Raw genomic sequence first — 54588 nt, 5'->3', positions numbered from 1 at the left:
CGGCCCGTTCCGTGGGGTCGCCCCGACCGCCGACAATGATCGGCTTGCCCGCAAGTTCCGGCCGTCGGAGCACTTCGACCGCTGCGATGAACTGGTCGAGATCAACGTGCAGCACCCACGGGATTCCGCCCACGCCACCAGCTGTCATGGCTGCGTGCGCTCCGCCTCGATGTCGATGCCCGTCACCACATCTCCGGCGCGCTCGTAGACGAGCCAGATTGCGCCCTTCGGGAAGGCCTGAGGCGGCTGCGTGACCGTGAAGGCGGCTGGAACGGTACCGTCCCGGAAGATCTTCTTGCCTGTACCGAAAGTCACCGGGTACAGCCAGAGATTCAGCCGGTCAACGAGGTTCTCGGTGAGGAGGGACTGGAAGAGGTCGCCGCTGCCGATGACGTGGGTCTCGGCGTGCCGTTCGCGGATTTCGCGGGCCTCGGAGGCGACATCCGTCAGCACCGTGGTCCCGGCCCAAGCGGGGTCGCTCAGGGTATGTGATGCGACATATTTCGGCACAGCGTTGAACCGGGCAGCAATCGGGTCATCGGCCGGTGCGGTGGGCCAGAAACCGGCGAAAATGTCGTACGTCTTCCGGCCGAGGAGAAGCGCGTCGAGGCGTTCGATTCCCGCGGTGATCGCCTCACCGGATTCCTTGTCGAAGTATGGTGCCTGCCAGCCGCCGAACTCGAAGCCGCCCTCGCGATCCTCGTCGGGCCCGCCGGGCGCCTGGTAAACCCCGTCAAGGGTGCTGAACAGGTCGACCACGATGATTCCCACACGCCCATTTTTCGGCGGGCGCGGCCGAGTTGGCAAGAGCCTGTGCAAAAGCTAGCTATTCGCCGTGTCCAGCTCGTCGAACAGGCGCGACAGGCAGTCGACATAGTTGGTCATTGCGTCCGCGAAAGTGAGAAGCCTGGGTCCGCCTTTGGTGCCGGGCTCTGCCCTTTCGTTGCCTGCTTCGTCGGTGTGGCAGAGGAGGGGTTCGCAACTGGTTCCCTTCGCGGTCAGCCGTGCGATTCCCCAAGGATGGCTGGGGTCCGTCACTGCGATTCCCGCCGCGTCGAAGGTGTCGCGGAGGACGTATCGTGTGACTGTCCTCCATGACTGGAGGAACTGTGGCTGCAACTGTTCGATGAGTTCGTCGTCGTTGCTTTCGTAAGCGCGCCCCAGGTCCATGGAAAGCTCGTCCCATTCCCGGGCGTCGCGGACCATGAGGTGTCCGGCCCGGAGACGGGCAATCGTTTCGTTCAACGTCATGGTCTGTCCCCAAACTTCCTGTCGTGTCTGTTCCCGCCTGTGAAAGCAGGTCATCAACGGAGAGAACGGACGGGAACCCCGCATGATTCCCGCGGGCGGTGGGCCGCTTGGACGTTCATCTGAAGTTGCTCGTGCCCGCGGACCCTTGAACGTCCGGTCGCTCGAGGGCTAGCATTGCGGCCACCGGACCCGGCCGTCCTTGGCCGAGAGGCCGGGCGGACACTGACATCGGTCGACTTCGGGGAGACGGTCATGGGCGGGACAACTGCGGACGCGTCATCAGCGGACCTGATGGTCGACCTGATCATATCCCTGGACGGATATGCATCTGCCGAGGGATGGCCCGGCTGGTGGGGTCTGGAGGGGCCGGAATATCTGGCATGGCTCGCTGAAGAGGGGGAGAAGGGCTACACCTTCCTTCTCGGGGCGAACACCTACCGGCTGATGTCCAGGATGTCGGAGGAGGCCGAGGCCCAAGGCCCGGGATTCTCGGAGGATGAGGGGGCCGCCGCCCTGACCGGCCTTGCTGCGGTACCGAAGGTCGTTTTCTCCTCCACGCTCCACGCTCCCCTCACGTGGCCGAACTCGGAACTCGTCACCGGGGACGCGGTCCAGGCCGTGGCGGAGATGAAACGGACCCGGACCGCGCCCTTAAGCACCCTCGGAAGCCTGAGCCTGTGCCGGTCCTTGCTGACCGCCGGACTCGTGGACAGGTTCCGGGTGGTCGTTTTCCCGGTGATCACGGGCAGCACCGGTCGGGAACGGATCTACGACGGCTATCCCGACGTCAAGCTCGAGATGGTGGAAAGCAGGACCTTCGATGGCCGGCTCCAACTGCTCGAATACGTCCCCACCGTCCTCAGCGGTCCGCCGGGCAGCGGTCCGGCGTGAGCCAATCCGAAGGGAATCGGTCATGAACTCGACGATGTTGGTAACGGGCGGCACCGGCACCCTCGGGCGGCTCGTGGTTTCGCGGCTTCGGGACCGGGGCCATGCCGCACGCGTGGCAGGCCGTCATGCCCCTCCACCGGAGCAGCACATCGAATTCGTTAAGTGTGACCTCGACACCGGCGAGGGAGTCGAAGCCGCCTTGAGCGGTGTCCGGACGGTGGTTCATTGCGCAGGCGCGCAAAAGGGCGACGGCGACAAGGCCCGCCGCCTGGTCGCCGTGGCTTCCCGCGAGGTCGCGGACCAGCTCGTTGAGCTCGCGCTCGGTGAGCCTGCAGGTCTGGTACCCGATTTCGCCGGGCCGGCCTGCTACCCGATGGGTGGCCTCATCCGCTCCTACCTCGCCGCGGCCGGTCAGAGACGCCTTCTCGTCCCGCTTCATATGCCGGGGAGTGCCGCCAAGGCAATACGGGAAGGGGCGAACCTTTCCGAGGACAGGTCAGTCGGCCGGAGGACCTGGGAGGAGTTTCTCACCGAGCATGTGTCCAGAGCTGTCCGGAGGTGACGCGGCCGGGGTGAGCTCAACTTTCCATGCCGTCCACGGCCGGCGGGTGCAAGGCGGCATGCCTGGCCCGCGCCGCCGGCTCAATGGAGTCCACGGCATAGGGTTTGGTGGCCGAGCGCTGCAGAGGAAGACGCAAGCGCACCTGATAAGCGCCGCTCCGGAACTTGGCGCGCGGATCCATCTGGATAACCAGGAGCGGCTCTTGCCGTGAGGCGTCCACCCGCAGCAGCATTCCGTGCCGGAGTCCATCGACGAGCAGCGGGGTGGCCGGCTCAACCGCGGTCTGCTTGAGGAGATGCTGATATTTCGGTCCAGCCGCCAGGAACAGAATGCCGTGGGAGAAGCCGACGACTCGCAACGGGATTACTGTGTCGGGCTGCCGGGTGGGCCTGGGGTGCCTTTCGTGTTCCCCGGTTAAGGGTTCAGTGACCGTCTTCAACGAGCGATCGCATTCCCGGCACTTGGTGCGCGTTCCCACGTCGGCCAGAAGGGTCACAAGAAGTCCCCTAGGGGCCTTGCTCCACTTGTCGGCCACAACGTGGCACCACGCCGGGTGGTACTCCTTGCCGTTCTTCATCACGTAGACCTGGTCTTCGCCGAGGAGGGGCTTACCCTCGCGCCGCGCGGCCGGCTCGACAGGTTTGAGGGCGCCGAGGCCTTTGGCATCTGCGCGGACCGCGTCCCCACCCTTCAGGTACGTGCGGATCCATGGAGAGAGTGGTCGTTTTGGGCTAGGAATTGCGGGGCCTTCCTCTGCGGAGGGAGTGGTCCTTCCCTCAGTTCCCCCCGTACCTAGCTTGATGGCTTTTCACGGAAGTCGCCACTCCGGCTACCGTAGCTCCGTCACAAGATTCCGTCCTTGACTTTTCCCTTAGGGGAAGGTGCGAAGGTGGGAAGCAGGGGCGCTGCCAGTCGCGTTGACATCGGAATGAATGGGATGGGGAGTAACCCGGCATCACAATTCGGGCCATTCAAGAAGGGGAAAGCATGGCAAAAAACAAGGAGGTCACTGACGCGTCCTTCGACGCTGAAGTGCTGAAGTCAGCCAAACCCGTCGTCGTGGAATTCTGGGCGGATTGGTCTGGACCCTGCACCAGGCTTGCCCCGGTTCTGGAACAGCTCGCGGTCGAATACGCCGACAAAATCGACGTTGTGAAAGTCAACGTCGATAAGAATCCGGAAACCGCTGCTGCCTTCAGGATCAGCTCTATTCCGTCCGTGTTCTTGTTCAAGGACGGCGAACGGAGAATCTCCGTGATCGGCGTCGGCGCGAAGCGGTACTTCGAAGTGGAATTCGCTGAATACTTGCGCTAGTCCTGCTTCACCCCATGAGCGCCTTCCCCTACAGTGGGAGTCAATGGGGGAAGACGGGGTACATGGTGCGAATCGGTGAAGCCGCCCAGGCGGCGGGGATGACGAGCAAGGCCTTGAGGTTCTATGAAGAGCATGGGCTGCTGCCGGCTGCAAAACGGAGCGCCAACGGATATCGCGATTACACAAGTGAAACCATCAGCAGGCTCGACTTCATTCGCCGCGGGCGCGCCGCTGGACTGGCCCTTGCACAGATCCGCGAAATCCTGGCCCTTCGCGATGCGGGCCGCGCCCCTTGCACCCATGTGCGCGACCTTCTGGCCGGTCAATTGGCAGACCTCGACGCGCAGATCGCAGAACTCGTCGCGCTGAGAGCCGCCGTCGCCGACTACCACGCTATCGCGGCTGCCGCGGACCCGGAGGCGTGCGACGCTGAGCGGATCTGCAGCTACATCTGAAGGCTGCCTCAGTAGCGGCAGTCCCTATGAGCGGGAGGCTTTGCGCATGGCAACTCGATTAAGCCTAGGAATCACCGCCGCGGCGGCCACATTGGCGGTGCTGGGCGGATGTGCGTCGCCTGCAACGCCGCAAACCAACGTTCCGGGAAGTCCGACAACATCCGCTGCCCCGGGTATACCTTTCGCTCTGTTCACGCACTGTGGTATCTACGAGGCGCAGGTGCAGGGCTCATTCTTTATTGCAGACGAACCGCTGGACGACGGTCACGGCAATCCTCCGGCAGGCTGGGGCAACCCCTACCAGCCGGGCATCATGACTGTCGAGGGACAAAGGGCGGTCTTCCATGACGACGGCGGCCATACGGTGACCTTCCACGAACGTGCTGGTGCCACGGGCTTTCTGAGAACCTGTTCTTAAGGTGAGCGACGTGAAGCGATGTGTCGTGGCCCTGCTGGCCACGGTCCTCTGGTTGTCCGGGTGCGCCGGCCCGGGCGGTCCGGACGCGGGCCACACCGGAGTTGTCACCGGTGTTGTGCTGACGGCCCCGGTGTGCCCCGTTGAGCGCGTCGGTCACGAGTGTCCGCCGCGCCCCGTGGCCGGGGCCGCGGTTGTCGCCCTGGACGGAGAAGCTGTCCGGGGCTCGACGCGGACCGATGGAACCGGAGCCTTCCAACTCACACTGCCTGACGGCAGTTACGTCATCAAAGCGAGCAACGTCGGCGGTTACGTTTCGACTGCGACCGAGCCGGTAGTCATCTCGGAGACCCCCGTTCACATCACGCTGGTTGTTGACAGCGGGATTCGCTAAGCCAGTTAGTCGGCGGACGGTCGTTTTCGTTGTTGTTTCGTCGCCGCCCGGTGTTCCTTTGCGACCCGGTGCCGGCGCTTCGAGCTCCGGGTGGGTTTGCTCGCCCGGCGGGCAGCAGGCTCGGGAGCAAGCCCCTCCGCCACGAGGCGGGAGAGCTTGGCCAGGGCAATCTCACGATTGCGCAATTGCGACCGCTGCTCGGAGGCGGTCACGGTGATCACCCCGGCGATGAGGCGTGGTCCAAGACGCGTGACGAGCTGCTGCCGTTGGTCATCGGAAAGCGCCGCGGAGCCGGCGACATCCCATGACAGTTCGACGCGGCTGTCCGAGGTGTTGACGTGTTGACCGCCTGGCCCTGACGAGCGGGAGAACCGCCAGCCAAGCTCCGACGTCGGAATCGTGAGCGCGGGCGACACTTCGAGATCCATGCCGTAAGCGTTTCACGATATAGGCGGGAACAAATCCCCGCCGCGTATCTCTCAGCTCCCGGATGCCTTCGCTGCTTTGATCGCGGCCTTGGCAGCCTGTTTGTTGGCGCGGACTCTTCTCAGCGACTCCGGATCCACGATGTCGGCGACAGAAAGAAATGCGTTCTCCTGGCCGTAGGCGCCCGCAGCCTCACGCCAACCTGGCGCTTGGAGTCCGCGCTGCTTGCCGAGCAGTGCCAGAAAGATCTTTGCCTTTTGCTCTCCGAAGCCGGGCAACCCTTTCAACCTGTTGAGCACTTCCTGGCCGTCAGGCTCGTCCCGGGTCCAGATGGCGGTTGCGTCTCCGTTCCAATCGCGCTGAACAACTGCGGCTAGATCCTGGACGCGGCTGGCCATCGAGCCTGGGAAACGGTGCACGGACGGCCGTTCCTTGAAGACGTCGACGAAGCCATCCGGGTCATATTCGGCGATTGTGGCAGGGGACACGGATCCGATGCGCGTCCGGATCTTTTCGGGTCCGGCGAACGCCGACTCCATGGTCACCTGTTGGTCCAGCAACATGCCGATGAGAAGTGCGAACGCGTCATCGCTGAGCAATTGGTCGGCGGCGGGGTCGCCAGTAATGTGCAGTTCCATGCGCCCATCCTCCCACCTGCTTCGAATCGCGTCATGGTGGCGTGCTCACGAGCCCGGTTCGGTCTTTGCCAGCGGGCTCGCCGGCAATTCGCGTCGTTCGAGTGTCTGCCCGAAGGGAACGTCCCGGCTGATGGCGACGGTGTACCTGGTGAACCCATGCTGCGTGACGAGGATGCCGTGACGGCTCTCCTTGACGGCATGTTCGCGGGCGATTTCGACGGCGGTGTTCAGGTCGTTTTCGATGGTGTCGGGGTCGTGGGCGGTGACTTCCAGGACGACGTCCGAGTGGCGTTTGATCATTGTGGTCTCTTTCTCGGCGGAAGTACCGGGGCTCTCGGCGCTCGCGGGCTTCCAGGGCCGGGCGCACCCGGCGAGGCGGAAAGCGGTGGTTCGAGAGGGGTTGCCCGGCATTCTGTGATGGGGCGGTTGACGGCCGTAGAGTCCGGCGGGCTTGATCGGCGGAAGCATCTTCCTGCGGATCTGTAGCCAGTGTGGATGATCGGCGGCCCGGGCACAAGGTGAAATGCCGAAAAGTCTGGCGTGTCGGCAAAATCCCGTGGTCGCACCATCGGTGGACCACCTCACGTGTCAGCGGGTGCCTGACGTTCCTAGGATCAGGAGGGCCATGCGCAGGAGCCGGCTTCTGCCCTAGTGTCGATGTGAGACCACCAAGCCGTATCGAGGGAGTACTGATGAGAATTGCAGTGACGGGTGGAAGCGGAAAACTGGGCCGGCACGTGGTGCGCCGGCTTAGCGGGGACGGGCATCAGGTGTTGAACCTGGACCGTGCGGGCGAAAGGAGCCCGGGTCTGGCGATCGTCGACCTGCGTGACTATGGCCAAGTGCTGGATGTGTTCCTGGGGCTGGACGACCGGCACAGCGGCTTCGATGCCGTGGTGCATCTCGGGGCCATTCCAGCACCCGGCATTATCCCGGATGCTGCGACGTTCGAGAACAACATGCTCTCCACGTACAACGTGTTCCAGGCGGCCCGCCGGGCCGGCATCAAGAAGGTCGTCTACGCCTCAAGTGAGACGGTGCTGGGCCTGCCGTTCGACGTCGACCCTCCCTACATTCCGGTGGATGAGGAATACCCGGCGCGGCCCGAAAGCACCTATTCGCTGGTGAAGCATTTGGAAGAGCAGATGGCCATCGAGTTGACTCGCTGGGACCCTGAGCTCAGCATCGTGGGACTCCGGTTCTCCAATGTCATGGACGTGGAAGACTACGAACGGTTTCCATCCTTCGACTCCGACGCCACGCTGCGTAAGTGGAACCTGTGGGGTTACATCGACGGCCGGGACGGCGCGCAGGCCGTGGCGCGGGCCCTTGAGAACGGCAAGCCGGGGTTCGAAGCATTCATCATCGCCAACGCGGACACCGTCATGCGCCGGTCGAGTGCGAGCCTGGCTGCGGAGGTATTCCCCGGCGTCAAGGTGATCAAGGAACTGGGAGAGCACGAGACCATGCTGTCCATCGACAAGGCCAGGCGACTGCTGGGCTTCGAGCCCGAACACACCTGGCGCACCTACCATTCGAACCGCACCACCCCCGTCGAGGATTGAGGAACATGATGCAATACCGCACTTTGGGCAACAGCGGCGCCGTGGTGTCGAACTACGCGCTGGGAACCATGACATTCGGGGCCGAGGCCACCGAGGAAACGTCCCGCGACATCCTGGATAGCTACGTTGCGGCCGGTGGCAACTTCATCGACACCGCAGACGTCTACAGCGCCGGAGTATCGGAGGAGATCATCGGCCGCTGGCTGGCCGAACGGCCCGATGCGCGGGACCGCGTGGTGCTGGCCACCAAGGGCCGCTTCCCCATGGGGACGGCCCCGAACGACGTCGGCACCTCCCGACGCCACCTCACGCGGGCGTTGGACGACTCGCTGCGCCGTCTGGGCGTGGAGCAGATCGACCTCTACCAAATGCACGCATGGGACCCGATTACGCCATTGGAGGAGACGCTGCGCTTCCTGCACGACTCCGTCAGCAGCGGCAAGATCGCCTACTACGGTTTTTCCAACTTCCTGGGGTGGCAGTTGACCAAGGCCGTGCACGTGGCCAAAGCCTTTGGCTGGAGCGCGCCGGTGACGTTGCAGCCCCAGTACAGCCTGCTGGTCCGTGAAATCGAATCGGAAATCGTTCCGGCTTCCCTGGATGCCGGCATCGGGCTGTTGCCGTGGTCTCCCTTGGGCGGAGGCTGGCTCTCCGGCAAGTACAAGCGCGACGTGCCGCCTACCGGAGCCACCCGCCTCGGTGAAAACCCGGAACGCGGCATGGAAGCGTGGCAGGCACGCAACGATGACCCCCGCACCTGGGACGTCATCGGGACAGTGGAAAAGATCGCGGCAGATCATGGCGTCAGTGATTCCCAAGTTGCACTGGCATGGTTGGCGGACCGGCCTGCCGTGACCTCAGTGATCCTCGGCGCCCGAACCACGGAACAGTTGGCGGACAACCTGGCGGCGGCTGACCTGGAACTCAGCCCTGAGGAAACCAGCCGGCTCACGGAGGCCAGCCAACCGCGCGTCGGCGTCTATCCGTACGGTCCGATGGCGCAGAACCAGCGCAGCCGGAAGATCGAGGGCGGCCGGTAACGCCGAGCCCGGGTTCGACGCCTGTCCGGCCTCGCAGCCGATTGCCCGCGAGGCAGGACAGGCGTTGAATGTGCCTTATGGTCGATTGGGTTCTGATCTCCAACCTCGGCACCGCCCTCGGTACGACGGTTCTCGCCGTCGCGACGTTCATCTCCACGAGATCGGCCAACCGATCCGCGCGGCTGGCCGAGCGTGCCCTGCTGAACGGATTGCGCCCGATCCTGCTGCCCTCCAACTGGTCTGACGCGCCGCAGAAAGTGCGGTTCATGGAAGGCAAGTGGATGGTGGTGCGCGGTGGCCACGCCACGCTGGAGATCAGCAGCAACGCCGTGTACCTGTTGATGTCTGTGCGCAATGCCGGTGCAGGAGTGGCGGTCCTGCATGGTTGGCACCTGCCACCGGACGCCAGGGCTCCGCTGGCGCCTGTCGAAGAGTTCCACCGGCTGACCCGGGACATCTACGTGCCTGCCAACGACGCCGGATTCTGCCAGGTTGCGATCCGGGACCCTGAGTCGGCCGACTTCCGCAACGCCACCGCGGGAGCAGCCGGAGAAGGCTTCACGGTCGATGTCCTCTACGGAGACGCCGAAGGCTCGCAGCGCGTTGTGTCCCGCTTCTTCATCACGCCCGGACCCGGCGGAGCGGGCCACGACGACGACGTCGACTGGCTGCTGATGGTCTCGCGCCACTGGAACCTGGACTTGCCAGCGCCGCGCGGCTGAACCCGGGTACGGCGCCGGCCGCGTTCCTAGCCGGCTTCGCTTTGGATCCGGTCCTTCACGCTTTGGGGCATGGTTGAGCACGCGTCGTTGTCGGAGCGCTGGCCGGCATGGCTGTCGGCAGTGTCTGTGATGCCGATCGTTCCAACGGCCGCTTGCCATCCGCCCAGGCCATCGAGTTGCCGGGGGACCCAGACGTTCGCGGCGCCGTTCACAAGGTTCCACACGGCAGGGTTGACGCCTGTGCCGAGGTAGATGCCTCCGTTGGGATCCCGCCTGACCAGATCCGGCAGCGGAAGGACGCCCCTGGAAGTACGCCTGCGCCCTCGCCTGGAGGTCTCCGACGTCGAAGGCTCCGCTGCGCGTGCCGAGCTGTTCGTCCTCATGGGCGATGGTCGCCGCCAGCAAGTGCCGGCTCATGTGGTTGATCGAGACGAACTGGTAGACGTTGGGTTCACCCGCTTCCAGCATGTAGGCGGTGCGCGGTGGGGTCACGCCCATGCTGAACATGAAAGCGACGATTTGGACCAGAACAAGCGGGGCGATCAGCGCCAAGAGGAGCTTGCGGCGCCACTTCCCTTTGGATCGTTTGGCCTTCTTGCCATCCGGGGGTACGGGCGGCTGGGCCCGATCCGGCTCTTGCGGCTCCAGCGGGACAGGCACCGGGGAGGTGATGACTTTGGCCCGGGCAGAATAAGGGCGGCCCGCTGAAGGAGGTCTTCCTGGCTGCGGACGCCGAGGCGGGGTCGGTGGTGTTGGAGTGTCCATCGGTCTGCCTTTGCTTCTCGTCCCGCGCGGTTACCCCTGGAAGGGGGGAGAGGATGGCACGAGAGTCTACCGGGCCTTGCTGATTGTTCCGTCCAGCTAAGTTGGCCGGAACCCGGTCCTTAGCGTGCAGGAGAAGATTGTAAGTACACTTACCGAGGTCATCACGAGCGAATATCGGAGCGGCAATGACTTCTGCACGGACCTTTGAATCGATCGTCATTATTTTTAATCCCAACAGCACGGGGGATGCACGCAGGCTGGCTGAGGGTCTCCACAACGAGCTGGAGAATCTTCTCAGCTACACCGCGGACATCAGGCTCCAGCCAACCGCCCATGCTGGCCATGCCGTCGAGCTGGCGCGCGACGCTGTGAGCGGTGGCGGGGATGTATTGGTGGTTTCCGTCAGTGGTGACGGCGGCTACAACGAGGTTGTCAACGGCGTAATGCAAGGAGGCAACCCCAAGGCGGTGTGCGCGGTGCTGGGGGCGGGCAATGCCAATGATCACAGGCGGAGCACGGGCACCCAGCCGCTCGGGGAGGCGATCGCCGCGGGCAGGGTGCGGAGCATCGATTTGCTGCGCGTGCACACGGGAAAGGGGTCGGGCTCGCCGGGGGAGTACGCGCACTCGTATGTCGGCTTCGGGCTGACCCCGGTAATGGCGATTGACCTGGAAAAGGGCGGCAAGGGCGCCCTGAAGGAAATGGTCTCCGTGATCCGGACCTTCTCGAAGTTCGAGCCCTTCGAAATACGCCTGGCCGACGGCAAGCGCCGCCGTTTGGACAGCCTCGTGCTCGCCAACATTCCGGAGATGGCCAAGTATGCCACGCTCAGCGGCGCCGACGACAAGCTCGCTGACGGAAAATTCGAAGTGGTCCTCTTTGCCCACAAGCCAAAGTGGCGGGTCCTCTTGACGGCGCTGCGGGCGGCTACCAAGGGGCTGGGGGACCAGCCCAGCGTGAGCAGCTACTCGTTCACCACCCTCAAGCCCCTGAGCTACCAGATCGACGGTGAAGTGAAATCCGTTGACGCTGACGTGCCGGTCAGGATTGAGTGCGCACCGGCGGCCCTCTCCACCCTGGGATAGGAGGGCGCGGGGCCTTGCCTGCCAGTAAGCATGCTGATTGACTCAGAGGCGAAGCGCCGAACTGGCGCTCGTCTTCGTTGCAAAGGAGATGCACCATGGGACTTCTCGCTTTTCTTCTGCTCGGCCTGATTGCGGGCGCCATCGCAAAGGCCATTCTTCCTGGACGGCAAGGCGGCGGCTTGCTGCTTACCCTCCTTCTAGGAGTTGTCGGGGCGTTTCTTGGTGGTTGGATCGGTTCCCTCGTCTTCGGTGGTGGACTGGGAGACTTCTTCGATCTGAGGACCTGGCTGCTGTCCATCCTGGGGGCCGTCATCGTGCTGCTGATCTTCGGCCTATTCAGAGGACGTCGAAGCAGGGTCTAGACGTGGATGGCCCGCAGATGGTCAGGCCTTCGCCGGCACAGGATCGTTCGGGTGTGGATTCAGTGGCGTGATCTCTACGGTCATCCACACGTGCAACGGGAGCGAGGCAAGGATTTCCTTGAGATCGGCTTCAGTGTCGGCGCTCCAGAGGCCGACAGTGCGCCACTCGCCCGGCTCTGTGGGCGGCCGCCACAATCGCAGGAGGTGGCCCATCTGCGCGAGTTCGGCAGCGCGGATAGCCTCGCGATCCTTGGTGGAGTCGACCGTCGATTCCGGCGTTCCATGCGGGACGTTTGTGGTGAGGGTGGTGAGGAATTCCATCGGACTGATTTCTTTTTTGTTGTGTGATTGTTGGCCTGCGGGCGGGTGCCCTTTCTCTGAGTCAACCCGAGTACACGTCTGCGGTCCACGACTTGTATCCGAGCACTGGTAGGCCCCGCCTCCCAGCGGTCATTCCGGCGTACAATCAGCCCGTGGAACTCAGGCAGCTCACCTACTTTGTCGCTGTCGCCGAGGAGCTGCATTTCGGTCGAGCCGCAGAGCGGCTCCACATTGCCGGCCCGTCGCTGTCCCAGCAGATCATCAACCTTGAGCGCGAGCTCGGGACTCAGCTCCTCATCCGTGATCGCAGGCATGTCGAGTTGACGCCCGCCGGCAGCGAGTTCCTGACTGACGCCCGCGAGGTGTTGGCCGCTGCCACGCGAGCGTTCGATCGGGCTCGCAACGGAGACCGACAGTTGCCGCTGCGGCTGGGCTATGTCAGTTGGCTTCCCCCGGGGATCGCGACAATGCCCACCCTCCGGATCCGTATCGACGAGTGGGTCCTGCCATCCCATACCCAAGCGGCGCGGGTGGCCGAAGGCAGCCTCGACCTCGCCATCGCGTGGATTGAGAATGCCGACGTCGTGCGGCAGAACCTGGTGGCCGAGCTCCTAATGTACGAGCGACTGCAGGCGGTCATGCCAGGCGCCCACCACGCGACCCGTCACGACAGCGTGCCAGCAGCCGAGCTCACGGTTCTCGTCGATGTTGACGAAGCGTCCTGGGACTCGTGGAACCGCTATGCGTTGGCCTTCGCGAAGGCCAGCGGGGCGTCCGTCACACACATCGACGACGGTGGCATTACCGGACCGGCATTCTTCGAACATGTGGCCCGCTTGAGGCGGCCAGTGCTGCAATCGCCTAAACGCCATGCGGCGCCGATGCCACCCACCTTGACCCGCCGGCCCGTCACGTCCCCGGTGCCGCTGTGGGCATGGGATCTGCTGCACCGCGCGGATGACACACGGCCTATCGTCACGGGCGCGATCCGAACGTTGATCGACGGTGCATCGGCGGCTGGGTGGCGAATCCCCCCGACCGAAACCCACTGGCCCCCAACCACTGAAAAGCAAGCGTGAAACGTTTCGCACACCTAGGTCAAGGGAACTGGGGCAGCCACCGGAGCCTAGTAATCGACGAGCCGCCGCCGGAGGGACACAGTCCCCAAGACGAGTCCGACGGCGGCCGTAGCCAGCAGTACCGCGAGGTCGCGGCCGAGGTTGTCGGTCGATTGGTAGAAGATCGCGGCCTCCAAGGCATCCACGCCATAAAACGTTGGTGTGAAATGCGCTACGGCCTGGATCCAATCCGGCAGGAAGGCTGCAACACTGATTCCTCCGCTGAGGAAAAACAGGTAGATGGAGAGGTTGATGCCTGCCCCGGCAACGGCTGAAAAGCGTCGCAGCGCGCCTCCCAAAGCGGTCCCAAGCCCCGCGGCCGCCAGCGCGATCAATCCGATCGCGGCCAGAGCCGGCAACCAATACCAGCCGGCAGGCCGGAGCACCCCAAAGGCGAACGACAAGGCCAGCACCACCGCCGCCACGAGCATTGTCGTCACCCAGCACGCCAGGATTTTGCCGGCAATCAGTGTCCCGCGGCCAATCGGCGAGAGCAACAGCGCCTTGATGGTCAGGTCTTCGAACTCGCGGGCCGCGGCCAACCCGCCGTTGACGATCCCCATGATCGTAAGAAGGAGCACGAGGATAGGCACGAGCTGGAACTGGACCAGGTCGACGTCGTGCGGCCTCAGGTCCGATTCGGACACGCCGACCATGATCGGAGTGTCCGGCTGGCCGGCATAAAAATTCGTAATAGCGGCTGGCACTGAACGGCGCAGATCGTTGGTGAAGTCGAGGTTCAGGTTGTTGATCTGCACGCTGACGGGGTCGGACCGCTGTGCCCGGTAGTCGTCGTCGAACGTGGCGGGCACGGTAATGACCGCCGCAACCTGAAGGGTGTCCAGCAGCTCGGTGGCCTCAGAGGGAGTCGCCCGCTGGACGCGGAAGGCGTCCGAGTTCTCAAGGATCGAGACGAGTCTCTGCGCTTGCGGCCCGTTATCCTCGACCACCAGGGCGACCGGGTTCCGGCCGACCGCGCCGGCAACTACGAAGATGATCAGCAGGAACGCGACGGGCGGCAGCAGGCTGGCCAGAATCGCCGACGGCGTGCGGAACCAGGTCAGGATGTCTTTCGCCGCGATAGCGAGCACGGCACGCCCGGACGCCATCAGTGCCTCGCCCCCCGCCGGCTGAACACGAAGGCCGCGAACCCTACGGCCACCACGGTGAAGCCCGCCAGCACGATCGCGTCGACAGTCAGGCCCTGCGGAGCCGTCTGGTAGCCGTGGAAGGCGTGCTGCAAAGCGGCGATGGCATACGTGAGGGGCGATATCGCGGCGATCCCGCCCGGGATGGCACCCAGCCAGTTCGCCGGCCCGAACGGTCCACTCAAGAAAAACAGGGGAAGAACGGCCGCGATGGACAAGGGGATTGCCTGCTGCCTCCGGCGGACCAGCGTCCCGACGAGGACGCCGAGGGCGAGGAACGCTGCCAGTATCAGGAGTCCGAAGCCCAATACTTCGAGGGGATGGAGCGGATGGACTCCGATAAACAGGACCACGACGGCGAGTAGCAGCAGCGCGGACGCCGCCGCGAGGACCGCGGCTCCCAGTACCTTGCCTACCCCGATGGTCAAACGGCTCACAGGCGCCAGTGCGAGTTCCTTGATGGTCCCGAGCTCGTAGTCCCTCGCGGTATTGACGCTGCCTTGTAGTTGGGACGCGAGCATCAGGCCGGCAACCATGATGCTCACGGCGAGGTACGGAATGTAGCCGGTGTCCTGGGCGTGGACGTCGGATTCGCGGGCGGTCACTACTACTTGGTCCGGGAAGGCGTCCGCGTAGAAGGACGTGATGGACAGCGGCACGGCCCGGCGGATGTCGTTGGTGAAGTCGACGTTCAAGTTGTTGACTTCCACGGGAATCTCGATCCGCGCTCGGGCGGCAAGTGCGGCGTCGAACTCTTGCGGCACGGTGACGACGGCGACGATGCTGCCGGAGTGGATCTCGCTCTCCGCTTCGGTCGGGGTTGCGGTGTGGATGATGAACGAATGCGAGCCGTCCATGGCCTGGACGAAGCGTTGCGCGAGCGGTCCGTGGTCGTTCATCACGACGGCGATCGGTGCCTGGCCCCCGCTGATCGCAAAGAGGAGGAAGAGCAGCAGGAAGTTGATCGGGATGAGGACGCCGATGATCGCGAAGAGCGGCTCCCGGAGGGTGAGGCGGATGTCCGTCGCCGCCACGGCCCGTATCACGCGGAGGTCATGGCGGAGGCTCATTCCCGGAGCTCCTTGCCTGTCAGGCTGAGGAAAACCTCGTCGAGGCTCGGCTCGCGGCTCTGGATCTCCTCAAGGCTCGTGGAATCGACGACGGCGGTCACCACCCTGCCGGTGACATCGGAACCGCCTTCCACAGTGACCTTCAGCGAGCCGTCGGATGCAACTGCCGAGACAACGCCGGGGAGCGCGAGGACCTTTTGAACGATGTCTTCCCCAGGCGCCGGATGGGTGCGCATTTCGACCACCGTGTCACCGAAGCTGCGCCGCAGCTTCGACGGCGAATCGAGCGCCACGAGCCGTCCGCGGTCGATGATGGCCAGGCGATCGCACAGGGCGTTCGCTTCCTCAAGGTAGTTGCTGGTGATGAGCACCGTGGTACCGCGGTCCTTAAGTTCGAGGATCCGGTCCCAGAGGGCATGCCTGCTCTGCACATCGACGCCGAGGGTCGGTTCGTCGAAGTAGAGCAACTCCGGTTCGTGGAGCATGGCCCGGACCAATGCCAGCCTTCGCTTCATGCCGCCGGAGAACGTGGCGACGCGGCTCTTCCGGCGCTCCTCCAATTGCGCCAACTCGAGGAGCGCGGTGATCTTCCGCTCGAGACCATGCCTGGGCACGCCGAAGAGATCGGCGTGGAACCGCAGGTTGGCCTCGGCCGTGAGTTCCTCGTACAGGGCGTTCTCCTGCGGTACGGTCCCGAGCGAGCGCCGGATCCCGCGTGGATCCTTCAGCAGATCGATGCCCAGCACCTTGACACGGCCGGAACTTGGGCGGCTGAGGCCGCTGATCATGTTGATGATGGTCGTTTTGCCTGAGCCGTTGGGCCCCAGAAGGCCGAAAATCTCCCCGCGCTCCACCTGCAGGCTGAGATCGTCGACGGCGGTGAGGGAACCGAAACGCTTGGTCACACCTACGAGCTCGATGGCCGTTTCATTCATGCTTGTTCCTCCCCGTGCTGGCGGGTTGCACAGCCGCCACTCTCGATCGGCGCGACGGGCGTGACCGCTCGGTGCGAATCGCGGCGGCCGCTTCCGTCAAAGCGGCGTAGTTGTGCCCGCTCACGAAGGCGTCACAATAGGGCAGCGCAGCGGCCATGCCGCCTGCCAAAGGTTGGTAGCCGGTGCCAGCCTTCCTCGGATTAACCCAGACGATCCGGTACGCAAGGCGTCGCAACCGCGCCATCTGGGCTTCCACCAATTCCGGCGCGTCCTGGGCCCAACCGTCGGAGAGCACCACCACCACCGCGCCCCGGGCCAGCCCGCGGCGTCCATGGCCGTCGATGAAATGCCGGAGGCTCTCCGCCAGCCTGGTGCCACCCGCCCAGTCCGGGGCGGCTGCGGCTCCGAGGGCCAGGGCCTCGTCGGCATTCCGGTTCGAAAGCCGCCGGGTCAGCCTGGTCAGCCGGGTGGAAAACACAAACGCCTCGGCCTGGGCACCGGCCACCGCTCCCTGAACCAGGGACAGGAAGACCTGTGTATACGGTTCCATGGACCCGGATATATCGCACAGGAACACCAAGCGGCGCGGACGCGCGCGACGGCGGGAGTAGACCAAGGAGCTTGCGTCGCCACCGGCGCGCCGGGCAGCGCGGATGGTGCGCCGGAGGTCGAGCTTCGCACCGTTGTGCGCCCATTGGCGTGTCCGACGGCTGCGGCGCTCCGGGGTTGCCAGCACGATGCGCCGCACCAGCTGGCGCACCTGGGCACTTTCTTCGGGGGTGAGCTCGGCGAAGGATTTCTCATGCAAGTGCTCGTCAGCGGAGGCCATGGCCAGGATGGCCTCGAACCCGGGTGCCTTGGATTCGTCGTCGTTCCCTACGCCGGGGACGGCGAGGGGTGCCCGCGACGCCGGGACGTGGCCGTCGGCATGTGCCAGGCGTCGCTCGCTTACAGCGGCCCGGGCGTGCTCCGCCGCGCCGATTGCTGGAGGACTGTTGGCATCACCGCGGGTGTCTGCCGGATCGAGCATCCCGTCAAATGCTGCCGAAAAGACGGCATCGAATGCCGGCAGTTGCTCATGCGAGGAGACGAGCGCCACCCGGCAGGTCCAGTACAGCGGCTCCCGCGCAGTAGGAGGAACGATCCGGAGCGCCTGGGCCAGCCAGCCCGCACGGTCCGGGGAACTCGGCAGCCCTGCACGGCGCAGGGCCATGCTGAACCCCACCGCCAAAGCCGCCGCATCGACGCCCGCCAGGCCATCACTCGGCGCGTACTTAGGCATTGCCGCCCGCCACCCATCCCGGGCCGCGGGCCCACGCAAGGTCCAGGTCATCGCGATTCTTCAGGACCGAACCCCAGGTCTGATTCACCGCAACCGGATCCAGCCGGTCGACGCCAAGCACAGTGAGGGCGGACACCCAGTCGATTGCCTCCGCGATCCCCGGAGGTTTGGCCAAGTCCAAGGATCGCAGCCTGGTGATGGCAGCTGCGGCATCCAGGGCGAGTGGCTCGGCGCTCCCAGGCACCCTACGTCGAACAATCGCGGCGATCCGCTCCGGCCGGGGGTAGTCAATCCAGTGGTACAGGCAGCGCCGGGTCAATGCGTCGTGCAGGTCCCTGGTCCGGTTGGAGGTCAGGACGACGACGGGCGGGTGCGTGGCGCGGATAGTGCCCAGCTCGGGAATAGTCACGGCGGCTTCGGCCAGCAGCTCGAAGGTGAAGGCCTCGAACTCCGCGTCGGCCCGGTCGATCTCATCCAGTAGCAGGACGGCCGGACGCGGGCCCGGATGCTCGATCGCCTTCAGTAGCGGGCGACGCAGCAGGTACTGTTCCCCGAAGAGGTCGGCCTCCTCCATACGGACGTCCCGGACTTCCGCCAATCGGATGCCCAGGAGCTGGCGTTGATGGTTCCACTCGTAGAGCGCCTCGCCCACGTCGATGCCCTCGTAGCACTGCAAGCGATACAGGGGAGTGTCGAGCACCTTCGCCAGTGCCTTCGCCGCCTCGGTCTTCCCGACGCCGGCCTCACCCTCCAGCAGGATGGGTTGCGGCAAGCGGACGGACAGGAACAGTGCGGTCGCCAGTCCGACGTCGGCAAGATAGTCGCCGTCGTCGAGCGCGGACGTGAGCGCGGAAACGTCCGGGACAAGACGCCGCACCTCGTCTTCCGCGCCTGCCCGCACCGGCCCGGAGGTCCGGGGCTCAGGACGCGGCATATCGTTCCGGATCGGCGAGGAAGGCCCTCCTGCATCCAGGGGAACAGAAGTAGTACGTCGTTCCGGCATATTCGGCGTGCAGCGTCGACTCCACGGCCGCGACGCTCATGCCGCAGACGGGATCCATGGCGCTCGCAGGTTCGGCGCTCGCCGGCACCGGATCCGCCGTCGCAGCCTCTACGGTCGCAGCCTCCGGAGTCGTCGTGTCCGCAGTCCGGCCGAGGTGGCGCACGGACACTAGCTCGGCCAAGATCGACAGCGCGATCTCGGCAGGAGTCCGGCCGCCCAGCAGCAGCCCCGCCGGGCTGTGCACGCGCGCACGCTGGCCGTCGTCGACGTCGAGCGAGGCCAGGACGGCGGCGCCGCGCGTACGGCTTGCGACAAGGGCGACGTACGGCACCCCTAGCCGGAGCGCGGCCTCCAATGCGGGTTCCTCGTCGCGGCCCTGCGACGCGACGATGAGGGCGGCGTCGTCGGCCCGCGGTTCCGCCGTGGCTCCGTCGCTGAGTTCCATGTCCAGGTCGAGGATGGCACCCAAGGCACCCAACGCTTGTGCCACGGGGGTCGCGCCGACCACCACCACCCGGGGAGCGGGCATTTGCGGCTCGAGGAAGATCTCCACGGCGCCGCCGCTGAGGCAGGGGTTTGAAACCTCGACGGCGCCCTCCTCGCGGGTGCGGGACGGTTCACCGGGGACGACGCGCAGCAACAGGGGTTCGTGCTTGGAAAGCGTCTGCAGGCCGTATTCGCGCACGGACGCCTCGACGCACGTGCCACCCAGGAACCCGTCGATGTCCCCGTTGGCCAGCACCAGGGCGGTGTCCCCGGCGTGGGCGCTGGTGGGGTGCTGCGCGCGGACTACCGTGGCACGCACAAACGGTTCCCGGCGCTCCACAAGTTCCTGCACCTTAGCGGCCAAGGCTTCTCCGTGCAGCGGCATGTCACACCGGTGGCCTGGCCCGGCCCTGCATGGCCTCCCACACCCGGGCCGGCGTGCACGGCATATCCATGTGGGTCACTCCATATGGCGTCAAGGCATCCACGATCGCATTGACGATGGCCGGCGGGGACCCGACCGTGGCGGATTCACCGATGCCTTTGGCGCCGATGGGGTGGTGCGGCGATGGCGTGACGGTGAACCCGGTCTCCCAGTCGGGGACTTCCATCGCCGTCGGGATGAGGTAGTCCATGAACGAGCCGCTGAGGCAGTTGCCCTCCTCGTCGAACGCGATGATTTCCATGAGCGCCATCCCGACGCCGTCGGTCAGCCCGCCGTGGACCTGGCCTTCGATGATCATCGGATTGATCCGGGTCCCGCAATCGTCCACCGCGATGAAGCGACGGACCTTGACGTGGCCGGTACCGGCGTCGACGTCCACCACGCAGATATAGGCGCCGAACGGGAACGTCAGGTTGGGAGGGTCATACGTCACCTCCGCGTCGAGGTTACCGTCGATGCCCTCCGGGAGGGCCACCGTGCCGTGGGCGCCGAAGGCGATCTCGGCGATCGTCTTGCCGGCGCTTGGATCGCCCTTGACGAACCAGCGGCCCTTTTCCCACTCGAGGTCCTCGGGCCGGGTCTCAAGCATCGCAGCGGCAATGAACCTCGCCTTGTCCCGTACCTTCCGCGCCACCAGCGCTACCGCGCCGCCGCTGACCGGCGTCGAGCGGCTCCCGTAGGTGCCCAGGCCGAAGGGCGTCTGGTCGGTGTCGCCGTGGACGACGTCGATGCTCTCAGGCGGGATGCCGAGTTCCTCCGCCACGATCTGGGCGAACGTGGTTTCGTGGCCCTGCCCCTGGCTTTGCACCGAGATCCTGACGACGGCCTTGCCGGTGGGATGGACGCGGAGTTCCGCGCCGTCGGCCATGCCGAGTCCCACGATGTCAAAATGCTTACGGGGCCCGGCGCCGACGGTCTCAGTGAAGAAGGACACGCCGATGCCCATCAGCTCGCCGCGCTCCCGCTTTTCGAGTTGCTCGCGCCGGAGATCCTCGTACCCGGCCATTTGCATGGACAGCCGCATGGCAGGCTCGTAGTTGCCGGAGTCGTAGATCCAGCCGGTCTTGTTGGCGTAGGGGAACTGCTCGGGTTTGATGAAATTCTTGAGCCGGAGCTCTGCCGGATCCATCTCGAGTTTCCGGGCCAGGATGTCCACCATGCGCTCCACGAGGTAGACCGCTTCCGTCACGCGGAAGGAACAGGCATAGGCGACGCCACCGGGGGCCTTGTTGGTGTAGACACCAGTGACCTTGCAGTAGGCCGCCTTCAGGTCGTAGCTCCCGGTAAAGATGGAGAAGAAGCCGGCCGGGGTCTTGGTGGGCTGTGCGGTCGCGTTGAAGGCGCCGTGGTCTGCCAGCACGCTGGTCCGGACTGCCAGGATCTTGCCGTCGTTGGTGGCCGCGATCTCGCCCTGCATGATGTAGTCTCGGGCGAACGACGTGGACATCAGGTTTTCCGAGCGGTCCTCCACCCACTTCACCGGCTTCCCGGTCACGATCGAACCGACGACGGCCAGGACATAGCCGGGATAGATGCCCACCTTGTTGCCGAAGCCCCCGCCGATATCGGGGGAGACGATCCGGATCTTGTGCTCCGGAATGCCGGCGACTATCGCATACAGCGTCCGGTGGGCATGCGGGGCCTGGGTCGTTTCGTAGAGGGTCAGCCTGCCGTCGATCGGATCGAAGTCCGCCACGGCGCCGCAGGTTTCCATGGGCGCCGGGTGCACGCGCGGATACACGACCTCCTGGGCGACGACGACGTCGGCAGCGGCGAACACCGCCTCGGTTTCGGCCGCATCGCCGATCTCCCAGTCGAAGATCCGGTTGTCCGTCCGGCCCTCGATATCGTCGCGGATGACCGGCGCGCCGGGATCGAGGGCGCGGCGGGCATCAATCACCGGAGGCAACATGTCGTATTCGACGTCGATCAGCTCCAAGGCGTCCCGGGCGGCGTAGCGGTCCTCCGCGACCACGAAGGCGACTTCCTGGCCCTGGAAGCGGACCTTGTCCGTGACGAGGACTGCCTGGACGTCCGCGGACAGGGTGGGCGCCCACGCGAGGTTGAGGGCCTGCAGGTCCTTGCCGGTGATAACGGCGAGGACCCCGGGATGCGCCAATGCTTCGGACGTGTCTATGGAAACCAGTCGGGCATGCGCAACGGGAGCGCGCAGAATGGCCCCATGCAGCATGCCGGGCAGCACAATGTCGTCGAGGTAATTGCCCTTGCCGCGGACGAACCGCGGGTCCTCCTTGCGCTGGAGGCGGCCGAACCCGATCGGGCGGCCCGGGTCTCCGGCCGCCGGGTTGGGTGCATGCTCCTGGACGGTGGTCATGCCGTCACCTCTTCTTCGATGGTCCCTCCGGCACCGCCGTCGTCCGCCTGGGCGTCCGTCTCAGCGTCCCAACCGGGCGGGTGGGCTGCGGCCCACTTCACCGAGCGGACGATCGTCGCGTAACCGGTGCAGCGGCAAATCTGGCCGGAAATGGCTTGGCGGATCTCGCCGTCGTCGGGATGCGGGTTGCGGTCCAGCAGGGCCCTGGCCGTGAGCATCATGCCTGGAGTGCAGAATCCGCATTGCAGGCCGTGCTCCTCCATGAACCCCTGCTGCACCGGATCGAGCGTGCCATTGACGGCCAGTCCCTCGACGGTCCGGATGTCGTGCCCGTCGGCCATGGCTGCCAGCACGGTGCACGATTTCACCGGTTGTCCGTCCATCAGGACCACACAGGTTCCGCAGTTGCTCGTGTCGCATCCCCAGTGCGTGCCGGTCAATCCAAGGTTTTCGCGGATGAAATGGACCAGCAACACGCGGGGTTCGATCTCCCGGGTCACCTTGTCCCCGTTGACCGTCATGCTGACCTGCATTGCTTTCAGCCTTCCTGTGCGCCTGCCGCGCGTGCACAAGCACGGCGCAGGACCCTGCGGGTGAGTTCATCGGCCAAGTGCCGCTTGTAGTCGACCGGCCCGCGCTGGTCGTCCACCGGGTGGCAAGCGGCTGCTGCGATGCGGGCAGCCTCGGCGAACAGGTCTTCCTGCGGCTGCTGTCCGCGGAGCACGGCTTCGGCCTCGGGGATAGTGCCGTCCAGCCCGACCGCCGTCAGCCCGATGGCGGCCTCCTCCACCGTGCCGTCTGCGGAAAGCCCGACGGCGGCCCCGGCCGCGACGACTGCCCAGTCACCCACCCGGCGCTCCACTTTTTCATAGGCGCTGCCCGAGCGCGGGCGGATCGTGAAGCGGACTTCGTACAACAGTTCGTTTTGCGCCACGGCGGTTTCGTAAGGGCCGCGGTGGAAATCCGACATCGCGACGATCCGTTCGCCGTCGGGCCCGCGGATCACGGCCTGGGCGCGCAGGACATCGCAAACGGTAGAGAGGTCTTCGGCCGGATCCGCTTGGCAGAGCGAGCCGCCGATCGTTCCACGGTTGCGGACCACAGGGTCCGCGATCACCTGCTCGGCGTCGCGGATTATCGGAAAGAGCTCGGCGACTTCGGCTGACTCGAGGAGCGCCGTGTGGCGGGTTAACGCGCCCACACGCAACTGCTCGCCTTCCCTGCGGATGAATTCCAGTTCCGTCAGGTCGTTGATGTCGATCAGCCACTCCGGCCGCGCCAGGCGGAGCTTCATCATCGGCAGCAAGCTGTGCCCGCCGGCGATGATGCGCGACTCGGGACCGTGGCGTTCGAGGAGGGACAGCGCGTTTGCGACGTCGCTCGCGCGCTCATAATCAAATGGAGCCGGAATCTGCATTGTCCACCCCTTAGGGGCCAGACGTCCTGCACCTCGTAGGACGCGGACCTATGATCAGTCTTGCCCGCGTCATTGTGGGTGTCAACATAGTCAAGGGGCAAGATCACAGCCATTTTGACCCGAAAAAGAATTTCCCAGGCAGTGTCCTTTTCGCGACGTCCCGCCCGTCGTCATGGTGTATCAACCGAGAAGAAGGAGTCATCGTGGAGTACATGCTTTTCATTTGCAACGACCCGGCAGCGCCGGAATATGTCGCCGCCGAGGACAATATCGTTGAATGGGTGGCCGAGATGGAAGCCCGCGGCGTAACCCGTCACGGTGACCGGCTGCGTCCCGTCGAGGACGCCACCACCGTCACGGTGCGGGCGGGCGAAGTGGTTGTCTCGGACGGGCCGTTTGCGGAGACGAAAGAGTGGATCGCGGGCTACGACGTCATCGCGTGTGCCGATCTCGATGAGGCCATCGAGGTGGCGTCCAAGCATCCCATGGCACGATTCGGCAAGATCGAGATCAGGCCAGTGTGGCCGCTCGGGCTGTAGCGGTTCGCCCGGCGTCCGGCGTCTTGAGCGGGGAGATGAAATGGCGAGAGAACTGACGGATGCCCGGACCGCCGTCGAGGCTGCCTCCGCCGAGGAGAACGCCCGGATCACCGCAACCCTCATCCGGGTGACGGGAGACTGGAGCCTGGCGGAGGATTGCGTCCAGGACGCGTTCGCAAAGGCATTGGTCGACTGGCCGGAGCACGGCGTTCCGCGGAACCCCGGGGCTTGGCTGACCGCAGTGGCGAGGAACAGGGCGATCGATCGCATGCGGAGTGCGGCCAGTGAAAAGAGGGCTGTCCGTGAACTCGCGATCATCGCCCAACTCGAAGGCCTGGGGGAAGGGGGCAGCAATGATCCGGGTGCGGAAGACGACCGGCTGCGGCTGATCTTCACCTGTTGCCACCCTGCCCTCCCGCTCGACGCAAGGGTTGCGTTGACGCTGCGCACCGTCGCAGGGCTGACGACGGGTGAGATTGCGCGTGCGTTCCTCGTCTCGGAGGCAACCATGTCAAAGCGGCTGGTCCGCGCACGGGCCAAGATACGTGACGCAGGAATCCCGTATCGGGTACCGCCCCCGGAGCTGAGAGCCGAACGCACGTCCGGGGTCCTGGCGGTGCTCTATCTCATGTTCAACGAAGGCTATTCCGCCACGGGCGGCGATTCCTTGATCCGGGAGTCCCTTGCGCGGGAAGCGATTCGCCTCAACCGCTTGCTCGTTTCGTTGCTTGCCGGTTCACAGCAGGAACCGGAGGCCATGGGCCTCCTCGCGCTCATGCTGTTCCACCATGCCCGGCGAAGCTCTCGAACGGACGCGGCGGGGGACTTGGTGACGTTGGAGGAGCAGGACCGCGAATCGTGGGACCACGCTGAGGTTGCCGAGGCCGTTGCGCTCCTTGCCGCTGCCGAACGGCTTGGCATTTCACACCGATCCCGGCCAGGGAGCTACCGTGTCCAGGCCGCTATTGCGGCATGCCATATGACCGCCCGCACCCCAGGAAGTACAGACTTCGCCCGGGTGGCCTTGCTGTACGACTCCCTTGCGCAGATTGCGCCGTCGCCGGTTGTCGAACTCAACCGCGCTGTCGCCGTCGCAATGTCCCAAGGTCCGGAGGCCGGGCTGACCCTCATCGAGCAACTGGACCGATCCCGCTCGCTCGAGGGGTACTACCTTCTGCCCGCCGCGAAAGCGGACCTCCTGAGGCGGCTCGGCCGAAGGTCGGAGGCGAGGGACGAATACCAGCGGGCCCGCGAACTCGCACCATCCGAGGCGGAACGCCGCTACCTTGGCAAACGCCTGGCGGAGACTGGTTCTGCGTCCTCGTCCTCATCTGAATCCACGCCGAATAGCAATGCGACATCCGCCGTCAAGGAGAAAAAATGAAACATCTCTTGCTGATTCAAAACAATTTCGACGCCTGGAACGCCCTTCCAGAGTCCGAGATCGACGCGATCATGGAGGCGCACACCTCCTTGCAGCAGGAACTCAGGGCCTCCGGAGAATTTGTGGAGGCTCATGAACTCGGTGAAGAAGCGAAGTTCGTGAGAAACAACGGCAGCGGGCCTACGGTGACGGACGGCCCGTTCATCGAGACAAAGGAAATCGTGGCCGGCTACTACGTGGTTGACTGCGTGGACATGGCAAGGGCTGTGGAGATCGCCGGCAAGTTCGGAGAGTCCAGGCTGTGGCCTATCGAGGTACGACCCATGGACCCGTGAGCGATCCGGAGAGCGTTGACACTGTTCCGGGCCGCGAGGAGACTTTTTTCTGGGGATGCCTCGCCGAAAGGAGCCCCAGATGTCGTGGCACGTCGAGGGTACGTATTTTGAGAATTGCAACTGCGACATGGTCTGCCCGTGTTCCACTTCAGGGCTGACCGCACCGGCGGATAACGATCGATGCAACGTGGCCCTGGCCTTTCATGTGGACACAGGTGAGGTAAACGGCGTCGACGTCGGTGGCCTGACGGTCTGCGTCGTCGCCGATACGCCTGCCCTCATGAGCGACGGGGGATGGAAACTCGGCGTGCTGATGGACGCCGCCGCCTCACCCGAGCAAGCCGAAGCGCTCGGCGCTGTTTTCGGTGGCCAGCTCGGCGGACCGATGGAGGGCCTCACACCCCTGATCGGTGAAATGGCGGGAATGGAATCCCTGGAAATCGCCTACACCGAAGACGGTCGTTCGCACCAGGTCCGCGTCGGCAGTGCCGTCGACTTGGCCGTTGAGGACTTCGTGTCTCCGATGGATGCCACCGGGCTGGGAGTGAAAGTCAGCGGGGTAGGATTCCCGGCGGACACCTTGGCCGCGGGCACAGCCAGCACGGCCCGCGTGGACGTGTTCGGGATGACCTGGGACAACGCCGGAAAGAACTCCTTCTCCGCTCCCTTTGCCTGGTCGGCCTAGGTGCCGCTTCCTGGACGCTCGCTCGCTTATACGGTCAAATTCCACGACGCTCGCTCTGATATATGGGCAAAAGCAGGGACGCTCGCTCACATCATGTGAGCGAGCGTCGACGGATAGCACCCTAAAAGTGAGCGAGCGTCCCGGGACGCGAAGCTTAGTCAAGCGGTCCGACAACCCGGTGCGCTGAGCCGGCCACCGTCGTGAACGGCAAGACGAGCCGCGACTGGTGGGTGGCGTCGCGGTAGATCTTGTGCGTGACGGGGCGGCCTACCGGCAAGTGGAAGGCGTCAGGCGGGAGTAGTGCGTTGTGCTCGTCGGCCAGCGGCTCATCGTTGGACAGTTCAACCGTGAGGCGATGACCTGCCTTGAACGTGTTGGCGAACGGGTAGAGGCGCAGTACGTACTCCTCGATCGTCCCGGGCTCCACCGGCACTGATCGGGTGTGCGGGTGGTAGGGGTTGCCCTCGGTAGTCCGTTCGTCCAGTTCACGGTGCGATGCCTTGAGGTAGCCGGTGGTGATCAGCTGGCGTTCCCCGTTCGGCGCGGTGTCCCAGAGGCGCAGGATGAAGTTTGTGTCGGCCTGGTCGATTTCCGCGAAGATGTGGGCGGCGCCTGCGCCGATCAATTCCGTGTCCTGCTCGAACGGCTGGGTGCTCGACGAGAGGATCTCCACCTTGTCGGTCACCGTCAATGGGGCTTGGTAGAAACCGTCCGGGGCGGCGTACTCGGCACCCATCGGCTCCGGCTCTTCCGACAGCTTGTGGCGCGGCCGGAGATAGAGGGACTTGTACTCGATGTCCTTCGGGGGCCACTGCCCGGCGGTCACCACTTCGCGCGAGCCCTCCACGAAGACGCTGACGGGCGGCTCGTCCATGACCCCGTTGTCGATGCCTTTGATCCAGTAGTCATACCACCGGAACATTTTGTCGTGCTCCTCGATGAAGGGGCGTGATTGCATGGGCGGGTAGGGGCCGATGGTCAGCTTTTTCGGGCCCTTGAGTGCGTTGTACAACTCGATGGTGCCGTCAAGGGTCCACCCGCGGCCTTGGTCGAGCTGCAGCCAGACCGGGATGTCGATGTTTGGGGCCAGCGTGATGGGGTTGCGTTCTTCGTACCATTCACCGTCCAGTTCGTTCATGACGATGTCGAACCAGGCCTCGTGGTTCTTGGGGTAGTTCAGTACATGGACCAGGTTCGGCCAGGCCGCGATGTCCGGATCCTCGAGGCGCTCGGCGACGAGCTTCTTGAGTTCCCCTGGAGAATGCTTCTCGATCATGCGGGACTTCACGTTGTCGGTGAACGCCCAGCCCGAGTCCCCTCCGCGTCCTTCGCGGGCGGCACGCGGCATGAACCACATGATGCCGCCGTGGTACGTCGTTTCATAGAAGTCGTAATGGCCGCCGGAGACGAAGATCGCCTTGAGGTGCGGCGGACGCTCGGCGGCGGCCAGAACCTGCATCGAACCGAAGTAGGAGATGCCCACCATGCCGACGTTCCCGTCGCACCATGGCTGCGCGGCGACCCATTCGATGAAGTCGTAGGCGTCCTGGCCAAGCGACACACCGCCGGCGTTGTAGTTGCCGATGTGCTCGCCGCCCGAGAAGCCCGAGCCTCGGAGGTCGCCGATGACATGGACGTAGTCTTCCTTGACGATCCTGGCGATGTCCCCGGCCTCGATGCAGCCGTCCCACATGGGGCTGGGACGCCGCTGCGGGGGAGTGGTGAGGGCAAGGGCCTGCAGCTCCTTGCCGTACGGGCTGAGTGCCACCAATGCCGGGCGCGGCTTGTTTTCGGGGCCGTGGTAGGCGTCCGCGGCGAGCTCGACGCCGTCCCGCATCGGGACCCGAAGGTCCTTGCGGACAGCTATGGATTGCCCGCTTGCATCCAGGAACTGAAAGTCATCCATGAGTGTTTACTCCTCGTCTTCGATCAAATGGTCCAGCGACGTGCGGTACCCGTGGAGGGTGGTGAAGAACGGGGAAGGCTCCAGCGTGGGGTCCCCGTCGTATCCAAGGTCCTCGGCCACGCGGGTGAAAGGGGAGTAGGGCGAGTCTGTGTCCTGCAAGCCGGAGGCCAGGCAACCGCCGGCCGCATTGCTGACACGGGCCTCGATGTCCAGGCTCCCTTGGAGCGCTTCCCTTGCCTGTCCGGCGTCGAGCTCCACGCCGTAGGGCGTGCCGTCCCTGTGGCGGTACGGGTGCCCCAGGTACAAGTGCCGTGGACGGACCTCATCCCGCAGGTACTCAAGGCTCGAGCGGTAGGCGACCGGGTCCACGAACCCCGGAAAGCCGTTTGCCGCGCCGTGGATTTGGACCGCGTCTCCGACGAACACGTCATTCTGCCCGTCGAGGACGTAGGCCACCGACCCCGGGGTATGGCCCGGAAGCGAATGGACCGAAACCGTGGCGCCGCCGCCCAGCGGGATGGTCTCGCCGCCCCGCACCAACAGCGTCGGCTCCATCTCGCCCGAGATCACGGCATTCGTGGCCGCGGTGAGCTTCGCCTCGCCGTCGGGATCCTGCAGATACTGCGCCCGCCCGGAAAGGTATTCGTCCACATGGGCCCGGCGCGAGCGCAAGAACGGTGCGTCGGCCTCATGAATGACCACTTGGGCGCGCCGTCCGGTGAGCTCCCACAGGGCGTAGGCGCCGCCAATGTGGTCGATGTGCCCATGGGTCAGCAGGATCCAGCGGACGTCTTCGATCCGGCGTCCGATTGCCTCCAGTGCCGGCACCATGCCGTCGGCGGGGGAGGATGCTATCCCCGTGTCGACGATGGCCGGTTCGGCGGCGTCGATGAAGAAGCTGTAGAGGCCGAAGCGACCCCACGGGGAGACGAGGGGATGTACAGCAAGCGGCTTCGTCATTGGCCGGTCCTCGCGTTCAGGAATTCGCCCGTCTCCTCGAATGCCCGGTACAGCTCCGGTATCCAGGAGAAGTGCTGGACAAAACCATGATTGGCGCCGGGGTAGCGGGTCACTTTTGTCTCGACGCCGGCCTCCGCCAAGCGCCGGCCATAGAGTTCGCCCTCGTCCCGGAGGGGATCGTGCTCGGCGGTGATGACCAGCGCTGCCGGAAGCCCGGCGAGATCTTCCCGCTTGACGGGGGAGACACGGGGGTCTGCAGGGTCGGCCCCGTTCTCAAGGTAGAACGAGTTGAAGGGTTTGAGGCCCGCCGTCTCCAGCCCGTATCCTTCGGCGTTTTCGCGCAGTGAGGGGTAACGCTCGACGTCGAAATCCAGGTCCAGCGACGGGTAGAACAGGACCTGGTGGGTGATCTGCTTGAACCCGTCGTCGAGGGCTTTCGCGGCGACGGCGGCAACGAAGTTGCCTCCAGAGCTATCACCTGCGACGGCGAGGTTCTTCCCGTCCCACTTCAGGTTTCCGCCCTTCCCGGCCGCCCAGCGGACCACGCCGTAGCAGTCGTCAAGCCCTGCAGGGAACACGGCCTCGGGAGCCAAACGGTAGCCAACCGAGATGACCTTGTGTCCGGTTTCCTTCGCCAGGGCGCGTGCCACGTAGTCGTGGGTGTCCAGGCTGCCCAGGAAGAAGGCGCCGCCGTGGAAGTACACCAGCAGGCCATAGGAGTCGGCCTCCATCGGCGTATAGATCCGCACCGGCACTTCGCCCGACGACGTGACAGCCGTAGCGTCGTCCACCGAGTACAGCGGTAGCCGCTCCGCCAGCGGCGGGACCTGGGCTGCCTCGCCGGCGCGCATGGCTCGAGGGTCCAAGGGCGAACCATCGGGTGCCGGCAAAGTGGCCAGGACCTTGGCGATTTCCGGATGGATGGCCATGGCGTTCATGCCCTCGCTTCTGCTGTTACGGGCGCGCTGGCGGGCTTTTGCGACGTGGGCTTCTGACCCGGGAAGACATCGTTGACCTCTTCCTCGCTCCAGCCTTGACGGGAGATGCGCTGCAGCTCATCCGTCACCGGCTTTCGGGTTGCCTGGAACAGGGCCAGCGCCTCCTTGACCGTGGCGGCCCGGGTGAGCGCGTCGGCGAGTGCACCTGCGTCCTCAATGGCCGAGTTTGCGCCTTGTCCCTGGTGGTGCAACATGGAGTGCGCCGCGTCGCCCATGAGCACCACGGAGTCGGTGTGCCACGAGTCGACCGGGTCGATGTCGTAGACGGCGCGGACATTGACCGTGTTCATGTCGAGGCCCCTTGTGATGTTCACGATGCGCTCGTCGAATCCGCTGACGGTTTCCAGGAGGCTTTCCTTGCTCACCTTCGGCGCCCAGGTACCGTCCGGGTTCAGGGCAGTAATGTCGAAGGACACCTGGTTCCGGTGGCGAAGCGGCAACAGGTAGACCTTGGTGCCCTTGCCGATGTACATCCGTAGGTTGTCGTCAACCACCAGGCCGTGGGCGTCGTCGGCGGAAATGACCACACGGTAAGCGTGTTCTCCCGAGAACACGGGGCCTTTGTCGCTGAAGAGCTGCTCGCGGACCACGGATTTGATGCCGTCGGCACCCACCACGAGGTCTGCCTCGACGGTATTGCCGTTCGTGAAGCTCAGCACGGAACGGCCGTCCATTTCCTCGATCTTCTCGAGCTTGTGGCCCAGGTGCACCATTCCCTTCGGGAGCACGCCGAGCAAGGCCTCGATGAAGTCGCCCCGGTGGATGAGGTAGGTGTGGGCCTGCTCGCCGAACTCCGGCCATGTGTCCTTCAAGATCGGTGTTCCGCTGGCCGTGAGGATCTCGAAGTAGTCGCTCGGCGAACTGACCTTGGCGATAGCATCGAAGATCCCCCACCTGCTGAAACGGTCCATGGTGGCGGGACGTAATCCAATGCCGGCGCCAACCTCCCGCATCTGCGACGCTTGCTCGTACACGTTGACGTTCGCACCGAGCAGGCTCAGGGCTTTGGCCGCAGCTGCGCCCCCATACCCTGCGCCGACGATGGCGATGTTGAGGTTCTTGATGTCTTCAGCCTTCATTGTTTGGATCACTTTCTTGACTCTTCCTTGGCCTGGGACCAAGTCTGGAGAAGCGGGTAGATTGTGGTGCCCGTCCGGAAGTCAGGCGTCCAGCGACAGGAAGCCGGCCGGGTTGTCTTCGAGCAGAAGTTTGAGAGTGGCGTCGTCGATTCCCGCGGCGCGCATGTCGGGGATCATGTCCTCGAAGATGTAGTTGATCGTGTGGCCCTTGACCCCCGGCCAGCCCAGCGGGCTGCAATTCGCGTCCGCCGAAACGAGCAGCTTGTCTGCGTAGCCCTTTTTCACGAGGGTCACGAAGTGCTGCATGCGTTCGGCGCGCTTGCGGCCCCAAAACGGGGGATCCGGAAGTTCGAGGTCGTAGCCGAAGGTATCGAAGCCGATTCGGCCGCCCTGCTCGTAGATCCAGTCATGCGGGGTGATCGGAGCGTTCAATCCGTCGTCGGCGTGGCCGAAGAGCACGCGGTCCAGGGAGAGGCCCTCTTCGTTGAAGATGGAAACCGCCGGCTCTGGATCGATGGCCAGGTGGGTCAGTATTGGCGCACCGGTGACGACGGCGGCGCGGGCCGCGGACCGGTAGATTCGTTTGTCCAGCTCTGTCATTCGTCCACCGCGGCTCACGCCCACCTTGATCACGCCGGCTTTGGCGCCGGTGTTTCCGATGCCCACGGTGATCTCGTGGATGAACACTTTCGCGAGGTAGTCCACGGTGGCGCGGGAGAAATGCGGCAGGGCGGTGTCGCCGCCGACGAACCCGGTGCAGGCCACAATGTGCACCCCGGTCTTCCGGGACAGGGACTTGTAGTAGTCGACGTCACGGCCGTTGCAGATACCCGTGGCGTCCACTAACGTGCCGCCGCCGTATTCGCGGAACTTCCGCAACTTCGGCACGGTTTCTTCATAGGCCTGTTCCGGGGTCTTCCACCATTTGCTGTCGAGTTCGGACCCGGGCATGCCGTACCCGATGTGTTCGTGGACCGCCACGATTTCCAGTTCTTCGGCCGGAATGGTTCCCAGCACTGTATTGACCTTGGTCATTCGTTCACCTCAGGGGTTCTCAAGCTTGTTGCGGGTGGGCGGGTGCTGAGCGCACGGTCAGGAGATTGCGCGGATTGTCCACGAGGATGCGTTGGGCGTCTTCGTCACTCAGGCCCTGGGTCTTGAGGTGGGGCACGAACGTGGCCACCACGTGGCTGTAGGGCAGCTCGTTCTCCGGGAGGCCCTTGGCCACTCCGATTGAGTTGCCCGAGAGGATGATCTTGCCGGCGTGGCCGGCGCTGACGAGTTCGAGTACCAGTGCAGTGCGTTCCTGGTCGCTGAGGTAGCCCGGATGGTCGTTCAAGCCCACGTGGTCGATGCCGACGAATGCTCCGCGGCGGGCCACCTCAATGGCCGTTCCGGCGGCGTCCTTGCGGTCCAGGTCACCGACAAGCACCCGCTCGGCCCCGATCTGCTCATCCAGGACGATGTCCAAGTCGTGCAAGGCGTCGGCGCCGAAGCGGATGGAGACCGGAATACCTGTGTCCCTGGCGGCGCGGGCGGAGCCGCGGAACAGGCTTTCCTCGGTGGGGGTCAGCCCGGCACGGTCGGCGATGGCGGCCACGATGCCCGCGGCGGCGCGGCGTTCAAGCCGGGGAGCCACCATCCCCTCGCTGACCTCCCTCCCGAAGAGATCGGCGAACTTTTCGGCCGGCCACGGGGTGGGCGGGTTGGTCTGTGGCGTCAGGAAGTACCCGCCGAGTTCTTCCTCCGGGCCCAAGCCCGTGGAGGCCACGATGTGGACGCCGGTGGAGCGGGAGAGTGCCTCGTAGAGTTTGAGGTCGCGGCCGTGGAACATGCCGGTGCTGTCGACGATCGTTTGCCCGCCGAACCCACGGAACTCCGTGAGTTTCGCAGCCAGGGCCTCGAAGATCTCCGCCCGGTCCATCGAGATGTCGGGAGCGTACTGGGCGCCCGGGAGCACCGACAACAACGCTTCATGGACCGCAACGACGCCCAGTTCAGAAGCAGGTACGGGGCCCAGGACCGTGTTGGCGGTTTGCCCGGCGGGCGCATCAATCACGTCGGCGGTGCCGGTGGGGGTGGTGTGACTCACGGGGGTCTTCTCCCTTGAAGATCGGATGTTGAATGCAGGGACGCCGCGCAGTGTGACCGCGCCGTCGCTCCGTTGCGATGCAGCCAGCATCACACTTTCCTTTACATACTGTCAAGAAATTTATACAAGAGAATTTTCCTTGACATGCTGTAAGAATTAACTCCACACTGTCTCATACAGTCCCCATGAACCAGATCGAACAGAAACAAGGGAGTTTCATCGATGAGTCAAACCATTTCGGTAGCGAGCCGCGGCTCTGTACGGGCCACTTTCGTGGCCGCCTACAGCGCTGTCACCCTCGCGCAGATCACCAACGCGTTGCCAGGGGCCCTCAGCGGCACCTTTGCCGTGGAATTCCACACCTCGGGCGCTGGCCTGACCTGGATCGCGGGCATGTTCCTGATGGGCATTGTGGTGTTCGAGCTCAGCTGGGGACTGCTGGGCGATATGTTCGGGCGCAGGAAGCTGCTCTATGTCGGCGCTGCCGTCAGCGTCATCGGCTCGGTCATGGCCGCGATGGCGCCCTCCACCGGCGTGATGATCGTCGCGCAGGCCATCGGCGGCATAGGGGCGGGCATACTCTTTCCCATTTCGCTTTCCATGATCGCGGCGATCACCCCCGACCACCGCGCCCGGGCGAAGGTCATCGCCACCTGGGCAGGGTTCCTGTCACTGGGCGCGGTGATTTCCCCGGTGCTTGCCGGGTTCACTGCGCAGTTCTTCACCGTGCCCGGCGGTGGACCAGGCGCCTCGAACGCCTTCAGTGGCTGGCGCGCGGCCTATTTGATTGCGGCCGCTGTTGCCGTCGTCGTTCTTCTCATCGCGGTCCGCGCGAAAGATTCCGCAGCCGCCGAGGGGCGCAAACTGGACATGCCCGGCCAGCTCACTCTCGCCGTCGGCCTCATTGCCGTCCTTTACGCCACGGTGACGGCGGTCGACGCCGGCTTCGGCAGCGCGCAGGTTATCGCAAGCTACATCGCCGGCGGAATCCTGCTCATCGCTTTCATCATCATCGAGTCGCGCACCGCTCAGCCACTGATCCACCTCTCGCTGTTCAAGAACAGCTCCTACTCGATCACCGGGATTGTGGCCGTCACCGGGATGTTCGCTTTCCTTGCGATCTGCTTCAGCACGAGCGTCGCCGTCAGCGGCCTGGCCCTGGCCGAGACCTGGAAGGTCGGAGTTCTATTCGTCTTCATCCAGGGCCCGGCATTCGCCTTCATCCCGGTGGTCGGGTGGCTCATCCACCACGTTGCCCCACGCTGGGTACTGACGGCCGGCTTCGCTTTCATGGCCGTTTCCGGGTTCTGGCTCTCCACGTTCGCACTCGGCACCCCGGAGACTTTCGGCGGCACGCCGTGGACAGCATTCATTCCGCCTCTGCTCGTGCTGGGTGTCGGCTTCGCCCTCACGGTCGGCTCCGTTACCGCAGTGGCCATCAACACCGTCCCGGCCCAACAAATAGGCATGGCGTCCGCCACGACGAATCTCCTGCGCGACCTCGGCTTCGCCCTCGGTCCTGTGATCGGCTCGGCCATCGCCTTCGGCATTGGAGCCACAGTCTTCGCTGGTCCCCTTGCCGGCATCCTCGGGGCGGCCGGAATGCCCGCAGATGCAGTGGCCGGACTGGTGCACGTGCCGCCGCTTGGTTTCCTCTCAGGCTGGGACGGCATCGTCGCCCAATTCTCCGGCCAGGCAGCGGGAGGCGGTGCTCCGGCCCCGGCGGTCGATGGCATGGTCAAGGCCCTCGCCGCAGCCAAGCCGCGGATCCAGGGGGTCGCCGGGACGTCCCTCGGCGAGGGTTTCCAGACCGTCTATCTCTGCGCGGGCGTCGCGGCGACCCTCTCCGCCGTTCTCACCCTCTTCATCTCCGCACGGTCCTCAGCGCCTACCGCCGATGCCATCACGGAGACCACCGAAGCAAGCGCCGAGGCCGCCGTCTAAGACCTCCGGCACTGACCCGACCACTTACTATCCACAAGGAGAACCCCGTGACCGCACCTATCGAGTCAGACATCGACATCTGGGCTGACGACATCCTCGTCGACCCCTACCCCACCTATGCCGCGCTCCGCGAGCAGGCTTCCGTGGTCCACCTTCCGAAGAACGAGCTGTACGTCCTGACGCGCTACGACGCCATCCGCAATGCCCTCGGCGATCCGGCGGCCTTCTCGTCCACCAGCATCGGATTCAACCCGGTGGTCAACGAGGCACTGCAGGGCACCTCCCTTGCCTCCGACCCGCCGATCCACACGCAGCTCCGCGCCACGCTGTCCCAGAACCTCACCCCCCGGGCCCTTCGCGGCCTCAAAGTCGTCATCGACGAAAAGGCGGACAAGCTCGTCGCGGAACTGGCCACCAGTGGCGGCTTCGAGGCCATCGATGCCCTGGCCCGGGCCTTCCCGATCGAGATCGTCGCCGATCTTGTTGGTTTCAGCGGCCACGTCAAGGACAACATGCTGCGCTGGGGCCAGGCCGCGATGCAAGTCATCGGTCCACTGAACCAGCGCACCCAGGAGAGTTTCCCGATCGCCGGCGAATTGTACGGCTGGTGCTCCTCGGTCACCGCGGATGACCTCGCTCCGGGCTCGATCGGCCGCGGCATCTTCGACGCCGAGACCCGCGGTGACATTCCCAAAGGCTCAGCAGGCCACATCATCCACCAGTATCTTGGAGCCGGCGTCGACACGACCATTGCCTCCATCGGCAACATCGTCGCGCTGTTCGGCCGCCACCCCGATCAGTTCGAGCTGGTCCGGGAGAACCCGGAATTGGTTCCCGCGGCGTTCGCCGAAGTGCTGCGCTATTGGGCTCCGGTCCACATCTGGGGACGCAAGGCCACGCGCGACGTGGAGATCGATGGAGTCACGATACCCTCAGGTGCCCAGGTCGGCATCCTCTTCGGCGCGGGCAACCGGGACCCGCGCCACTACGCGAACCCTGACACCTTCGACGTAAGACGAAACCCCGTGGGCCACCTCTCCTTTGGTTATGGACCGCATGGCTGCGCCGGCCAGGGCCTCGCGAAACTCGAGGCACACGCGATCATCGAAGCGCTTGCCCGCAGGGTGAAGACCCTGGCCCTCTCCGATGAGGTCCGCGAGCCGAGCAATATTACGCGGAGCTTCGAGGTTCTCCAGGTTGAGAAGGTAGTGGCGGCATGAGGATCGAACTGGACCGTCCCCGCTGCGAAGGCCACGGCCTGTGCGAGGAAGCCGCGCCGTCGCTGATGCACCTGGATGACGACGGCGAATTGGTCATCGATGTGCCGGACGTGGAGGGTGCCGGGCTTGATGCCGCGAAGGCTGCGGTCAGGGTTTGCCCGGTCGCGGCGCTCCGATTGGCTGCGGCATGACCATGCGCAGGATTGTGGTGGTCGGCAACGGCATCGCCGGACTCACAGCATGCGACTCGCTGCGCGCAGCGGGCTTCGACGGCGACTTGACGGTGGTTGGCGACGAGCGCCACCAACCGTACAGCCGTCCCGCCCTGTCGAAGGCGCTGCTGCACAGTGTTAACGGGAGCAACGCCGACGCCCTCCAGGCCCACGAGCTTCCCGAGCCGGGCCACGGAGCGAGCGAGTTGCTCGGCGTCAGCGTAACGGGGCTGGACGTCGACTCCAGGCTGGTTCATCTGGACGGTGGCGATGAATTGCCGTTTGACGGCCTCGTGATCGCCTCCGGTTCCCGGGCGAGACGCCTCAGGGAGGGAGCGCAAGGGAAAGGCTCCTCCAGGGAGCTCACTTTGCGCACCATCGAGGATGCGATCCTGCTCAGGGAGCGACTCGCATCGCTTCCTTCGGTGGTCGTGATCGGCGGCGGGCCGCTCGGAATGGAGGTCGCATCGGGCTGCCTGCACCTTGGCTGCGAAGTCACGCTCGTTTCCGACGGCAAGCCCCTCGCGCGCCAGCTCGGCGACTACCTGGGGCATATGTTCACCTCCTCTGCCATCAGGCAAGGCCTACGAGTGGTTGTCGGCGGGAAAGCCCGTCTAATGGAGTCCGACGCCGGGACGCGGGTTGTCTTGGCCGACGGCACCGAGCTTGAAGCGGATCTGGTGGTCACCGCCGTCGGCGACGAACCGAACACCGATTGGTTGGCCGGAACCCGGCTCCTCGTCGATGGCGCGCTGCGGGTCGATACCCGCGGCCGGCTTCGGTCGGATATCGTCGCCGCCGGCGACGTGGCGTTCTACCCGAGCAGTCGCGGGGTACGGCGGGTGCCCCTCTGGACGAGCGCGATCGACCAGGCGAAGGCCGCCGCCGTCGGGCTGCTCAAGGGCGACGCGGCGCCCGAGTTCACTTTCCAGCCGTACTTCTGGACCGAGGCCTTCGGCCTGTCGCTCAAGTCGGTCGGCTTCACGCCCATGGTCGGCGCACCGGACTACTGCGAGCCGGGGGAGGACAGCGACTCGATGCTCTTGCGCTGGGAGGACAAGGACGGCTCCGGGACCGCTGTGGCGATCAACTACCGGATCCCCGTCCCGAAATTGCGCCGACTGGCCGACGCCGGCCCGTCACCCAGGACCCTCGCTTACATGATGTGAGCGAGCGTCGGCCGGAAACACCCCAAAGGTGAGCGAGCGTCTGGAAGGGGACGGCGCGACGGCGGAACGGCGGCGGAAGGGGGCTTCGCCGCCGGGGAGCTGACGCCCCCGCCCCGTTCGCCACCCCGGACGCTCGCTCACATATATGGCCATCCACCAGCACGCTCGCTCTGATAGATGTCCAAATTCCAGGACGCTCGCTCAGGTCTGCTGCCAAACACGTGGGCGCGTGCAGTTCTTTACGGCTTGTCAGCTCGCTTGGCGACGCGCATCCTTTGCTCTTGCTCCGCACAATTGCCGCACACCACGGTTAGGATTGACCCATGTCGTCGTTGCGAGAAGCCCAGAAGCAGCTGACCCGCGACGTGATCGTCGAACGGGCACTCGAACTCTTCACAGAGAAGGGCTACGCGGCAACCACGATCGACGAGATCGCCGCCGCTGCCGGCACCACGAGGGTGACTTTTTACGCGTACTACCCCTCGCGGAGCGATCTGATGAGGGACTTCATGTCGCGCGTCAATGCCGTGCTCGACCGCGCGGATGGTCCCGACAGTGCGTCGACCGCCGTCGAGCTCGTGGACGTGGTGCGGGATGGCAAACTGCCGGGAATCCTTGCCTGGCTCGAGTCGCGCGCTGCGCTCTGGCCGGTCTTCCGTCCGTACCTCGACGTCCTCGACGAGGCTGCTGCGGTTGATCGCGAAGTGCGGACATTGGTGGAGGGTTGGCATGAGGAAGTCATCTCCGACCTTGTCCGCGGCATGCAGCTTGCCGGGCGCTTCCCTGAAGAAACGCACCACATCCGCGGAACACTCGCCTTCACCCAGCTCGACTACGTCGCCACTCTCTGGACGCGGCGCAAGCTCGAGCCAAACCGCGACCACGCGCTAGAAGTGCTCGCCGACAGTTGGTACCACTTGCTCTGCGACGCAGGATAATCAAGCTCCACGCAGCTGCCCAGCTGGTCTTTGCGCTTCACAGGAGTAGCGTTTGCTGTGGCTGACGAGAGGGGTCCACATGAGCTACAAGTATCGAACCGTCAGGGTTCGCGGCACCGAGTTGGTAGGAACCATCGCCCGAAAACACGGCAGCGCGCCGGAGATCTACGAAACCTCGAAGGACGCGAACACATCGGTAGTTCCCGTGTTCTTCCAAGCGACCGGCGAGATCCGATTCTTCGACAGGTCAGTCCTTGAAGACGTCGTGACGCCGGCCAGCTAGCAGCAGTTGCGCGTCTCGAAACTGACCAGAGATGTTTGATGCCAGAGGTCCTGCGACTTGTGGTCGTGGGGCATAGCTTTTGTGGCCCACACTTGGCAAGTGCGTACTTTTGGTGTTGAAGAAGAATTCCTGATCGTAGATCCTGACAACGGCAGTCCCGTGCCCCTCGCCGGCGATATCGTGCGCCTTCATGGTGCCGGTCCCCAGGGGGTGGCTCCTCCTTTCGGCCCGACGTTGGCGATCGAGCTTCAGCAGGAGCAAATCGAAGTCATCACCTCCCCGCACAGCAGCCTGAGTGCCCTCGGCGCTGAAATAGGTGCCGGACGCTCTTACGCAGATTCGCTGGCCCGAAGGGCGGGCGCGAGAATTGCAGCCCTCGCGACGTCGCCGCTGGCGATCGCTCCGCATGCAACAAACACCGAGCGCTACGACGCCCTCCTGGAAAAGTTCGCTATGACTGCCAGAGAGCAGCTGACCTGCGGATACCACGTCCATGTTTCCGTTGACTCGGATGAGGAAGGCGTGGCAGTGCTGGACCGGATCAGGTCCTGGCTGCCGGTGCTGACTGCACTGAGCTCGAATTCACCGTTCTGGAATGGGTCCGACAGTGGTTACGCCAGTTTCCGGACCCAAGCTTGGAACCGATGGTCCAGTGCCGGTCCCACCGATGTCTTCGGATCTGCCGCGGCCTACCACTCTTTGGTGGCCGACCTGTCGGCAACGGGAGTGATCATGAGCCCGGATTTCGACGCTCGCCTGTCTGCCCGGCACCCTACGGTCGAGATCCGTGTCTCGGATGTTTGCCTTGATGCCCGGGATGCCCTGCTGATCGCGGCCTTGGTGCGTGCCTTGGTGGATACAGCCGCCAGGGAATGGAAATCCGGACAGCGTCCGGACATGGTTTCTGTCCCCGTACTGCGCCAGGCCACGTGGCGGGCCAGCCGGTTCGGCGTGCACGGCGAGCTGCTCCACCCGAGAACGCACAAGCCCGCCACAGCAAGGCACGTCCTTGCCGCACTCCACTCCCACGTCCGCGATGCCCTCGAAGGGACCGGGGACGCACACTACGCCAACGAGGGACTGCAAAGGATCCTCAGCCAAGGCACGGGAGCCGCGCGGCAACGGCAAGCCCACCAACGCACCGGCAGTCTTGCCGGCGTCGTCGCATATGCAACGGGCGTCACCCACCTCGAACCCATTGATCACGAACGCACCGACGAACCTTATTTCGCGGCGGCCTCGGGGACTGCCGCGCTCGTGGCGAGCTAGCCGTCGGCCGAAATTGCGGCTCCATCGGAGCTCGCCGTTAGGGTGAGGCATGAGCGATAAGGGCAAGAGCTCCGACCGTTCTTAGCGCACCGTGCCTGAATGCACGACGGCGGGGCGTTCAGTGCCGGAGCCACCACCAGGAAGGAATCCAATGACTGAAAGCAACAATTCGCCGAGCAAACGCACGATGTCGGCGATGTGGTCCGACGGCCTTGGCCGGGCAGGGATCCGTTCAGGGCAGATGCTCCTGGTCATCACCCTGGCATCGGTGATTGTGTGGGCGATGACCAGCGTTCCGCTCGTCATGATCCCGGTCACAATCGCGCTCATTCTTGCCTCGGCAATTTCGCCTCTTGTGCGTTGGCTGACTGCGCACCGGTGGCCCCGGGCCCTCGCCGTCGCAGCGTCGTTCGTGGGGATCCTTGCAGTCTTCGGCGGAGTCATCACCGGAATCGTCTTTCTTATCAGGGCGCAATCCAAGGAGCTTGCCGTGAAATTCACTGCCGGCATCGAGCAACTGCACCAATTCCTGAATAACGGCCCCTTCAAAGTCAGCGACGAGCAGCTCCGATCCGTGGCCGATTCCATCCAGCGCTTCTTCACGAGCAGTAGCTTCGGCGCCGAAGCGCTGACCGGCGCGCGGACGGTCGCTGAAATCCTGGCCGGCTTGGTTCTTATGGTGGTGATCCTGTTCTTCTTCCTCAAGGACGGCGAGAAGATCAGGAACTTCCTCTTCGGATTCCTTCCCGCGGCTCACCGCGGAAAGGCCCACCTGGCCGCGGAACGAAGCGCCGTCGTTCTGGGAGGATACGTCCGCGGCACGGCTCTGATCGCAGCAGTGAACGGCGTGATCATAGGAACAATGCGGGCCATCCTCGGCGTCCCGCTTGCCCTGCCTCTGGGCGTTTTTGTGTTTGTCGGCGGGTTCATTCCCATCGTTGGTTCCACCGCTGCGGGTACCCTCGCCGTGGGTGTCGCCTTGATCTCGAACGGTCCGGTGACATCGCTCATCGTCCTCGCTGTCCTCATCGCGGCCAACCAGCTTGAGCACCATTTCCTCCAGCCCGTTTTGATGGGCAAGGTGCTGAGCATCCACGGACTGGCCATTTTGCTCGCCTTGGCCATTGGCACGATGCTCGCAGGCATTATCGGGGCCTTGTTAGCCGTACCGACTGCCGCCGTCGCGTGGACTGCCATCAAGACGTGGACCGGGCGCGGAGACACGGCGCCCGCCGGGATCGGCCCCGCCGACGGAACCGCGGCCTGAAACGGACTCACACAGCCAAAGCCCGATCCTAGGGCGGCACCCGGTCTTACGCTTGCGCTAGGAGCTCCTCGCGCAGTTGCTCCAGGTGGGACGGTTGTTCTGCCAGGGCCCGCGTGGTCGGCGGGGGACTGGGTGCCCGAACGCCCGCGAGGGGGTCGTCGGTGCGGGGGACGGCGAGTCTCAAGGCCCCGCCGACGTCGGGCGCCGCGGCATCGCGGCGGGTGAGGGCCGGCAGGTTCCAACGATGTTCGATGGTCGCAAGGATGCTCGTGTGATCGAGCGGGACAGCGCCGGAGGCCCGAAAGACGGTGCCGGCGGGGATGAGCGGACTGATCAGCACGGTAGGCACCCGCACCCCGAAGCGGGTGAAATCGAAACCGAATTCCCCCGCGGCGTCGTCCGGCGGTGTCGCGCCCCATGGCGGGGCGACGTGGTCGTAGCAGCCCCCGTGTTCGTCATACGTGATGATGAGCAGCGTGGAGTCCCAAGCTGGCCCATCGCGAACGGCGCGATAGACGTCGAGAAGGAATTGCTCACCGAGAGCGACGTTGTAGTTGGGATGTTCGCTGTTGCCCGTCGAGGACCAGGACGGCTCAAGGAAAGCGTATGCAGGGAGCTTCCCTGCTGCCGCGTCGGCTTGGAAGTTCGCGAACAGGCCAATGTTCGACGGCGGGGCGTGCCGGGTGTCGTCGAAGTCGAGTTTCGTCAGGGGCGACTTGGTTTCGCCGTAGATCTTCCACGGGATGCCGTGGTTGCCCAGGTGCCCAAAGATGCTCGGCACGGTGAACCGCTTGGCCTTGTCATCCAAGTTGCCCTGGCTGGTGCCGGCGCAGGCGAAGGCCCGGTTAGGCATCGTCATCGTCGGAGCGGACGCGAACCAGGCGTCGCAGACGGCGAATCCCTTCGCCATCGCCGACAACACCGGCAGCGGATGCGGGGCAGGACTCAGTGCCGGTCAGGCCCTCGAACAGGTCCCCCGAAGGCGAAACATTGCCGGAAGCGGCATAGAGGTATCCGAGCATGTGATCGAATGAGCGGTTTTCAAGCATCAAGACGACGATGTGCTCGACGGCGTTAAGACCAATTGCCGCCACGGTGACCATCCCCTTCGGAAAGAGTTCCTGTCCGTGCTGAACAGTCTCCCACGCCGCTGTCCCGGTGGATATGCCTTCGACCCGGTGCGGCTCAGCCGGGAATAGTGGCCATGACGCGTTCGCCGTTGAAGTATTCGAGATGCCAGCCGTCAACGGGATGGTGGTGGGCAAGGTTGAGCACGGCGTTGTCGATGCTTTGCAGAGTGCGGCCCACCGCACGGCCGAGGCTCACGCGGAGGAGCGTTCCGTGGGCGACCACCAGGACGCGGCGGCCGTTGAACTCCTTGGCCAGCGCTTCCAGCGCAGCCAAGCCGCGGGAGGCTGCCTTGTCCTCGCTTTCCGCGCCGCGGAAACCGCCGGGGATGCGCAGGGCGTCCAATTCAGGTCCTGCCTGCAGGCCCTCGGCAGGTCCAAAACGGCGCTCAGTGAGCTCCGGCACGCGCCGGTCCACGGTGAGTCCCAGCCCTGCGGCGATCAGCTCGGCGGTCTCCGCAGCCCGGCTCAGCGGCGACGAAACGATGGCGTCCCACTCGTAGGCGGACAGGACGCCGACGGCGTCGCGCGCCTGGCCGCGGCCGACGTCGTTCAGCGGTATGTCGGTGGATCCCTGCAGCCGGCGCTGGGCATTCCAGTCTGTCTGGCCGTGGCGTACGAGGGCGAAGGTAGTGAGGGGCATGCCTTCCATTCTGCCCTGAACCCAATCCGCGGACAGCCAACGCCCATGCTTCGGACGGTCTTCGTCCTGCAGGTGAACGCGGCATGAAGCTTCGGTCAACAGGTGCCTCGAAACCCGGAAAACCTGTCCGAACGACCGGCCGGCCTCTATACGGTGGACGCATGAAAGCCTCCCTCAAGCGTCGCAGTGCCCTCACTGGCGGACTCATTCTGGCCGTCTCTTCAGCGCTCCTCACCCCGGTGGGCCCCACCCATGCGGACGATGTGCGCTCAAATAGCAACAGCACGGACCAGGCTTCCCACCTCAACCTTGGCGCCGCAGACCTCCCTGAGAATCGGATCGTGACAACCCTCGCTCCGGGCGTCACGCTCACCAAAATCAGCAGGGGAGGGGCTGACTCTTCGCTCTTCTGGACAGCCGAAGTGGCGATTCCCTCTGATTCGCCGGATCCGGATGCTCCGACGTCGGCGCTCTCGAGCCAGGCCACGGCGCAGCGCACAGCCGACAAGCTCAAGGCCGCCAGCGTCGATGCCCGCGTTGAACATGTCCAGTCGCCGCAGCTTGCCGACGCCGGAGGCGATTTGGGCTTCCGGGTCCGTGCCGGCCACTTTGCCGCACAGGCCGACGGTGCCTCCGTCGTCGCGAAGATCAAGGCCGCCGGTTTTGCCTCCTCAGTGATCTATACCGGTTGGGACGGTGACTCCGAACCCAGCACAAAGACGCGCGGACCGTGGAATCTTGATGTCATCACCATCGACCCCCGGAAGTACGACGGCCAGCTAGCCGCATCATTCGGCCCGGACCTGGAGAAGCGGGAGACAACCAGCCAGCTGGCCGCGGACGCCCACGCCATCGCCGCCGTCAACGCAGGCTTCTTCGTCTTCGACCCGAAGGCCGGCGCCGAAGGTGACCCCGCCGGCGTCGGTGTGTACGGAGGCAGGATTCTCAGCGAAGCCGTGGCGGACCGCCCGGCCCTCGTCATTGACGGAAAGAAGAATGCCAGCAGTATCCAGCGATTGACTTGGTCAGGGAAGATCGCCTCCCCTGCCGGAGAAGCCGCTCTGGACGGCATCGACCGGGTACCCGGGCTGATCCGAAACTGTGGCGGCGCCAACGACTTGCCTACCTCAGGCCCGCTCCAGGACGTCACCTGCACGAACTCCAGCGAGCTCGTCACGTTCACCCCGGAGTTCGGGCCGGCCACGCCTGCCGGTCCGGGTCTTGAAGTGACCGTGGACAGCAAAGACACAGTGACTGCCGTCGCCGAAACCCGTGGCGTGGCCGTGCCTGCGGGCGGACACACCATCCAGGCCACCGGAACAGACGTCGCCAGGCTCCGCGCGCTCGCTCCCAGAGGCGCGAAGCTGAAGATCGACGCCGGATTGCTCGGCCAGGATGGGAAGCCCTTGCACACCGACAAGGCCACGAGCGTCGTGAACGGCGGCCCGCTGCTCGTCAAGGACGGCAGCGTGGACGTCACCGCCCGGCATGACGGCATGGTGCACCCGAACGACGGAAACAGCTTCTACTACGGTTGGGTCCACAAGCGGAACCCCCGGACCTTCGCCGGTACCGACGCTCAGGGCAGGACCATGCTCGTCACGGCGGACGGACGCTCGACTGCCTCCCTGGGATTGAGCTTGAAGGAAGAGGCTGACGTCGCGGTGTCGCTCGGCATGGTCCAGGCCATGAACCTCGACGGCGGCGGCTCAACAACGGCCGTTGCCGAAGGAAGAGTCCAGAACAGCCCGTCGGGCGGTTCGGAACGCGCGGTTGGGGATGCGCTCCTGGTACTTCCCGCCCGTAAGGACGACCAGTAGGGCAGAGGACGTCCCAGGGGAACCAGCTAGATCCAGTCCCGTTTCTTGAACGCCAGGTACAGGAAGATTGAGCCGCCGGCCATGAGCGCGCAGGATAGCCAGAGCCCATAGTCGCTCTGGAAGCCGAAGAAGGGCACGTTCTGCCCGAAGAAGCCCGTCACGGCAGTCGGGACGGCGATGATCGCAGCCCAGCTGGTGACCTTCTTCATGACGAGGTTCATCTGGTTCCCCTGGATGCTGATGTGGGTTTCCAGGATGGTGGTGACCAGGTCGCGGAGCGATTCCGTCCATTCCGAGGCACGCAGCACATGGTCGTAGACGTCCTGCAGGAAGGGCTGCATCGCAGGGCTGCAGCCGACCAGGTCTTCGCGCCGGAGCAGGGTGTTGAGGACTTCACGCATGGGCAGGACGACGCGGCGGAGCCGGACGAGGTTCTTGCGGAGTTCGAACGTCTTCCGCTGCAGGTCATGGTCGGGGGAGTGGTCGTCGAAAAGCGACTCTTCGAGGGCGTCGATGTAGCCATCGAGTTCCTGGACGGCGTCGAAATGCCCGTCGACGATCATGTCCAACAGGCCCCAGAAGAGGAAGGGCACCCCGTGTTGGGCGAGGTCGGTTTCCGAGTCCCAGTGCGCCGTCAGCTCGTCGGTGTCGAACTCCGGCCCGTGTACAGTCACCAGGGCGTTATGGGTCACGAATGCCGAGACCTCGACGACGGTCAGCTCGCCGGTGCCAGGCTTTAGAGCCGCTTGGTAAGCCGAGAGGAAAAGGTGGTTCGGGTACCGGTCCAGTTTGGGCCGCTGGAAGTCGTGGACGGCGTCCTCGACGGCGAGGCGGTGAAGCCCATACACGGTTTCGACGCCGAGCAGGTCATCCGCCGTCGGGTCCGTGTAGTCGATCCACAGGACCACATCGTCCTGGCGGGCCAGGGCTTCGATCTCGTGGGCCCGGACATCGTCGCGTTCGAGTTTGCCTTCGCGGTATAGCCGTATGAACACCATCCGCCCCATGGTACGGGACCCGTATCCGTGCTCCCTGAGTGTCAAGGCTTCCCGGCCGGGACGTGCCTTTGCCGCAGTTCCGTCCCTACAATTTAAGTGCGGCCTCGCGGTGTCCCGCCGCGGGCCGCCGACAAAGGAGAGCCATCATGGGTTGGGGTGAGAGGATCCATCACGCTGCCGGTAAATTCCACGGCAAGGCCACGGAAGCGGCCGGCGAAGCCACCGGCAATGACCGGCTGAAGGCTGAGGGCAAGTCCCGTCAGGTCAGGGCCGATCTGAAGCTGGCAGGTGAAAAGATCAAAGGCGCCTTCAGGAAGCACTAGTCCACCGACGCCGACAGCAGGGCGCGGGCCATACGGCCCGCGCCCGCGTCATGTCCTGGTACTTTGTTCCGGCATCTGGACTCGGTCTGTGCGGCCAGCCATGATGAAGGGAGGCGCGGAGGGCTGGATCGTCAACCCCAGTTTGCGAGTGGCACCCGCAGTGGAGGCGCGGTGACATGACACGCGGATCGGTGCCGGCGGAGCAGACGAAGGCAGCATCTTCGCTTGAGCCCAGTGAAGCTTTCCTGGCCGAATACTTTGCCCAGGTGCCCCCGGAGGATCTGAGGAGCTATAGTCCCGAGACGCTCCGTGCGCGGGCCGGGCACCATCTGAAACTGGCGTCGTCGCGCGCGCCCGGGCAAACCGCCGTCGGGATCTTGACCGAATTGGATGCCAGCATCGTCGCAGTCGTGACGGACGACATCCCGTATCTGGTCCACTCCGTCACGGCGGAGCTCACCCGCGACGACACGTCCATCAATCTGCTGGTTCATCCCAGCTTTAGGGTGCTTCGTGACCCGGTGTCCCACGAGCTACTGGAAGTCCGCCTTGGAACGTCCATGGAGGGCGAAACCCCTCCGGAGGCCGGGGAAACCGAGGTCTGGATTGCCGCGGAGATCGGCAGGCTGCCCGATGCGGCTGCCGTGAGGCGACTGACGGATAACCTGCAGAGAGTGCTGGATGATGTCCGGGTTGCCACCCGCGACGGATCCGCCATCCGTGGCAAGCTCGCCGAAGCCGTCGCCTCGGTGGACGGGTTCCCGCGCGATGTGGCGCCGCCACCGAAACAGCTCAGGGAATTGCTCCTCTGGCTCGACGACGGAAACTTCCTTTTTCTCGGTTACACCGAAGGCAAACTCACGACGGCGGGTGGCCAGGACCTGCTCGTCGAACGGCAAGGCGCCGCGCTGGGTCTGCTGAGGCGGCCAGAGGGGGACGCCGCCGGAGGCGTCGGGCCAGGCGTGCCGGGTATCCACGGCTCCCAAGCACTCGCCCTTTCCACCTCGGAGGTCAGGTCCACAGTCCTGAGGCACTCGTACCTGGACGAAGTTCGCGTGAAAATGTTCGATCGGGCCGGCCGCACCACCGGCGAACGACGCTTCTTGGGCTTGTTCACGGCCGGTGCCGCTCACCAGTCGGTCCGCCGGATTCCGGTTCTCAGGGAGAAGGTCCAGGCAGTCAGCGAAAGGCTGGGGTTTACGCCCCGATCGCAACAGGCCAGGGAATTGATGGCCGTCCTGGAGACCTTTCCGAGGGACGAACTGTTCCACATCGAAGCGGATGACCTCGCGCGCCTGGCGGGCGAAATTCTCCGTGCCGAGGTGCTGCAGCGGATCCGCGTGTTCCTTCGTCCGGACAGCTTTGGACGGTTCGTGTCCGCGCTCGTCTTCTTCCCGCGCCGCCGCTACAGCACGGCGGTCCGGCTATTGATGGAAGATGAACTCAAGCGGGCGTTCGGGGCGGACTCTGTAGACTTCGAGGTCCGTCTGACCGAGTCACCCATGGCCCGGGTGTTCTTCCGGATCCATGTAGGTGCCGCGCCCGACGCTCCGGCGTCCAGCACCACCGTCCTCGACCCTTCCCAACTGGAGCGGCGCCTGATCGCCGCTACCCGCTCATGGTCGGACGGGCTCGACGACGCGATCCGCGACCGCTTCCCGGCGGCGGAGGCCGCACGGCTCGCCGGGCTCTGGTCCGACGCCTTTCCCGCCGGTTATCGCGCCGTTTACGAGGCGGAGGCCGCGCTCGGGGACATCGTCAACTTCGAGACCTTCGACCTGGACGGAGCAGGCGGCAGGCCGTTCGGGGATCCCCTGCTCACGGTATACATCAGGACGGGTGCGCCGAGCACCCTCGTGGAGGACGCCCGGATCCGCCTTTACCTGACAAGGCCCAGGAGCCTGACGCAGATCCTGCCCTTCCTGCATAACCTCGGGCTCGAAGTGCTGGACCAGCGGCCTTTCGAGCTTCGGCGGGGCGGCCAGGAGCTGTTTCTTTACGACCTCGGCGTGAAGTTTCCTGGCAGCGTTGACCCCGAGGGAACCAGCGGACTGCTCGCGGATGCCTTCACGGCCGCCATGCGGGGGGACATCGAATCCGACCGGATCGACGCACTCGTCATCCGGGAACGGCTTGCGTGGCGGCAGGCCGCAATCCTGAGAAGCTACGCGAAATACCTCCAGCAACTGGGGACCACCAACTCGTACGGATTCATCGCGGACACGCTGATCGGCAACGTCCGGGCAACACGTGCGCTCCTGGCCCTGTTCCAAGCGAAGTTCGATCCAACGCTGAACGGGCCTGACCGTATGCGGAACACCGCGGGCGCGAAAAAGGAGTTGCTCGCCGCGATCGACGACATCCCTGTCCTCGACGCAGACCGGCTGCTGCGCACGTTCATGAACCTCGTCGAAGCCACAACGCGGACCAACTACTTCCAGGGCAAGGCCCACCTGAGCTTCAAACTGGATCCTGCCGCGATTGCAGGCGCCCCGTTTCCGCGGCCGAAGTACGAGATCTGGGTGTATTCACCGCGGGTGGAAGGCGTCCATCTGCGCTTCGGAACCTTGGCGCGCGGTGGTTTGCGCTGGTCTGACCGAAGCGAGGATTTTCGGACCGAGGTCCTGGGACTGGTCAAGGCACAAAATGTGAAGAACTCCGTCATTGTGCCCACAGGAGCAAAAGGAGGCTTCTATCCAAAGCGATTGCCGGACCCTGCCATGGACCGCGAGGCCTGGCTCGCCGAAGGCCTGGAATGCTACAAGATCTTCATCAAAGGCATGCTGGACCTCACCGACAACCTGCTCACCACGGCGGACGGGGAAACGGTGGTGCCCCCGGGCGGCGTGGTGCGCCACGACGGCGATGACTACTACTTGGTGGTTGCAGCTGACAAGGGCACAGCGTCATTTTCAGACGCGGCCAATTCCGTGGCCCGGGACTACGGCTTCTGGCTCGGCGACGCCTTCGCTTCCGGGGGATCCGTGGGATATGACCACAAGCAGATGGGCATCACGGCCCGCGGCGCGTGGGAATCCGCGAAACACCATTTCAGCGAGCTCGGCATGGATTCACAAGGCGAAGACTTCACCGTGGCCGGCATCGGAGACATGAGCGGCGACGTCTTCGGAAACGCAATGCTCCTCTCCCCGCACATCCGACTGGTGGCGGCATTCGACCACCGGGACATCTTCCTTGACCCGAGCCCCGACGCGGCAACGTCCTTCGAAGAACGCAAGCGCCTCTTCGGTCTTCCCCGTTCGTCCTGGGCCGACTACGATCCTTCACTGATCAGCAAAGGCGGGGGTGTCCACTCCCGCCGGGCCAAAGCCATCGGGATCACGGAACAGGTCCGGACCGCCCTCGGCCTGGATCCAGGGACGGCCTCGCTGCCTCCCCATGCCCTGATGCAGGCCATTCTCCGGGCGCCCGTGGACCTGCTCTACAACGGTGGCATCGGAACATACGTCAAAGCCTCCACCGAGGACCACACCGACGTCGGCGACAAAGCCAACGACGCCATCAGGGTCAACGGCAACGAGCTGAGGACCCGGATCGTGGCGGAGGGCGGGAACCTGGGCGTCACGCAGCGCGGCCGAATAGAGGCGGCACTCGCCGGTGTCCTTCTCAACACCGATGCGATCGACAACTCGGCCGGCGTGGACTGTTCGGACCACGAGGTCAACATCAAGATCTTCGTTGACCGGATGATTGCGGCAGGGAAAATGGGGCCCGAGGAACGAGCGGGCTTCCTGCATTCCCTGACCGACGAAGTAAGCCGCCTGGTCCTGGCAAACAACATGGACCAGAACGTCCTCCTTTTCAATGACCGGCACCTCGCGCTGGAGTTGGGTCCCGGCTTTGAGCGGATCATGGACTGGCTGGAGAACGCAGCGGACCTGGACCGCGGCCTGGAGGCGCTGCCGAGCACGGAACAACTCCAAGACAGGCTGCGGGCAGGCACTGGGCTGACCTCTCCGGAGCTGTCGGTGCTCGCCGCCTACGCGAAGATCGAGCTGGCGAGGGAGCTCACCGCAAGCGACCTCGCCGACGATCCCTGGTTCAAGCGGGTCCTCCGTGGCTATTTTCCCCGCCAGTTCTCCGAGCGCTTTGATGCCGAACTGGACTCCCACCCGTTACGTCGGCAGATCATCTGCACGGTGGTGGCCAACGCCATGATCAACCTTGGAGGGATCACGTTCGCCTTCCGCGCCATCGAGGAGACCACGGCCACCGCGGCGGCAGTGGCCAGGGCTTTCGTGGTTGTCCGCGAGGCTTATGAGCTGCAGCGTTTCGTGGACAGGATCGCCAGCCTGCCTCCCGGGTTTCCCAGCGAACACGCCGCCGCGGTGGCCCTTCCACTGCGCAGGCTCCTTGACCGTGCAACCCGCTGGTACGTGACGCATGACCATCGGGACCAACCCGTCGCGGAAGCCCTAAGGAGGATCGGGCCGACCGTGGATCTGCTGCGGACCCGGACCACGGAATTCCTGCGCGGCTCGGACCTTGACCGCGCCGAGCAACGGTTGGCGCATTGGAACGACGTCGGGATGCCGGGTGACCTGGGGCGGCGCGCCTCCGATTTGCTGGAGAGCTTTTCCCTCCTGGACATCTCGCTGGTGGCGGAGCAGGTGGATGAACCCCTCACCACCATCGCCGACATGTACCACACGGTCATTCATTGGATCGGCGTGGGAACGCTGTTGCTGCGCATCACTGACCTGCCGCGGCAAAGCCGGTGGGAAGCCCTGGCTCGGGCAGCCCTCCGCGACGACGCCTATTCCGCCGTCGTCGACATCACGATTTCCGTCATGCGGACGACCCGGGCGAGCGGGGCCTCCGGAGCCTCTGCCGTGGACCGCATCGTGGAGTGGGAGAGCGGGCGCCAGGAACAACTCGGGAGGATCAAGGACACCTTCATGGAGGTCACCAAGCCCGGGCAGGTGGACCTCGCGTCGATCTCCGTGGCCCTGAAACTCCTGCGAACGCTGGCGAAGCGCTAGCCGTTTTGAACCTTGAACCCTGGGGATCGTCGCACAAGACGCTTTTTGGGCTACGGGATGCGAATCCTCTAAGGTTGGTGCCCGATGGCAGCTTTTAATAGAACGTCCGATCAGCCTGGATCCGCGTCGCCGCGTGGGCCTGTCTTCGTCGACGCCTCAGGCCGACGCCTGCGGAGGCTCAAGCTTATTGGGCTCGGAGCCCTTGTGCTCGCAGGAGGCTATGTCATCCTCCTGCTGGTTGCGTTCATAGGAGGGCCCAACGTTGCGGCGCCGTTCCTACCTTTGCCGGCCGCAGTGAAGCCCTTGGCGCCACCGGCCGCTCCGGCAGCCCGTGGTCTTCCGTCATCCCCATCGACTCCGCCTTCCAACGCGGATGGGCTCCCGACCGGCGAGGGCCGATTGCCTGCGCCTTCGACGCCGGCCGCTTTCGGTGTTCCGGTGACTTCTCCTTCGCCCGCTGCTGTGGCACAACCGATCAACGGTGCGGCCGCGCAGCACGCTGCCTCGTTTGCGCCGGTTGCGTCCTCTGAGCCGAGCACGTCGCCGACGGGTCCGGGCAAGAGCGGGTCAGCTCCGGGCCAGGCCACGCGGCCGTCCACGCCGACGCACCCGTGAGTGCGCGCCGCCTGAGCAAGCGCACTGCTCCGGTCAGTGTCAGGGCGCACTGGTTCATCCTTCTGGCCGTCCTGTTGGCACTGGGTGTCGCACTCGTCGTGCAGGGGTACATGCATCACCTCGCCGGGATCGCCGATGACTCGGTGCCCGGGGGTGGCTCCGCGAGTACCGTCCCGGACGCGGTCTCGCACGGTGGGCCGGTGGTTGATTCCCGCGGCGGCTCCGTTCGTACCGTCGGTCCGCCGGACCGCACGCTCGCGCTGACGTTCGACGACGGTCCGGACCCGGTCTGGACTCCCCGGATCCTTGACGTCCTCCGCAAGCACCATGTCCATGCCACGTTTTTCGTGGTCGGTTCAGCTGCCATCGACAATCCCGACCTCGTGCGCCGCATCCTTGCGGACGGCAACGAGATCGGGGTGCACACGTTGACACATGCGGACCTTGGGAGCGCCCCGGCTTGGCGCCAGCAGCTTGAGGTCCAGGGCGACCAGCAAGTGATTGCCGGCATCACGGGCCGTGCCTCGACGCTCCTGCGTCCGCCGTACAGCTCCGAGAACGACGCCGTCCGGGACGGCACGTGGGCGGCGATGCGCACCGCTGCGGACCGGGGTTATCTCACTGTGCTCACCACCCAGGACAGTGAGGACTGGCAGCGGCCCGGAGTCGCCGCCATCGAGAAGAACCTCACCCCTTCAGGCCCGCAGGGCCAGGTGCTCCTCATGCACGACGGCGGCGGAGACAGGGAGCAGACGGTCACGGCGCTCGACTCCGTCCTCACCAAGGTCGCGGATCAAGGCTTCCGGGTCACGACGGCGGGCGACGCCGTCGGGATCGCAAGCATGCGCGATGCCTCGGTGGGAGAGCAGATCAGCGGAAACGCGTTGGTGTGGGGAATACGGCTCAGCGATTTCTTCATCGCCGCCATCTCCTGGGCGCTCGTTGCGGCCGGAGTCGTGACAGTGGTCCGGGCCGTGCTCGTGGTGGTGTGCGCAGCGCGCCACCGGAGAGCGGCGCGCCGGTCCCTTGCGACGGGCCGCAGCCGACGCCGGGTGGACGTGCCGGTCCGGCCCGAGGTCACGGAGCCGGTCAGCGTCATCGTCCCCGCGTACAACGAGGCCGCCGGCATCGAAGCCGCAGTCCGGTCTATCGCCACATCAAGCCATCCGGTGGAGATCATTGTGGTTGACGACGGGTCGACCGATGACACCGCGGACATCGTCGAAAAGCTCGGCTTGCCGGGTGTTATGTTGATCCGGAAAGAGAACGGCGGCAAACCCTCCGCGTTGAATGCCGGGCTTGCAGCCGCCGGCCACGATCTCGTGGTGATGGTCGACGGTGATACCGTCTTCGAACCGGAAACGGTTCACGCCCTCATTCAGCCCTTCGCCGACCCTCGAGTGGGCGCAATTTCAGGGAACACCAAGGTTGCCAACCGTGGAGGGATCCTCGGAGCCTGGCAGCACATCGAATACGTCGTCGGCTTCAACCTGGACCGCAGGTTGTTCGACATCGCCGAGTGCATGCCGACCGTTCCAGGGGCTATCGGTGCCTTCCGCCGCGATGCCCTGTTCCGGGTTGGCGGAGTCAGCGACGACACGCTCGCTGAAGACACGGACCTGACCATGGCACTGTGCCGCGATGGCTGGCGGGTCGTGTACCAGGACGATGCGAGGGCCTGGACCGAAGCTCCCGCGAGCCTTGGCGCGCTTTGGAAACAGCGATACCGCTGGTGCTATGGCACGCTTCAGGCCATGTGGAAGCACCGGGGCGCGGTGGTGCAGGGCGGGCAGGCTGGAAAACTCGGCCGGCGCGGGCTCGGCTATCTGCTCGTCCTCCAGGTGCTGCTGCCGCTGTTCGCTCCAGTAGTGGACGTCTTCGCCATCTACGGCCTGGTCTTCCTTGATCCGGTCCGGATCGCCGCGCTCTGGCTTGTCTTCCTCCTGGTGCAATTCCTGATGGCGGCCTATGCGTTCCGGCTCGACAATGAGTCGCTTCGTCCACTGTGGACCCTTCCGCTTCAGCAGTTCGTCTATCGGCAGCTCATGTATCTCGTCGTCATCCAGTCGGTAGTCACGGCCTTGGCCGGCGTGCACCTGCGGTGGCACCGAATGGAGAGGTATGGAAGCCTGCGCGTGCCGCCGGCTTCGCAGGGCCAAGCGTAGCCACGGAGAGTGCCGGCGCGGACTGTCCCTAACCCCTAGCGCGCAGCTCCCGCCGAAGGATCTTTCCTGACGCCGACTTGGGAATCACCTCGACGAACTCCACCGATCGCACGCGCTTGAACGGAGCCACCCGCCCGGCGACGAACTCCATGACCTCCCCGTCCCCGAG

At 64.9% G+C, this 54588-nt stretch carries 57 protein-coding genes (1 of these 57 only partly in view); 28 read left to right on the top strand and 29 right to left on the bottom strand.

Going from position 1 to position 54588, the window contains the following annotated elements; genetic code table 11:
- The 3 genes in view from AC3WJM_RS05450 to AC3WJM_RS05440 are tightly spaced (at most 51 nt apart) and all read right to left on the bottom strand, a layout consistent with a single transcriptional unit that may run on beyond the window.
- A protein-coding gene (locus tag AC3WJM_RS05450) for a DNA polymerase IV (RefSeq protein ID WP_492271334.1) crosses the window boundary here: on the bottom strand, nucleotides 1-148 show its 5' portion. It extends 941 nt beyond the left edge of the window; the window shows 148 of its 1089 coding nt (coding positions 1-148); it begins with the start codon at nucleotides 146-148; the stop codon falls past the left edge of the window.
- Nucleotides 145-771 (bottom strand): dihydrofolate reductase family protein, encoded by a 627-nt coding sequence (locus AC3WJM_RS05445; RefSeq protein ID WP_284989136.1) that lies wholly within the window; start codon nucleotides 769-771, stop codon nucleotides 145-147. The genes AC3WJM_RS05450 and AC3WJM_RS05445 overlap by 4 nt, the downstream gene beginning before the upstream one ends.
- A gap of 51 nt (nucleotides 772-822) precedes the next feature.
- The gene (locus tag AC3WJM_RS05440) at nucleotides 823-1251 is read right to left on the bottom strand and encodes a hypothetical protein (protein ID WP_307053775.1); all 429 of its coding nucleotides are present in this window, start codon (nucleotides 1249-1251) and stop codon (nucleotides 823-825) included.
- Nucleotides 1252-1503: 252 nt separating this feature from the next.
- Between AC3WJM_RS05440 and AC3WJM_RS05435 the strand changes: the two genes are divergently transcribed.
- On the top strand, nucleotides 1504-2142 hold the full coding sequence (locus tag AC3WJM_RS05435; RefSeq protein WP_492271333.1) for a dihydrofolate reductase family protein: 639 nt from the start codon (nucleotides 1504-1506) through the stop codon (nucleotides 2140-2142).
- Nucleotides 2143-2164: 22 nt separating this feature from the next.
- Nucleotides 2165-2704 carry an SDR family oxidoreductase gene (locus AC3WJM_RS05430; protein WP_332602267.1) on the top strand — a complete coding sequence of 180 codons (540 nt, stop codon included), beginning with the start codon at nucleotides 2165-2167 and terminating at the stop codon, nucleotides 2702-2704.
- 16 nt (nucleotides 2705-2720) lie between these two features.
- Here the strand turns inward: AC3WJM_RS05430 and AC3WJM_RS05425 are convergent, their stop codons facing one another.
- Complete coding sequence (locus AC3WJM_RS05425) at nucleotides 2721-3281, bottom strand: hypothetical protein (protein WP_284989134.1); 561 nt, start codon at nucleotides 3279-3281, stop codon at nucleotides 2721-2723.
- A 410-nt stretch (nucleotides 3282-3691) separates the two neighbouring features.
- Here AC3WJM_RS05425 and trxA point away from each other — a divergent pair, with 410 nt between their 5' ends.
- The 4 genes from trxA (at nucleotide 3692) to AC3WJM_RS05405 (ending at nucleotide 5282) form a co-directional block, all read left to right on the top strand.
- On the top strand, nucleotides 3692-4018 hold the full coding sequence (trxA, locus tag AC3WJM_RS05420) for a thioredoxin (protein ID WP_307053779.1): 327 nt from the start codon (nucleotides 3692-3694) through the stop codon (nucleotides 4016-4018).
- A gap of 65 nt (nucleotides 4019-4083) precedes the next feature.
- On the top strand, nucleotides 4084-4473 hold the full coding sequence (locus tag AC3WJM_RS05415) for a heavy metal-responsive transcriptional regulator (RefSeq protein WP_307053799.1): 390 nt from the start codon (nucleotides 4084-4086) through the stop codon (nucleotides 4471-4473).
- A gap of 46 nt (nucleotides 4474-4519) precedes the next feature.
- The gene (locus tag AC3WJM_RS05410) at nucleotides 4520-4891 is read left to right on the top strand and encodes a hypothetical protein (RefSeq protein ID WP_307053780.1); all 372 of its coding nucleotides are present in this window, start codon (nucleotides 4520-4522) and stop codon (nucleotides 4889-4891) included.
- A gap of 10 nt (nucleotides 4892-4901) precedes the next feature.
- Entirely contained in the window at nucleotides 4902-5282 is a 381-nt protein-coding gene (locus AC3WJM_RS05405; protein WP_332602263.1) for a carboxypeptidase-like regulatory domain-containing protein, read from the top strand.
- 5 nt (nucleotides 5283-5287) lie between these two features.
- On the opposite strand, the gene arfB is transcribed toward AC3WJM_RS05405, so the two are convergent.
- The 3 genes from arfB to AC3WJM_RS05390 are packed head-to-tail and all read right to left on the bottom strand — an operon-like array spanning nucleotide 5288 to nucleotide 6646.
- Nucleotides 5288-5710 (bottom strand): alternative ribosome rescue aminoacyl-tRNA hydrolase ArfB, encoded by a 423-nt coding sequence (gene arfB, locus AC3WJM_RS05400; RefSeq protein ID WP_441437497.1) that lies wholly within the window; start codon nucleotides 5708-5710, stop codon nucleotides 5288-5290.
- Nucleotides 5711-5761: 51 nt separating this feature from the next.
- The gene (locus AC3WJM_RS05395; protein WP_307053783.1) at nucleotides 5762-6346 is read right to left on the bottom strand and encodes an HhH-GPD-type base excision DNA repair protein; all 585 of its coding nucleotides are present in this window, start codon (nucleotides 6344-6346) and stop codon (nucleotides 5762-5764) included.
- 45 nt (nucleotides 6347-6391) lie between these two features.
- The gene (locus tag AC3WJM_RS05390) at nucleotides 6392-6646 is read right to left on the bottom strand and encodes a hypothetical protein (protein ID WP_284989131.1); all 255 of its coding nucleotides are present in this window, start codon (nucleotides 6644-6646) and stop codon (nucleotides 6392-6394) included.
- Nucleotides 6647-7038: 392 nt separating this feature from the next.
- On the opposite strand from AC3WJM_RS05390, the gene AC3WJM_RS05385 reads away from it, so the two are divergent.
- The 3 genes from AC3WJM_RS05385 to AC3WJM_RS05375 all read left to right on the top strand — a co-directional run bounded on the left by AC3WJM_RS05385 (nucleotide 7039) and on the right by AC3WJM_RS05375 (nucleotide 9673).
- The gene (locus tag AC3WJM_RS05385; protein ID WP_284989130.1) at nucleotides 7039-7911 is read left to right on the top strand and encodes an NAD-dependent epimerase/dehydratase family protein; all 873 of its coding nucleotides are present in this window, start codon (nucleotides 7039-7041) and stop codon (nucleotides 7909-7911) included.
- An 8-nt stretch (nucleotides 7912-7919) separates the two neighbouring features.
- Nucleotides 7920-8951, top strand: coding sequence for an aldo/keto reductase (locus tag AC3WJM_RS05380; RefSeq protein WP_284989246.1), 1032 nt, complete (start codon nucleotides 7920-7922; stop codon nucleotides 8949-8951).
- Between the two features lie 77 nt (nucleotides 8952-9028).
- Complete coding sequence (locus AC3WJM_RS05375; protein ID WP_148667581.1) at nucleotides 9029-9673, top strand: hypothetical protein; 645 nt, start codon at nucleotides 9029-9031, stop codon at nucleotides 9671-9673.
- Between the two features lie 26 nt (nucleotides 9674-9699).
- On the opposite strand, the gene AC3WJM_RS05370 is transcribed toward AC3WJM_RS05375, so the two are convergent.
- The gene (locus tag AC3WJM_RS05370; protein WP_492271332.1) at nucleotides 9700-10056 is read right to left on the bottom strand and encodes a hypothetical protein; all 357 of its coding nucleotides are present in this window, start codon (nucleotides 10054-10056) and stop codon (nucleotides 9700-9702) included.
- Nucleotides 10057-10623: 567 nt separating this feature from the next.
- Here AC3WJM_RS05370 and AC3WJM_RS05365 point away from each other — a divergent pair.
- Complete coding sequence (locus AC3WJM_RS05365; RefSeq protein ID WP_059388933.1) at nucleotides 10624-11523, top strand: diacylglycerol/lipid kinase family protein; 900 nt, start codon at nucleotides 10624-10626, stop codon at nucleotides 11521-11523.
- A 95-nt stretch (nucleotides 11524-11618) separates the two neighbouring features.
- Nucleotides 11619-11885: a GlsB/YeaQ/YmgE family stress response membrane protein gene (locus tag AC3WJM_RS05360; protein WP_059388932.1), complete on the top strand. Its 267-nt coding sequence runs from the start codon at nucleotides 11619-11621 to the stop codon at nucleotides 11883-11885.
- 21 nt (nucleotides 11886-11906) lie between these two features.
- Here AC3WJM_RS05360 and AC3WJM_RS05355 read toward each other — a convergent pair whose 3' ends face one another.
- Entirely contained in the window at nucleotides 11907-12206 is a 300-nt protein-coding gene (locus tag AC3WJM_RS05355) for a muconolactone Delta-isomerase family protein (protein ID WP_307053787.1), read from the bottom strand.
- A 152-nt stretch (nucleotides 12207-12358) separates the two neighbouring features.
- Here AC3WJM_RS05355 and AC3WJM_RS05350 point away from each other — a divergent pair, with 152 nt between their 5' ends.
- Nucleotides 12359-13285, top strand: coding sequence for a LysR family transcriptional regulator (locus AC3WJM_RS05350; RefSeq protein ID WP_284989127.1), 927 nt, complete (start codon nucleotides 12359-12361; stop codon nucleotides 13283-13285).
- A 47-nt stretch (nucleotides 13286-13332) separates the two neighbouring features.
- Here AC3WJM_RS05350 and AC3WJM_RS05345 read toward each other — a convergent pair whose 3' ends face one another.
- Genes AC3WJM_RS05345 through AC3WJM_RS05305 form a run of 9 tightly spaced genes read right to left on the bottom strand, consistent with a single transcriptional unit; the run spans nucleotide 13333 to nucleotide 23445 of the window.
- Nucleotides 13333-14433, bottom strand: coding sequence for an ABC transporter permease (locus AC3WJM_RS05345; RefSeq protein ID WP_492271331.1), 1101 nt, complete (start codon nucleotides 14431-14433; stop codon nucleotides 13333-13335).
- Nucleotides 14433-15542: an ABC transporter permease gene (locus AC3WJM_RS05340; protein WP_492271330.1), complete on the bottom strand. Its 1110-nt coding sequence runs from the start codon at nucleotides 15540-15542 to the stop codon at nucleotides 14433-14435. The genes AC3WJM_RS05345 and AC3WJM_RS05340 overlap by 1 nt, the downstream gene beginning before the upstream one ends.
- The gene (locus AC3WJM_RS05335) at nucleotides 15539-16477 is read right to left on the bottom strand and encodes an ABC transporter ATP-binding protein (protein ID WP_492271329.1); all 939 of its coding nucleotides are present in this window, start codon (nucleotides 16475-16477) and stop codon (nucleotides 15539-15541) included. The genes AC3WJM_RS05340 and AC3WJM_RS05335 overlap by 4 nt, the downstream gene beginning before the upstream one ends.
- Nucleotides 16470-17759 carry a vWA domain-containing protein gene (locus AC3WJM_RS05330; RefSeq protein ID WP_492271328.1) on the bottom strand — a complete coding sequence of 430 codons (1290 nt, stop codon included), beginning with the start codon at nucleotides 17757-17759 and terminating at the stop codon, nucleotides 16470-16472. Before AC3WJM_RS05330 ends, AC3WJM_RS05335 begins: the two co-directional genes overlap by 8 nt.
- Nucleotides 17752-18693, bottom strand: a complete 942-nt coding sequence (locus tag AC3WJM_RS05325; protein WP_284989122.1) for an AAA family ATPase — start codon at nucleotides 18691-18693, stop codon at nucleotides 17752-17754. The genes AC3WJM_RS05330 and AC3WJM_RS05325 overlap by 8 nt, the downstream gene beginning before the upstream one ends.
- Nucleotides 18680-19633, bottom strand: coding sequence for an XdhC family protein (locus AC3WJM_RS05320; RefSeq protein ID WP_492271327.1), 954 nt, complete (start codon nucleotides 19631-19633; stop codon nucleotides 18680-18682). Before AC3WJM_RS05320 ends, AC3WJM_RS05325 begins: the two co-directional genes overlap by 14 nt.
- Nucleotide 19634: 1 nt before the next feature.
- Complete coding sequence (locus tag AC3WJM_RS05315) at nucleotides 19635-22028, bottom strand: aerobic carbon-monoxide dehydrogenase large subunit (RefSeq protein ID WP_284989120.1); 2394 nt, start codon at nucleotides 22026-22028, stop codon at nucleotides 19635-19637.
- Nucleotides 22025-22561 (bottom strand): (2Fe-2S)-binding protein, encoded by a 537-nt coding sequence (locus AC3WJM_RS05310; RefSeq protein WP_284989119.1) that lies wholly within the window; start codon nucleotides 22559-22561, stop codon nucleotides 22025-22027. Before AC3WJM_RS05310 ends, AC3WJM_RS05315 begins: the two co-directional genes overlap by 4 nt.
- A 5-nt stretch (nucleotides 22562-22566) precedes the next feature.
- On the bottom strand, nucleotides 22567-23445 hold the full coding sequence (locus tag AC3WJM_RS05305; RefSeq protein ID WP_284989118.1) for an FAD binding domain-containing protein: 879 nt from the start codon (nucleotides 23443-23445) through the stop codon (nucleotides 22567-22569).
- Nucleotides 23446-23657: 212 nt separating this feature from the next.
- Between AC3WJM_RS05305 and AC3WJM_RS05300 the strand changes: the two genes are divergently transcribed.
- The 4 genes from AC3WJM_RS05300 (at nucleotide 23658) to AC3WJM_RS05285 (ending at nucleotide 26388) form a co-directional block, all read left to right on the top strand.
- Nucleotides 23658-23984 carry a YciI family protein gene (locus AC3WJM_RS05300; RefSeq protein WP_113990748.1) on the top strand — a complete coding sequence of 109 codons (327 nt, stop codon included), beginning with the start codon at nucleotides 23658-23660 and terminating at the stop codon, nucleotides 23982-23984.
- A gap of 40 nt (nucleotides 23985-24024) precedes the next feature.
- The gene (locus tag AC3WJM_RS05295; protein WP_492271326.1) at nucleotides 24025-25368 is read left to right on the top strand and encodes an RNA polymerase sigma factor; all 1344 of its coding nucleotides are present in this window, start codon (nucleotides 24025-24027) and stop codon (nucleotides 25366-25368) included.
- On the top strand, nucleotides 25365-25703 hold the full coding sequence (locus AC3WJM_RS05290) for a YciI family protein (RefSeq protein ID WP_492259973.1): 339 nt from the start codon (nucleotides 25365-25367) through the stop codon (nucleotides 25701-25703). Before AC3WJM_RS05295 ends, AC3WJM_RS05290 begins: the two co-directional genes overlap by 4 nt.
- Before the next feature lie 79 nt (nucleotides 25704-25782).
- Nucleotides 25783-26388 (top strand): DUF1326 domain-containing protein, encoded by a 606-nt coding sequence (locus tag AC3WJM_RS05285; protein WP_284989115.1) that lies wholly within the window; start codon nucleotides 25783-25785, stop codon nucleotides 26386-26388.
- Between the two features lie 154 nt (nucleotides 26389-26542).
- On the opposite strand, the gene AC3WJM_RS05280 is transcribed toward AC3WJM_RS05285, so the two are convergent.
- From AC3WJM_RS05280 to AC3WJM_RS05255, 6 genes are all read right to left on the bottom strand, one after another.
- Nucleotides 26543-28294 (bottom strand): CocE/NonD family hydrolase, encoded by a 1752-nt coding sequence (locus AC3WJM_RS05280; protein ID WP_492271325.1) that lies wholly within the window; start codon nucleotides 28292-28294, stop codon nucleotides 26543-26545.
- Between the two features lie 6 nt (nucleotides 28295-28300).
- The gene (locus AC3WJM_RS05275) at nucleotides 28301-29254 is read right to left on the bottom strand and encodes an MBL fold metallo-hydrolase (RefSeq protein ID WP_492271324.1); all 954 of its coding nucleotides are present in this window, start codon (nucleotides 29252-29254) and stop codon (nucleotides 28301-28303) included.
- Nucleotides 29251-30192, bottom strand: a complete 942-nt coding sequence (locus AC3WJM_RS05270) for an alpha/beta hydrolase (protein WP_441437484.1) — start codon at nucleotides 30190-30192, stop codon at nucleotides 29251-29253. The genes AC3WJM_RS05275 and AC3WJM_RS05270 overlap by 4 nt, the downstream gene beginning before the upstream one ends.
- Entirely contained in the window at nucleotides 30189-31343 is a 1155-nt protein-coding gene (locus AC3WJM_RS05265; protein ID WP_492271323.1) for an FAD-dependent oxidoreductase, read from the bottom strand. Before AC3WJM_RS05265 ends, AC3WJM_RS05270 begins: the two co-directional genes overlap by 4 nt.
- Before the next feature lie 69 nt (nucleotides 31344-31412).
- Complete coding sequence (locus AC3WJM_RS05260) at nucleotides 31413-32366, bottom strand: phosphotriesterase family protein (protein ID WP_441437483.1); 954 nt, start codon at nucleotides 32364-32366, stop codon at nucleotides 31413-31415.
- 19 nt (nucleotides 32367-32385) lie between these two features.
- On the bottom strand, nucleotides 32386-33423 hold the full coding sequence (locus AC3WJM_RS05255; RefSeq protein WP_492271322.1) for a phosphotriesterase family protein: 1038 nt from the start codon (nucleotides 33421-33423) through the stop codon (nucleotides 32386-32388).
- Between the two features lie 222 nt (nucleotides 33424-33645).
- On the opposite strand from AC3WJM_RS05255, the gene AC3WJM_RS05250 reads away from it, so the two are divergent.
- The 8 genes from AC3WJM_RS05250 (at nucleotide 33646) to AC3WJM_RS05215 (ending at nucleotide 41725) form a co-directional block, all read left to right on the top strand.
- Entirely contained in the window at nucleotides 33646-35367 is a 1722-nt protein-coding gene (locus tag AC3WJM_RS05250) for an MFS transporter (protein WP_441437481.1), read from the top strand.
- A 47-nt stretch (nucleotides 35368-35414) separates the two neighbouring features.
- Nucleotides 35415-36587: a cytochrome P450 gene (locus AC3WJM_RS05245; protein ID WP_492271321.1), complete on the top strand. Its 1173-nt coding sequence runs from the start codon at nucleotides 35415-35417 to the stop codon at nucleotides 36585-36587.
- Complete coding sequence (locus tag AC3WJM_RS05240; RefSeq protein WP_059389941.1) at nucleotides 36584-36778, top strand: ferredoxin; 195 nt, start codon at nucleotides 36584-36586, stop codon at nucleotides 36776-36778. The genes AC3WJM_RS05245 and AC3WJM_RS05240 overlap by 4 nt, the downstream gene beginning before the upstream one ends.
- The gene (locus AC3WJM_RS05235; protein WP_492271320.1) at nucleotides 36775-37968 is read left to right on the top strand and encodes an NAD(P)/FAD-dependent oxidoreductase; all 1194 of its coding nucleotides are present in this window, start codon (nucleotides 36775-36777) and stop codon (nucleotides 37966-37968) included. The genes AC3WJM_RS05240 and AC3WJM_RS05235 overlap by 4 nt, the downstream gene beginning before the upstream one ends.
- 323 nt (nucleotides 37969-38291) lie before the next feature.
- Nucleotides 38292-38906 (top strand): TetR/AcrR family transcriptional regulator, encoded by a 615-nt coding sequence (locus AC3WJM_RS05230; protein ID WP_059389942.1) that lies wholly within the window; start codon nucleotides 38292-38294, stop codon nucleotides 38904-38906.
- A gap of 79 nt (nucleotides 38907-38985) precedes the next feature.
- Entirely contained in the window at nucleotides 38986-39189 is a 204-nt protein-coding gene (locus AC3WJM_RS05225) for a hypothetical protein (protein ID WP_059389943.1), read from the top strand.
- Nucleotides 39190-39288: 99 nt separating this feature from the next.
- Nucleotides 39289-40458, top strand: a complete 1170-nt coding sequence (locus AC3WJM_RS05220; protein WP_492271319.1) for a carboxylate-amine ligase — start codon at nucleotides 39289-39291, stop codon at nucleotides 40456-40458.
- Between the two features lie 151 nt (nucleotides 40459-40609).
- On the top strand, nucleotides 40610-41725 hold the full coding sequence (locus AC3WJM_RS05215; RefSeq protein WP_492271318.1) for an AI-2E family transporter: 1116 nt from the start codon (nucleotides 40610-40612) through the stop codon (nucleotides 41723-41725).
- A gap of 46 nt (nucleotides 41726-41771) precedes the next feature.
- Here AC3WJM_RS05215 and AC3WJM_RS05210 read toward each other — a convergent pair whose 3' ends face one another.
- The 3 genes from AC3WJM_RS05210 to AC3WJM_RS05200 form a co-directional block, all read right to left on the bottom strand.
- The gene (locus AC3WJM_RS05210; RefSeq protein ID WP_492271317.1) at nucleotides 41772-42635 is read right to left on the bottom strand and encodes an alkaline phosphatase family protein; all 864 of its coding nucleotides are present in this window, start codon (nucleotides 42633-42635) and stop codon (nucleotides 41772-41774) included.
- On the bottom strand, nucleotides 42571-42819 hold the full coding sequence (locus AC3WJM_RS05205; RefSeq protein ID WP_492271316.1) for an alkaline phosphatase family protein: 249 nt from the start codon (nucleotides 42817-42819) through the stop codon (nucleotides 42571-42573). Before AC3WJM_RS05205 ends, AC3WJM_RS05210 begins: the two co-directional genes overlap by 65 nt.
- A 91-nt stretch (nucleotides 42820-42910) precedes the next feature.
- A complete protein-coding gene (locus tag AC3WJM_RS05200) occupies nucleotides 42911-43495 on the bottom strand; it encodes a histidine phosphatase family protein (RefSeq protein ID WP_284989100.1) in 585 nt (194 codons plus the stop codon).
- A gap of 161 nt (nucleotides 43496-43656) precedes the next feature.
- On the opposite strand from AC3WJM_RS05200, the gene AC3WJM_RS05195 reads away from it, so the two are divergent.
- Nucleotides 43657-45315, top strand: a complete 1659-nt coding sequence (locus tag AC3WJM_RS05195) for a phosphodiester glycosidase family protein (protein WP_492271315.1) — start codon at nucleotides 43657-43659, stop codon at nucleotides 45313-45315.
- 26 nt (nucleotides 45316-45341) lie between these two features.
- Here the strand turns inward: AC3WJM_RS05195 and AC3WJM_RS05190 are convergent, their stop codons facing one another.
- Nucleotides 45342-46310, bottom strand: a complete 969-nt coding sequence (locus AC3WJM_RS05190) for a magnesium transporter CorA family protein (RefSeq protein ID WP_492271314.1) — start codon at nucleotides 46308-46310, stop codon at nucleotides 45342-45344.
- A 149-nt stretch (nucleotides 46311-46459) separates the two neighbouring features.
- On the opposite strand from AC3WJM_RS05190, the gene AC3WJM_RS05185 reads away from it, so the two are divergent.
- The 3 genes from AC3WJM_RS05185 to AC3WJM_RS05175 all read left to right on the top strand — a co-directional run bounded on the left by AC3WJM_RS05185 (nucleotide 46460) and on the right by AC3WJM_RS05175 (nucleotide 54419).
- Nucleotides 46460-46636, top strand: coding sequence for a CsbD family protein (locus AC3WJM_RS05185; protein ID WP_059389945.1), 177 nt, complete (start codon nucleotides 46460-46462; stop codon nucleotides 46634-46636).
- Nucleotides 46637-46812: 176 nt separating this feature from the next.
- Nucleotides 46813-51639, top strand: a complete 4827-nt coding sequence (locus tag AC3WJM_RS05180) for an NAD-glutamate dehydrogenase (protein ID WP_492271313.1) — start codon at nucleotides 46813-46815, stop codon at nucleotides 51637-51639.
- Between the two features lie 611 nt (nucleotides 51640-52250).
- Nucleotides 52251-54419, top strand: coding sequence for a bifunctional polysaccharide deacetylase/glycosyltransferase family 2 protein (locus AC3WJM_RS05175; protein WP_492271312.1), 2169 nt, complete (start codon nucleotides 52251-52253; stop codon nucleotides 54417-54419).
- A gap of 28 nt (nucleotides 54420-54447) precedes the next feature.
- Here AC3WJM_RS05175 and AC3WJM_RS05170 read toward each other — a convergent pair whose 3' ends face one another.
- A complete protein-coding gene (locus AC3WJM_RS05170; protein WP_492271374.1) occupies nucleotides 54448-54570 on the bottom strand; it encodes a hypothetical protein in 123 nt (40 codons plus the stop codon).
- Nucleotides 54571-54588 lie beyond the last annotated feature (18 nt).

This window comes from Arthrobacter sp. FW306-1B-G06A, from assembly GCF_058781765.1.
The sequence above is the reverse complement of the archived record's forward strand: the minus strand, read 5'-3'. Positions and strand labels throughout refer to the sequence as shown.

Bases quoted from the DNA above. Each gene is read 5' to 3' on its own strand.
- AC3WJM_RS05440 (WP_307053775.1), bottom strand. From the start codon at position 1,251: ATGACGTTGAACGAAACGATTGCCCGTCTCCGGGCCGGACACCTCATG.
- AC3WJM_RS05435 (WP_492271333.1), top strand. From the start codon at position 1,504: ATGGGCGGGACAACTGCGGACGCGTCATCAGCGGACCTGATGGTCGAC.
- AC3WJM_RS05430 (WP_332602267.1), top strand. From the start codon at position 2,165: ATGAACTCGACGATGTTGGTAACGGGCGGCACCGGCACCCTCGGGCGG.
- AC3WJM_RS05425 (WP_284989134.1), bottom strand. From the start codon at position 3,281: ATGAAGAACGGCAAGGAGTACCACCCGGCGTGGTGCCACGTTGTGGCC.
- trxA (WP_307053779.1), top strand. From the start codon at position 3,692: ATGGCAAAAAACAAGGAGGTCACTGACGCGTCCTTCGACGCTGAAGTG.
- AC3WJM_RS05410 (WP_307053780.1), top strand. From the start codon at position 4,520: ATGGCAACTCGATTAAGCCTAGGAATCACCGCCGCGGCGGCCACATTG.
- arfB (WP_441437497.1), bottom strand. From the start codon at position 5,710: ATGGATCTCGAAGTGTCGCCCGCGCTCACGATTCCGACGTCGGAGCTT.
- AC3WJM_RS05395 (WP_307053783.1), bottom strand. From the start codon at position 6,346: ATGGAACTGCACATTACTGGCGACCCCGCCGCCGACCAATTGCTCAGC.
- AC3WJM_RS05390 (WP_284989131.1), bottom strand. From the start codon at position 6,646: ATGATCAAACGCCACTCGGACGTCGTCCTGGAAGTCACCGCCCACGAC.
- AC3WJM_RS05385 (WP_284989130.1), top strand. From the start codon at position 7,039: ATGAGAATTGCAGTGACGGGTGGAAGCGGAAAACTGGGCCGGCACGTG.
- AC3WJM_RS05380 (WP_284989246.1), top strand. From the start codon at position 7,920: ATGCAATACCGCACTTTGGGCAACAGCGGCGCCGTGGTGTCGAACTAC.
- AC3WJM_RS05375 (WP_148667581.1), top strand. From the start codon at position 9,029: ATGGTCGATTGGGTTCTGATCTCCAACCTCGGCACCGCCCTCGGTACG.
- AC3WJM_RS05370 (WP_492271332.1), bottom strand. From the start codon at position 10,056: ATGAGGACGAACAGCTCGGCACGCGCAGCGGAGCCTTCGACGTCGGAG.
- AC3WJM_RS05365 (WP_059388933.1), top strand. From the start codon at position 10,624: ATGACTTCTGCACGGACCTTTGAATCGATCGTCATTATTTTTAATCCC.
- AC3WJM_RS05360 (WP_059388932.1), top strand. From the start codon at position 11,619: ATGGGACTTCTCGCTTTTCTTCTGCTCGGCCTGATTGCGGGCGCCATC.
- AC3WJM_RS05355 (WP_307053787.1), bottom strand. From the start codon at position 12,206: ATGGAATTCCTCACCACCCTCACCACAAACGTCCCGCATGGAACGCCG.
- AC3WJM_RS05345 (WP_492271331.1), bottom strand. From the start codon at position 14,433: ATGGCGTCCGGGCGTGCCGTGCTCGCTATCGCGGCGAAAGACATCCTG.
- AC3WJM_RS05340 (WP_492271330.1), bottom strand. From the start codon at position 15,542: ATGAGCCTCCGCCATGACCTCCGCGTGATACGGGCCGTGGCGGCGACG.
- AC3WJM_RS05335 (WP_492271329.1), bottom strand. From the start codon at position 16,477: ATGAATGAAACGGCCATCGAGCTCGTAGGTGTGACCAAGCGTTTCGGT.
- AC3WJM_RS05330 (WP_492271328.1), bottom strand. From the start codon at position 17,759: ATGCCTAAGTACGCGCCGAGTGATGGCCTGGCGGGCGTCGATGCGGCG.
- AC3WJM_RS05325 (WP_284989122.1), bottom strand. From the start codon at position 18,693: ATGCCGCGTCCTGAGCCCCGGACCTCCGGGCCGGTGCGGGCAGGCGCG.
- AC3WJM_RS05320 (WP_492271327.1), bottom strand. From the start codon at position 19,633: ATGCCGCTGCACGGAGAAGCCTTGGCCGCTAAGGTGCAGGAACTTGTG.
- AC3WJM_RS05315 (WP_284989120.1), bottom strand. From the start codon at position 22,028: ATGACCACCGTCCAGGAGCATGCACCCAACCCGGCGGCCGGAGACCCG.
- AC3WJM_RS05310 (WP_284989119.1), bottom strand. From the start codon at position 22,561: ATGCAGGTCAGCATGACGGTCAACGGGGACAAGGTGACCCGGGAGATC.
- AC3WJM_RS05305 (WP_284989118.1), bottom strand. From the start codon at position 23,445: ATGCAGATTCCGGCTCCATTTGATTATGAGCGCGCGAGCGACGTCGCA.
- AC3WJM_RS05300 (WP_113990748.1), top strand. From the start codon at position 23,658: ATGCTTTTCATTTGCAACGACCCGGCAGCGCCGGAATATGTCGCCGCC.
- AC3WJM_RS05295 (WP_492271326.1), top strand. From the start codon at position 24,025: ATGGCGAGAGAACTGACGGATGCCCGGACCGCCGTCGAGGCTGCCTCC.
- AC3WJM_RS05290 (WP_492259973.1), top strand. From the start codon at position 25,365: ATGAAACATCTCTTGCTGATTCAAAACAATTTCGACGCCTGGAACGCC.
- AC3WJM_RS05285 (WP_284989115.1), top strand. From the start codon at position 25,783: ATGTCGTGGCACGTCGAGGGTACGTATTTTGAGAATTGCAACTGCGAC.
- AC3WJM_RS05280 (WP_492271325.1), bottom strand. From the start codon at position 28,294: ATGGATGACTTTCAGTTCCTGGATGCAAGCGGGCAATCCATAGCTGTC.
- AC3WJM_RS05275 (WP_492271324.1), bottom strand. From the start codon at position 29,254: ATGACGAAGCCGCTTGCTGTACATCCCCTCGTCTCCCCGTGGGGTCGC.
- AC3WJM_RS05270 (WP_441437484.1), bottom strand. From the start codon at position 30,192: ATGAACGCCATGGCCATCCATCCGGAAATCGCCAAGGTCCTGGCCACT.
- AC3WJM_RS05260 (WP_441437483.1), bottom strand. From the start codon at position 32,366: ATGACCAAGGTCAATACAGTGCTGGGAACCATTCCGGCCGAAGAACTG.
- AC3WJM_RS05250 (WP_441437481.1), top strand. From the start codon at position 33,646: ATGAGTCAAACCATTTCGGTAGCGAGCCGCGGCTCTGTACGGGCCACT.
- AC3WJM_RS05240 (WP_059389941.1), top strand. From the start codon at position 36,584: ATGAGGATCGAACTGGACCGTCCCCGCTGCGAAGGCCACGGCCTGTGC.
- AC3WJM_RS05235 (WP_492271320.1), top strand. From the start codon at position 36,775: ATGACCATGCGCAGGATTGTGGTGGTCGGCAACGGCATCGCCGGACTC.
- AC3WJM_RS05230 (WP_059389942.1), top strand. From the start codon at position 38,292: ATGTCGTCGTTGCGAGAAGCCCAGAAGCAGCTGACCCGCGACGTGATC.
- AC3WJM_RS05225 (WP_059389943.1), top strand. From the start codon at position 38,986: ATGAGCTACAAGTATCGAACCGTCAGGGTTCGCGGCACCGAGTTGGTA.
- AC3WJM_RS05215 (WP_492271318.1), top strand. From the start codon at position 40,610: ATGACTGAAAGCAACAATTCGCCGAGCAAACGCACGATGTCGGCGATG.
- AC3WJM_RS05210 (WP_492271317.1), bottom strand. From the start codon at position 42,635: ATGGCGAAGGGATTCGCCGTCTGCGACGCCTGGTTCGCGTCCGCTCCG.
- AC3WJM_RS05200 (WP_284989100.1), bottom strand. From the start codon at position 43,495: ATGCCCCTCACTACCTTCGCCCTCGTACGCCACGGCCAGACAGACTGG.
- AC3WJM_RS05195 (WP_492271315.1), top strand. From the start codon at position 43,657: ATGAAAGCCTCCCTCAAGCGTCGCAGTGCCCTCACTGGCGGACTCATT.
- AC3WJM_RS05185 (WP_059389945.1), top strand. From the start codon at position 46,460: ATGGGTTGGGGTGAGAGGATCCATCACGCTGCCGGTAAATTCCACGGC.
- AC3WJM_RS05180 (WP_492271313.1), top strand. From the start codon at position 46,813: ATGACACGCGGATCGGTGCCGGCGGAGCAGACGAAGGCAGCATCTTCG.
- AC3WJM_RS05170 (WP_492271374.1), bottom strand. From the start codon at position 54,570: ATGGAGTTCGTCGCCGGGCGGGTGGCTCCGTTCAAGCGCGTGCGATCG.